Source organism: Anaerotruncus rubiinfantis (assembly GCF_900078395.1).
In the GTDB taxonomy this organism is placed as follows: domain Bacteria; phylum Bacillota; class Clostridia; order Oscillospirales; family Ruminococcaceae; genus Anaerotruncus; species Anaerotruncus rubiinfantis.
This window is the reverse complement of the sequence record NZ_FKLA01000008.1, coordinates 1-57671: the sequence shown is the minus strand read 5'-3', so window position 1 is coordinate 57671 and position 57671 is coordinate 1. Positions and strand designations below refer to the sequence as shown.

Sequence of the window (57671 nt, the reverse complement as noted above, 5' to 3'; positions counted from 1 at the left end):
AGTGAGAATTCATAACCCGGGACATTCGCAATGTGCGTATCGGTCTGTTCCCACGCGGTTTTGATGTTGCCGGAAAGCGTTGTGGAAATTGCGGAACCAATTTCAGCCTTGTAGGGACTGTAGTTGGCATCATTTTCGAACAGGATGGGCGTGCTGTCCGATCCATAATAAACATAAGTGGCCAACCGTCCCTGTGCCTCTCTGTAACCGGCGTAACCGTTATAAGTAAAGCCGATTACAGGGACATTGACAAGTACCTTTTTGCTTGTCGTATCGGAGGCATCCTTATTCGCATACTTCGCATCCGGGACATATTCATAAAGCTTGCCGTCAACTGTGATATATTCTGGCACCACAGCCGGATATGCCGGATTCGCATCCACTTCGGAATAGTTGATCTTTCCGAGAATTTTTCTGTCATTTTTCCAGGCATCCTCGGACCGGATCTCATCGCCGCTATCATCCAGCGGGACGCCATCCGAATTTACCCAGTAATACTGGACCTGTACCGCGGCTTTCGGGCGGGACAGAACCGGGGTATCAACTTCCTGGGTGCAGCGCACCGGAGTCTCTTTAAAGTTGTCATAGGTCAGGGTCGCTTTCCCTTCGTTGGTCGGGAAAAGCTGATCCGGGGTATCCTGGTTTGGCTGCAACCGGATCGGAATCCGCACAATTGTGGGTTCCGGATTGATCGTGCCGACATTGACCGTCACAGTTCTTCCATTTACTGTGGCTTCGTCTGCCGTCGCAGCTCTAAACGCGCCATTGCCCACTTTGATCTGGACAGTGCCATTGACTACAAAAATGTCCTTGAGCGTATCGGTAATGACCGCATTGGTACCCGCTTTGCGGATCGACGAAGCGATCTGCTCAAATGCGGTTTTCAATTGGTTCGCATCATTTGTGTTGTAGAAGTAACCGGTGCCGGAGGAAATCCCACGCAGAGTCTCTGCCGCGCTGTCGCCAAGTTCGGAAGCGACGGCGTAGATCTTCGCGTTCGCGCCGTACCTCCAATCATAATCATAGTGCCCGCCGACATCAATCCTGTCTTCGAACCCTGCCTTCAGCAGATCGTCCCAGTTACCGGGTCCGCTGCTGGGCGCGCCGTCGGTCAGAAATACGACGTTTGCCGGGCGTTCCGCTTTATCTGTGGAGGAACGGCCATTCAGAATGTTGTAGGCTGCTTTCAGCGCGTCGTCGTAGTTGGTGCCGCCGAGCGGCTTAATACTGTCGACGCCGTTCATCAGGGTGCTTTTTCCCGCGTAGCGAACCAGGCCGCTATGGGTGGTAGTCGCCTGCACGCCATAAGCGTCGGACGAGAAGGATACCAGCGCGACCCGATTGTCCGCGTTAGCGTCGGGCAGCATTGTGTCAATGAAAAGACGAGCCGCGTCCTGGGCGCCCGGGAGACGGGAATCCCCGATGTCGTCGCCATTGTAACCGTCCCATACCCACTTTGAACCCATGAAGCCACCCCAATGGCCATAACGCTGTGACGTAGGCGCCGGCCCGGTGCCGAAATAGTCCCGGTCGCCGCTGCTGGCATCATGGTCATTGTTGCACACCCACTTGCCGTTGTACCAGACGATATAGCAATCGCTATGGCGGGTATGCTTATAACCCATGCTGCCGGAGCGGTCAATCACAACAACCGTGTCCGAACCTTTACCAATCGTCGAACCGTTGACCTGGAAGTCAATATAGGCTGTTCCAGCGTCCATATTCTCCCAGTTTGCAGACTTTGTCATGTGCACAAAGCCCGGAGACTGACTTGCATAGCTCGGGTAATCGGAGGCGTTTGCACCGTTGCCGTAAACCGGCTCCGCTGTCTGCACATTGCCCGCCTCTGCGCTTCCTGACGGGCTGCTTCCGCTTCCGCCCGCTGCAAACACAGCGCTCGGGAACATGGTCAGCACAACCAGCAGCGCCAGGAATGTTGCCGCAAAACGTTTGGTTGCTCTCATATCTTGTTTCCTCCTAACTGAAATGCCTCAGCTTTGCCCATTTTTCCGAAAATGCCTGTCCCGCTCTCCAACGGGGCCAGCATCCCGGACGACCGGGCATTAACGGGAAATCATCCTGTTCCAGGGTTCTCCTCATTCAGATAACTTTCCCATATTTATTTCTTATGTTCCTATTAAACCATACGGCAATCACAGCACAGTCACAAAATGGCCTATTTTCCATTTTTTAAAAAAATTTTAAGACTCTTTCACATGACCGCCCACCTTTTTGTGCGCATCTATATGTACACTTGCCTTAGGCATGTTGGTGTTGTCATGCTCGCAGCAGTTGCGCGGATCGGTCGAACAGTAAACCTTGACATTCCCGTCGCTTCCGTAGAGAATCACCTTTTTGGAAAAAGCCGCTACACCGACTACGGTCGCCGCAGGAACCGCCGGGGACGAATACGCGCCGATGGTCACTTTGAAGAAGAAGGTGATGTCCACCGAATAGAAGCCTTTGTTGAACGGCACCGGCTCCACATCCAGATAGACGGTGATGATCTCCACGTCTTTACACTTGATGCTGATTGCGTTGTCGATAACCGGCTGCGCACGGTCGGTGAAGAACACCTGCAGGTCGGTCAGGCAATCTTTATCCGTGCATGAATCATAGATTCTGCCGGCATCTATGCATACTGCTTCTTTAAAGCAGTTCGCCCCCGTCGCGTTGACTGGAGCTGTTTTTTGATCTGCCATATGAATCCTCCTAATTATGTTTTGAGCTGTACTCAATACATTTTATGAGCGATTCCGTATTTTGTGCATCGGGGCGCGATTTTTCTTGCTTCGCAATAAAAAACCCTTCCGGCTGTATTTGCGGGCCGCAAATACAGCCGGAAATAATACAGCAAAAAAATGGCCGCGCAAAAGCGCGGCCATTTGCCTTCCAATCCGTCTTTAGGCAGGCTTGTCTGTCAATTTTTTCAGATACTGTTTTTCCAGTTCTCTTGCCTCATAGCCCCATCTTGTGGCTTCCAAGTTCAGATTCACCAACCGTTCAGAGGTATACGCTTCATTCTTCTGCAGCAGCGCCTGTATCTCTTTGCGGTTTTGTTCCACTTTTCTCCATTTTGCGCGGATCTGTGTGGATATCAGCCATAATTCTAATTTTCGCATCGTTGTCTCCCAGCCTCTTTCATGCCTATTGGGTTTGTTTGCTTCCCTGCGTATATTATACTGGAAGTAATTGTCCCATTTTGTCGAATCGGGTCAGGCTGACAGATTTTTTTGATCTTCCGGTCGTTTTCCCTGTCTATATTTTACATAATCTGGCGAATTTTGCCATAACCTTCTTGGTGCCCACCGAATCGAACGCGGCTTCGACCAGATGGTCGTTCCCCATCGGTGTAATCGAAAGGATTACGCCCTCCCCAAACACCTTGTGGCGCACCATGTCCCCCACTTTGAAGCTGAAAACGCTTCCCGCCGCGGGTGCGGCGCCCACTCCCAAAGAGCGGTCGCTCTCCGAAAAGCGCGGCTTCTTCGGCTCGGCTTTCACTTGCTGGCGGCGGATCAGGGTGGTGTCCTGCATGTCGCACAGCTCCTGCGGAATCTCCCCCAAAAACCGGGACGGCCGGTTGCGCATCGTCTGTCCGAAAAGCATGCGCTGGGACGCGGTCGATATGTAAAGCTGCTTTTTGGCACGGGTGAGCGAAACGTATGCCAGCCGCCGCTCTTCCTCAACCTGCGCCGGATCGTACATGCTCTGCACACCCGGGAAAATCCCTTCCTCCATACCCGCGATAAACACATATGGAAACTCGAGCCCCTTGGCCGAATGCATGGTCATCAGTATGACATTGTCCGCCGTTGGGTCATACTTGTCAATATCGGTGTAGAGCGAAATTTCCTCTAAAAAGCCGGACAGGCTCGGTTCGGCGTTCTCCTCTTCATACCGTTTCATGGTCGATTTGAGTTCTTCAATATTCTCAATGCGGGTCTGACCTTCAAAGCCCTCCGCCTTCAGCATCGCAAGATAACCGGTGCGCTCGAGCAGCTCGTCGAGCAGTTCGTCGAGCGGGCATTTGCCCGCCAGATCGATCAGCGAACGCATCATCGATGCAAACGCCATCAAATCATTCGCCTTGCGGCCGAGCGCCTCGTACTGGTTTGCCGTCTCAAGCACCTCGAACACCGGGATACCTAGCCCCGCCGCGATTTCAGCCACCGTGTTCACCGTGCTGTCGCCGATCTTTCGCTTCGGTTCGTTGATGATCCGTCTCAGGCGCAGGGTATCCGACTGGTTCTCGAGCACCGACAGATAGGATACAACATCTTTGATCTCCTTTCGCTCATAAAAGCGCAGACCCCCGATGATCCGGTACGGAATGCCATATTTGACCAGCCCGCGCTCGAGCATCTGCGACTGGGCGTTCATTCGATAAAGGATGACGTGGTCAGAGAACTTCGCGCCGTTTTTCACATTCTCGGAGATGGTATCCGCAATAAACCGGGCCTCCTCCCCTTCGTCGGAGGAGCGCCGCACCTGCACCTTGCCGCCTGTTTCGTTCTGGGTCCAGAGAGTTTTTCCCTTGCGTTCGGTGTTGTGAGCGATCACCGCATTGGCTGCGTCGAGGATCACCGAAGTGCACCGGTAATTCTGTTCGAGACGGATCACTTTCGCACCCACAAAGGTGTCCTCGAACTGAAGGATATTTTCGATGGTCGCTCCCCGGAATTTATAGATGCTCTGGTCGTCGTCGCCGACCACGCAGAGATTCCCGCTTCCCTGGGAAAGCAGCCGCACCAGCTCGAACTGGGCGCGGTTGGTGTCCTGGTACTCATCCACCATCACATAGCGGAACCGGTTGCGGTAATGTTCGAGCGCATCCGGAAACTGCTGGAACAACTTTACGGTCAGCATGATGATGTCGTCAAAATCGACCGCGTTGGCCAGCTGGAGCTGCTTTTGATAGATCGTGTAAACCTTCGAAACCACCTGTTCGCGGTAATCCTCCCCGACTGTTGCGGCCACTTCCGCCGGGCCGCGCAGCTCATCCTTGGCGCGACCGATTGCCGAAAGGACCCCTTTGGGCGGGAACCGCTTGTCATCGAGGCCCAATTCCTTGAGCGCCGCCTTCACCACCCGAACCGAATCGTCGGTATCGTAGATCGCAAAACTCGACCGGTAGCCGAGCCGCTCGATCTCGCGGCGCAGGATACGTACGCAGCAGGAGTGGAAGGTGGAGGCGTTCACATCGGCCGCAACCGAGCCGAGCATGTCCGAAAGGCGCTCGCGCAGTTCACCCGCCGCCTTATTGGTGAAGGTGATCGCCAGGATGTTCCACGGCATCACCGCATGGTTTTTGATGAGCGAAAAAGCCCGGTCCATGTCCCAGCTCTCACCATCGGCATATTCCTCCAGAAACTGCACGTCCGCTTCGGTCACATGTTCCGGCATCCAGTCGCTGTTATACGCGTCGCCAAATTGGATCATGTTCGCAATCCGGTTGATGATGACCGTCGTCTTTCCGCTGCCCGCGCCCGCAAGGATCAGAACCGGCCCGTTCACCGTGTAGACGGCCTGCCGCTGCATCGGGTTCATCTTTGAAAAAAAATCGTCGATGATCCGGCGTTTGACCTGGTTGTATCTATCTTTCAGTGCATAATCCATCTTACCGTACCCACATCCTTTGAAATTTCGCGCCGGGATGCACAGCACCCCGGCGGACTACATACTATAGTATAGCACAAAAGCGCAAAAAGGGAAAGAAAAAGAGCGGCTCCAAAAGGTAGCTACTCATAAAACAGTATCATAACAAACTTGATATAGGGTAGCTGCCATACAGGGACGCACATAGAAGTAGTACATGTTTGTGAATTTTCATGTGCTACTTCTATTTTTTTCGACAATATAACATTTTTGTGGTATTATTATTCATAGAATACCTAATGAGGAGGGGCGTTGATGTTTAATCTTAGTTTGACCGCTTGCAGTTTCCATTTGCGAAAAACCAATTCAAGAGGGAATACAAAAATCTTTAATTTAAATATGCCTCTTACTTTACAAAAAGAAGATGGAACAGAATGTTACTTTCAGGATTTATCAGAAATATTCGTTCAATTTTTTAAGACCCATGAGAGTCTTGTAAAAGATGATAATAAACAACAATCGTTTAGATGTGAATATAATGAAGATAATATATTAGAAAACGATGACTTCCGCATGTTCTACACAAGAATTTATTCGGGCGTATATGGTAGTTCGTCTGATATTATTGATGGAAACACTCAAAAAGTCAAATATAAAAAGAAATCATCCGATATAGACACAAGACCATTTTATTTAATGGTTGTTTTTCCAAAAGACAGCGAGCGTGTAGTAGTCCAAAAGGGATTGTTTATCTTTCAAAATGTCGGCCAATTTGGTGTAAAAACGATAACTACTACTTTAATGCAGGAGTTTTTCTCAAATGGATTTCATATCACACTTAAATGCAACACTATCTCGCCCGATTTATTTGTTAAAAAAATAATACGGCAAGACAATATAAAAAAGTTAGTGATGGTTAAAAATATTAAATCAAGTGATAACTCGGATAATGTACGTAAAGGATATGGCTCAGAGATTCGCGAAATTGGTAATTTGTACTTTACTGAAAAAATGTGGAGCCGTATGATGGATAAAATTCGATATGTGGCAGGTGGCCGCTATAATTTGTTCGAATTTGAACAGATAGAATATGACAACTTAAAGGTTGTAGTTGATATTGGTGGACGTACTCGAAAAATAAACCTACATAATCTTGAAAACCTTAGTATTATAGAAGCTATACCAGATGAAATAAAAATGGCTGACGGTCACCCTAATTTGACAATGCTCATTGAGCATTTTACAAAAGTAGCAACAGAATATTTAGAGGAAATGGTGCTGCATATCGGTTAAACAGGAGGGGGAGTTTGTGAATAATGCATCTATAATTTTATTTATAGTTGGAACGGTTGTTTTGATTTTTAGTTTTTCCTTGAAAATGAGCAATTTTCTTGATGTGCGCTCAATATTCCTTGAACACTTTAGCGTGTTTAAAGGGAATCCACTGCAACTTGTAAGTATTTTTATTGTTCCCGTTTTATTTGCTATCGGTATCTTAAATATACGTTGCGTAGATAGTGAAATATTGAATAATCTTAATATTATTTTATCAATTCTTATAGCTATGTTTTTTTCTACACTTAGCATTTTGTGCGCATTTGCAGATAAAGATAATAAAAATTCAAAATATAAGCAACTTTTAAAAGAGACGTTTAATGCAACGATTTTTGAAGCACTCGTCTGCTTGCTATTGCTTTTCATTTCATTTGTTACATTATTTATTGGAGAATTTAAGCAATCGCTGTATTTGCAAATAATTAGTGGAAGTATTTACTATTTAGCAATTGTAGCTGTACTCAATATCTTGGTGATTATAAAACGGCTTAAAGTTCTATTTGAAAACAAATAAACAATGATGATGTTACGCAGTAGAACACCATTTTGAGGGGTACAAGTATAAAACCCTTACCTACCCTCATTATGCCTTTACAAGGCCGCATGAATACAGGTTTTTTCAACCCCTATTGCGTGACAGCGAACCCCATAATTTGGAGAGGGCGCAAGCGGTCTATCCGTTTGCGCCCTCTTGATTACCCAACAGCAAAGACGGAAACAACCATCAAGGACGCGAAGCGCGAAGTTTATCCTTGACGGCTGTTTTTGGCTTTGCTACTTGCGCAGCGGCTGATACTCCAATCGAAACTTCATAACAGCTATAAGCAGCTTGGCGTTCAATCGCTCTTTCATATTGGCGTTCTCTCCGCTTAGTCTGCCTATGTAGGCTCTGTGCCTTTCCTGCACCGCAAGGAGCGCGGCGGTATCGCCTGTGATTGCTCTTTCAATCACTTCATAGGGAACAAGGTTGTATTTGCTATTCTTCCTCATTCATCTTCTCCATTTCTGTCCGCAACTGTTTCAAAGCTGCGTTTTTCTGATAATTGACCGTTGTGCGCGGTTTTCCCAATAACGCCCCAATCTGCTTATCTCTTAATTGCAGAAAATAGCGCATAAGGATAATTTCTCGCCAACCTTCCGACAAACACAACAAGGCTTTGGCTAACTTCTCGCTGTCAACAATAACCGTCTGTCCGTTGACTTCAAAGGCAGTCGGCTTATCCTGCAAGACAAAGTATTTATCTGTGCTGTGCGGCGCAAAAGAAGTATTCTCTTGCAAGTATTCAAAGGATATTTCGCGCTGCGTTCTGCGTTTCCTTTCCCTGTAATAATTACAGGCTTCATTGTGCAATACGGCTTTGCAAAATGCGTGAAACCTGCGTTCGATACTTTCCCTGTATTCTGTGGATAACATCATATTCACCCCCTTTCCGTTTGGAGTGGGGGCTATAACAAAAACCGCCCGTGCAGCGTAAAACTGAACAGGCGGCTATGCTATATGATGTAGTGGAGTACACATGATGATTTGTGAGTTCATACTCATGGTCGGAATACCCCGTAGGCAGAAATGGGCTTTTTTTAATAGGCTACTGATTAGAAAACAGTGTTGATATAAAACGGACATGACGATACCTCCTCGATACCGCCATATCCTAAAAAAGGGCAACTTTATCACGCCCCTCGCAAATCCAATTTTTCAAAAGGAAAACGGCGGCTTTGATTGTTATTTCAAAACCGCCGTTAGGCTACTTTATTATGTTAGGCGCATAGTTATCCTGCCGCCACAACAACGGTTTTTTTATTTACCGTTATGACGGCATTATACTAAATATGATTTGGTTTAGTAGATTTCGTACTACTTCACTGAAAATCTCAAAATAGTCTTGAGTTTGCTTTTTTCCACTCTGTTGGCGTTATTCAGATAGATTTCCCGGTGATAACTCTCGTCACGCTTCAAGCCGTTTTTCACTGCAAGCTGCGCCATTTTTTCAAAAGAGGCAGGTTCATCATCAAATGCCCCGATATGCAGGATTTCAATACATTTTCCGTCCTGCATGGTGTCAAAGCGGATATTCTCATACAATGGATTGGGCTTTTTCTTTTTCACGATTTCTAATGCCGCACATACCATGCTCTCGGTAATAAAATCCGGCTGCCGTATCATAATGGTGTATTCCAGTTCTTCCTTTACAAGTTCGTCACTTTGTACTTGTTTCCATATTCCCTCTAAAGGATATACAGCAAAATCGTGTATGCCTAAAGTAGTATCGCCTTTCGTCGCGGCGGATTTATACCCCATTTTTATGGCGTAAGCCAATGCGTACAGCGCAGCTACTCTGTTTGAAAAATCCTCATCGTTTGGATTTCCCTTTCCGTCTATCATGATATAGCTCTGCATAGGTACAGTAATCAAGGCGGGCATTGGTTTTGCCCCATATAAATTTTTCTCCTGCTTTTTCCATTCGTATTTCATCAATATGCACCTCATGTTTTTAAGCAAATTATACAACGTATAACTTGCAACCTAATGTCAGGTTACATATTTTTTCTGCATGGCAGCTAATTTTTCTTTCACTCGTCCTCGGATAATTTCCGGTTCAAGGAGTTCCACATAATCAGCAAAGGAAAACAAATAACTGTATAGCGCATCATTACTGGGTAAGTTTGTCTGAACATAGAGATTGCCTTGTTCATCCTCTGTGACCTCATTTGCAAATTCATCATATACACGAAAAGCCATTCTCTTATCAAACTTTAATTTTACGGCTATGGTATTTTCAATATTCATTAACTTTCCGACCGAGTATGTTGACGGAAGCTCACGGGTATAAACATCCGGTTGTATTTCCATATCTTTTATCCGCGTCAATTTGAAAAAACGGTAGTCATTACGCATAAGGCAGAAGCCATACAAATACCAATCTTTACTCTTAAATACCAATCTCAACGGCTCAACCCGCCGCTGTGTACTTTCTCTATTACTGCCAAAATACTGAAATGAAATGACGTTGCGGCTAAAAATGGCACTCTTGATTAGATTAAAAATATCTTGCCCCGGATTATTTTTTACCCAATTGGAAAAATCCACTTCAATCCAGTTCGTGTTTTTTGATTGAAACAGGCTCCCCAATTTTCTAAGCAGTTCGTCAGCGTTATTTTGTTCTGTCGCTATCATGCCTTGTAAAGCCATCAAAATCTGTTCTTTTTCCCTCGTTGATAATAGAGTTTTATCCAAGACAAAGTTATCAAGCAACGTAATACCGCCGCCTTTGCCTTGCGTTGCATAAATAGGAATACCCATACTACTGATTATATCTATATCCCGATAAATTGTCCTTACAGACACCTCAAACTTTTCTGCGAGTTCGGGTGCAGTCGATTTTCCTTTATCCAAAAGATAATATACAATCCGAAACAATCTACTTTCCTGCATTTTCATCACCTCTGCTTTTCATTGTATCGCATATAACATGACAAGTAAATGACAAGTTAAAGTCAATGTTGCAGCCATTCTGTGTTGCAATATTTTTTTATCCAAAATCGATGTTCCGTTTGGCATTTTTCGATTTTCCCCGTATTAAGAAGTGAGAGAACTTTTTTAAAAATCTTCTCTGAAACTTCGTCAAAATCGCCCCCTGCGGTGTTGTAGGTAGTGAAAGGAGAAATGCGAATGGAGAATAGGAAAAGGAATGTACAAATCATTGTACGAGTAACAGAGGAAGAACGGGCGTTGATTGAAAAAAAGATGAAGCAAATACCGATGATAAATCTATCTGCTTACTCTCGAAAAATGCTTATCGACGGGTACATTATTGTTTTAGATTTGCAAGAGGTCAAAGCGCATACGGCGCAGCTTCAGAAAATCGGTGTAAACGTCAATCAGATTGCAAGGCGTATCAATGAAACAGCGCACATTTACACCGACGATATGGACGAGATAAAGCGGCTCATGAAAGAAGTGTGGCGATTGGAGCGTCGGCTGCTTCTGCAATTCAAGAGGCTTACAAAATGAGGGTTTGGGATACTTCCCAACAAGCGTTTTGCAGGGCAAAATACGGAACAGGCTATCCGGTTCCTATGCTTGCTACGAAACTGTAAACCCCGATTTCAAAGGAAAGGACGGAAAGGAATGGAACGGAAACGAATACTTAAAAACGGGCATATCGTGGTAAAAAATCCGCTTGCCTATGAATTGCCAAAGCGAGAAGTCGCGATAAAATCCGGCAGGACACTTTATCGGTTTACGGGCAGCTATGACGGGGAAAGGAGCCTGCCCCATAAGGTTTTACGGCTTATGGAACAGGAAAAAGCGAAGAAAGATGTTGATTAAAAACGCCGGAGCCGATACAATAGATACAAGCAATCCTGTATTGGCAGACTGCCCGCCGATAAAGGAGGAACATTCTATGTTAAGGCAGTCTGACAAAATTACCGCCCTCTATTGCCGCTTATCACGCGACGACGAATTACAGGGCGACAGCAACAGCATTGTAAATCAAAAGGCGATTTTGAGTAAATACGCAAAGGAAAATGGCTTCAAAAATATCTTGTTTTTCGTGGACGACGGGTATTCCGGGGCGAACTTCGATAGACCCTCTTGGTGTGAACTTGTTGAGAAAATCGAAAACGGCGAAGTAGCGACCTTGATTGTTAAGGATATGTCCCGTCTTGGGCGCGACTATCTGCGCGTGGGACTTTATACGGATGTTCTTTTTCCCGAAAAGGGCGTGCGGTTTATCGCTATCAGCAATGGCGTAGACAGCGCAAACCAACAGGAAAACGACTTTACCCCATTTTTGAATATCATCAACGAGTGGTATTGCCGCGATACAAGCAAGAAGATACGCGCTGTGATGAAGTCCAAAGGGGAAGCGGGGGAACATCTTTGTACCAACCCGCCCTACGGCTACATAAAAGACCCCGACAACAAAAAGCGTTGGATTGTAGATGAAACCGCCGCCGAAGTAGTCAAGCGGATATTTGCTCTCTGCTTAGAGGGTTACGGGCCGTCGCAGATTGCCCGCATTCTGAAAGATGGAAAAGTCATAACGCCGACTATTCATTTTCAGCGGACAGGCAGGGCAACGAGGAACACGCCGCCGGACAATCCGTACAACTGGACGGGCGACACCATAGCCGATATTTTAGAGCGTCCAGAGTATCAAGGGCATACGGTAAACTTCAAGACCTCCAAGCAGTCCTACAAGAGCAAAAAGACCTGTTACAATCCCAAAGAAAAACAGCTTGTGTTTGAGAATACCCATGAAGCAATCATAGACGCTGACACATGGGAACGGGTACAGGACTTGCGGAAGAATAAACGCCGCCCAACAAGGACGGGCAAGACCAATCTGTTCTCCGGCATTGTACGCTGTGCCGACTGTGGGGAAAAGCTGTATTACTGCACAAGTAGAAACTTTGAAGCGCGGCAAGACCATTTTGTTTGCTCTACTTCAAGGCTCAAAGGGAAAGAAGTTTGCCCGACGCACTTTATCCGCGCCGTTGTATTGGAACAGGGTGTCCTTGCTCATATGCGTCTTGTGATTGCCTGTGTGTCTACCCATGAAGAACGATTTAGAAAAGCTATGGGTGCGAAGCAGAAAGTCGAAGCGAAAAGGGAACTTACGGCGAAGCGGCGGCAACTGACGCAAGCGGAACGGCGCATTAAAGAATTGGACAGGCTATTTAAGCGTATTTATGAAGATAACGCCAACGGAAAACTTTCCGACAGCAGATTTCAAATGCTCTCTGACGATTACGAGCAGGAGCAGGAAGAATTGCGGGAAAAGCTGTTGCAACTGAACGAAGAAATTATACAGCAGGAAGAACAGGCAGAAAACATTGACAGGTTTATCGGTAAGGTACGGAAGTATTTAGACTTGGACGAGCTGACGCCCACTGTCTTGAATGACATGGTAAAGGCGGTATATGTTCACGCTCCCGACAAGTCAAGCGGACATAGGGAACAGCAGATTGATATATCCTATGACCTTGTGGGAATACTCCCCGCGTCCTTGCTGGGTGACCTGTCAAACGGAGAAACGGCATAGCCGAAGCTACGCCGTTTCCCGAAAACAATCTTATGCTGTTTTATGAGTGCCGCCCAAAGAGCCGCTCTTTCTATGCAAAATTTTTCTTACGCATGCGGGAGGATCGAAAGCAGAACGCCTGCCGCAACCGCGGAACCGATAACACCGGCAACATTCGGGCCCATGGCGTGCATGAGCAGGAAGTTGGTCGGGTTCTCCTGCTGTCCAACCTTCTGGGAAACACGGGCCGCCATCGGGACGGCGGATACGCCCGCGGAACCAATCAGCGGATTGATCTTGCCGCCGGAGAGGACATACATCAGGTCGCCGAGCAGCACGCCGCCCGCAGTACCGAATGCGAAAGCGCAAAGGCCCATCGCGACGATCTTCAGGGTCGCCGGGGTCAGGAAGTTGGCCGCGCTCGCGGTCGCGCCGACCGTGACGCCCAGGAAGATGGTGACGATATTCATCAGTTCGTTCTGCGCGGTCTTGTTGAGGCGGTCGGTGACACCCGATTCCTTAAACAGGTTACCGAGCATCAGCATACCGATCAGCGGGGTGGTATCCGGAACGAGGAAGGAAACCACAAGCGCAACCAGGATCGGGAAGATGATCTTCTCGGTCTGGGAAACCGGACGCAGCTGCTCCATCTTGACGGCGCGCTGTTTTTTGGTGGTGAGCAGCTTCATAATCGGCGGCTGGATGATCGGGACGAGCGCCATGTAGGAATACGCGGCGATCGCGATCGAGCCGAGCAGATGCGGCGCGAGCTGGGTGGTGGTAAAGATCGCGGTCGGGCCGTCCGCACCGCCGATGATGCCGATCGAGCCGGCTTCGGACGGGGTAAAGCCCAGGAACAGCGCGCCGACAAACGCCAGGAAGATACCCAGCTGCGCGGCCGCGCCGAGCAGGAAGCTCTTCGGGTTCGCAATCAGCGGGCCGAAGTCGGTCATACAGCCAACGCCCAGGAAGATGAGCGGCGGATAGATGCCGAGCTTGACGCCCAGATACAGATAGTCGAGCAGGCCGCCGGTATTGGCGAGCAGCTCCCAATCGATGTGACCGGTCTCATTGATGAAGATCATCGAGTGATAAAGCTCGCCGAACGGGATGTTCGTCAGGAACATACCAAACGCGATCGGCAGAAGGAGCAGGGGCTCAAAGCCCTTGGCAATAGCAAGATACATCAGGCAGAACGAAACCAGGATCATCAGTGCCTGTCCGCCGGTCAGGTTGAAGAAGCCGCTCTTGCCTACGAGCGTTTCAACCGCCTGTGTAAAAATTTCTAACATGTTGTCAGCCCTTTCCCTTTCTTTTTTGCAGAACTGTGCGCTTCAAGGGCAACCGAATCAGAACGGCTGCGTATTCTGCTGAAGGCCGGCCGCCGCCCAAATCGGGCGCGCTTCCTTCACACGGCGAACGCTGCGCAGCGCATAACCGCCAACGCTTCCTCCCATTGCCGCAACCGCCGCCGCAATCACCGCGACGATCTCGTCGCCGATGCCGTCCTCGACCACCATGGCCGGTTTGACCTGGGCCGCGGCTTTCGCAGCCGGTTTGGAGGCCTGCTGGGGCTGGGGGTCAGCGGGTTTCTTCGGCCGGTTTGCCAGTGCTGTGAAGAATTTTCCGAACAGCCAGACGATCAGGGACAGGCCGACCAGCGCCAGAAACACAACCACGATCCCGGTAAAGGTAACCGCAACCGATATGGTGCCGGTGCTGTAACTGCTTAAATCCATAGACTTTCACCTTACCTTTATATTTGATACAATTATATAATAAAATGGATGGCCGACAAAAATCGAACCAGAAATGAGTATACTATATTTTGGGCGGTTTTGCAATTGCTTTTTCGCTTTTCATTCAAGAAATCGAAACATCTTCGCAACATTTGTTACCGAAACTGTATTTTTGGGTCTGATGACTCATTTTGAAAAAGGCAGGCGTTTACGCCTGCCTTTTATGTTGCCCTCTATAAAGTCGCCATATACCGCTCATAAGCCGCGCGAAGCTCCTGCGCGGTGTTCTCCGGACAGGTCGGGTTGCAATGCGCCCAACATCCCGTTTCGCTCGACGCATTGAATTTCACCTTGTCCGCGCTTCGCATCGGCGGGAAGAACTCAATGTGGAAATGATAGTCCTTTTCATAGTCTCCGCTGTTGACTGGAGCGTTGTGCATGCACATCATATAGGGGAATTTATAATCGAACAGCGCGTCAAACATCCCCACCGTATGTTTGAGCGTGACCGCCAGCGCGCGGCGCTCCTCGGCGTCAAACTGTGCGATGTTCTGCCTGTGGCGGTTGGAGAACAGGTATACGCCGTAGGGGTACTCGGTGAAGAATGGAAGGAACACCGTGAAGTGTTCGTTTTGGAAGATGACCCGCTTGCCAAAATCCTGTTCGGCCTTCAGCATATCGCAGAAGAGGCACTTCCCTTTCTCCGCGTAGTATTCCTTTGCCGATTCCACTTCGAGCTGGATCTTCTTCGGAATGACCGAATAGCCGTAAATCTGTCCGTGCGGGTGCGGCATGGTCACGCCGACCGCCTCTCCGCGGTTCTCGAAAAGAAAGACATATTTGATCTTCTCGTCCGCCTTAAGCGCCGTAAAGCGCTCGCACCACAGGTTCACGAGCTTTTCGACATGCGCGTCCGAAAGCTCGGGCAGCGTGGTAGTGTGGCCGGGCGAATAGAGGATAACCTCACATTTTCCGTAAGCCGGAGCGGTCTTGAAAAAGTCGGTCGCCACATCGTCCGGCAAGGGCGGGGCCTGGCTGAGCGCCGGGAAGTCGTTGTCGTATTTGAGCACCTCATAATGCTCCGGCACCTTGCCCGAACCCGGACAGAACGGGCACCAGTCTTTCGGCATCTGCGGACGCGCCTGCCGGTGGGATGCGATCATGACCCAATCCTTAATGAGCGGATGCCATCTGAGCTCTGCCATAAAAATCGTCCTCCTCTATCTTCACATCATTTCAGCAGTTCTTCCGAAACCTTCACCCCGCCGGCCGGCCGGATGGACAGCACATGGCAGGACCCCGGTCCAAACACCGATTCAATCCTGTGCTGATAATTTTCGAGCATATCTGACGGGACAAAGCACTGGATCGTGCCGGCCAGGCCTCCTCCGTGCACCCGCCAAGCTCCGCGGTCTTTGAGAATATGTTCGCTCAGCGCGAGCGCGAGCGGGATGCCCTGCTCCTTGGCGCTGCGGAAGGTCGAGCAGTTCTGCAAATACATGAACGACGACCGGCCGCTTTCGATGATGAGGCGTTTGAATTCCGCAAAATCCCCGCGCCGGAGCGCCTCCGCTTCCTTCGGCGCGCGCTCATTGTCCGCGAAGAAATGGAAGGCGCGCAGGATGGCGCGGTCGGTGCACTGCACCCGCACCTTCGCCAGATTTTTATAGAACTCCTCAGGCAAAACGTCGCGCAGGACCTCCTTGCCGAACACCGCGGCCACCGACTTCATTTCGGCCGGCATCGCCGCGTAATCGGCAGTGAGGTCTGCATGGTCGCCTCCCGTGTCCACAATGCAGAGCTTATAGCCCGACGCGGCAAAGTCGAAACCGACCTTCTCCACAACTGGATGCGCCGGATCGCAAAAGTCGATTGCGACAAACCCGCCGACCGACGACGCAGTCTGATCCATCAGTCCGCAGGGTTTTCCAAAATAGACGTTCTCGGCATACTGCCCAATCTGCGCGATCTCCACCGGGTCGGATTTGGCCTTGGCGTAAAGGTGGTTTAAAATTGTGCCGACCAGCACCTCAAACGCGGCCGAAGAAGAAAGCCCGGAACCTTTGAGCACGTTCGAAGTGGTGTAGGCGTCAAAGCCGCCGACAGGATAGCCGAGCTGTTTCATTCTTGCAGCCACCCCGCGGATAAGCGCCGCGGCCTGGTTTTTCTCCGCAGCCTGAACCGAAAGGTCGCCAAGATCAATCGTGTCCATCGGGAACCCTTCCGATTGAATCCGGATCACCTGTTCGCTGTTCTTGGAAGCGACCGCGATCACATCGAGATTCACCCCCGCCGCGAGCACGCAGCCGTGCTGGTGATCGGTGTGGTTTCCACCGATTTCGGTGCGTCCCGGCGCACTGAAAAGTTCCGCTTCGCGCCCCTGGCCGAACAGTTTTTCAAACGCTTCGGCCGCCGCCGCGTAACGCGCGCGCTGGCCGGGAGATTTCTCACTGTAGAGGTACTGGAACACGCGGTCGAATTTCCCGCTAAAAAGTTCCTCGCGCAGCAACTGTGTATTCATGGTATTCCTCCCGCTCCCTGTCCATTCAAAATCCGGATGTTGCTTTTTTATAGCGTAACCCAAACAGTCAAAATTTGCAACCTACAAAACTACCATATTTATGGATTATTGTTGCATGAAAAGCCGGAATCGTTTATACTTATGAATTATGGAAGGGGTGTGCTGCATGGCGTCCGGTGTATTCAAGCATTCTTATAAGACCAAAACCCGGGAAAGCCTCCCGATTGCCATTTATAACAGCGGCGCGCAGCAATGCGGGCCTTCCCATACCTGGGGGCCCGGCGTGCGGGATCATTATCTCGTGCACCATGTGATCTCCGGCTGCGGCTATTACACCGAAAACGGCGTGACACACCGCATCACCGCCGGGGACACCTTCCTCATCTATCCATCGGTGGTGGTCACCTACCGCGCGGACGAAAACGACCCTTGGGAATACTGCTGGGCCGGGTTCAACGGCGCCGAGGCCAAAATCCTGATGAGCCAGACCTCTTTCCGGAAAGACGATCCGGTGGTGCGCTTCCAAAACCCGGATGAGATCCGTGACGCGATTGTGCGTATCTACCAGTCCTCCGGCACCACGCCGGCCAGCGAACTAAAAGCCATTGGAAACCTCTACCTGCTGCTGGGGCTTTTGATGGAACAGGGACCTGTTTCTGCCGCCGCGGGTGATCTTTCGCTCGAATATGTCGAAAGCGCCATCCGCTTTATCGCCCACAACTATTCCGGAGAAATCGACGTGGGCGATGTCGCCGCCTCGGTCGGCATCAGCCGCAGCCATCTCTATCGGGTGTTTATGCGGCACATCGGCACTTCCCCAAATGAATACCTCACGCAGTTTCGCATTTCCCAGGCCTGCGAACTGCTCGAACACACCTCCCTTCCGATTTCCGCTGTGGCCGCCTCGGTCGGTTATGACGACGCGTTCTATTTTTCCCGCGTCTTTAAAAAGGTCACCGGGCAGCCGCCTTCCGCATTTCTCAAAAGTACCGAGCAGCCCCATCCCCCCGAAAGGAGTACCTGATCTATGTCAACCGAAACCCTCGATACCGCATCGGCCGCCGCGGCCGTCAATAAAGTCGTCGACGAGCTCGCCAGCATGGACCCGAAAAGCCGTTGGTCCTTCCTGTGGGAGGCGTTCCTCGATTATCTCCCGCACCTGCTGACCGCCGCCGCGGTCCTTGTCATCGGGATCGTCCTCATCCGAATCGTCACCCGCCTGCTGCGCAAGGCGCTCATCCGCTCGAAGCTCGATCCCACGCTCCACAATTTCCTGCTTTCGATCATTAACGTCATCCTGTATATCCTCCTCGGCATCACGGTGATTGCGACCCTGGGCGTCGAAGTCGGCTCGTTTATCGCTCTGCTCGGCGTCTTTGGTCTGGCAATTTCGCTCGCCGTCAAGGATTCGCTCGGCAACCTGGCGGGCGGCATGTCGGTGCTTTTTACAAAGCCGTTCGCACTGGGGGACTATGTCGAAATCGCTGGAAACGAAGGCACCGTCGAGGAGATCCGCCTCAACTACACCGTAATGCGCACCATCGACAACAAACTTGTGCACATCCCCAACGGCGACGTGGCCAAGGCGCAGATCATAAACTTCACCGGCCGGGAAACCCGCCGGCTCGACATCGACTTTTCGATCGGCTATGACGACGACTTCGAAGCGGCCAAACAGATTCTTTCCGCCATCATCGCGGAGAACCCGCTCGCGCTCGACGATCCCGCCCCACTCGTGCGGATGGTCGAACACGGCGATTCCGCCATCAAGATCGGCTGCCGCGTCTGGGTCGGGACCGACGACTACTGGACGCTCAAATTCGACCTGCTCGAGGAATCGAAGCGGCGGTTCGACGCGGCGGGCATCTCGATCCCCTATAATCAGCTCGATGTGCACCTCGCCCCGGCAAAGGAATAAACAAATGCCCGCCGTTTGGAAAACGGCGGGCATTTGTATGCACCGGCTCAGTTGGCCGGATATTTCTGTTTGCACTGGTCGATCTTTTTCTGCGGAGCGGGCTCGGTGGCATACCAGCCGCGTTTTAACATCTCGTCAAAAAGTTCGTGCTGGATCTGATGTTCCTCATTCAGGATGTTCATCAGCTCGCTCATCACGGCCGGGGATGCGCATTCATTCGCAAAGCTGTTATAGCCTTCGGTGATGAACTTCTGACTTGAAAGCGCGTCGTCCATCATCTCACGATCCCCAAACGGCTGCTGTTTCTGATTCTGATTTGGCATGGCGCTCCCTCCTAACCCAACTGCTGGAGCAGTTTATTATAGTGGTTCTGATGTTTGGCGGCGTTCTGTTCAAATTTTGTCTTGAGCTGCGGATCGGTCGTCATGGTCGCGTACATCGAAAACTTCTTGACCATATTCTGTTCCACGCCCAGTTGGTCCTCGATCGCGGTGAGTTCCTTGGAAGTCAGCGGCATCAAAAATTCCTCCTTTGGTTTGGATACTTAAAGTATTCCAGCCACAGGAGGAATTTATGCGTTTTCCAGATTCAGTGCTTGTGCGTCGAAGAAGAGATAAAACCGTCCACCAGCTCATCGATGTAGTCGAACGAGCGGCCGGTGCCGATCGCAACGCATTCAACCGGATTTTCCGCCACCCGCACCGGCATCTTCAGTTCCCGGCTGAGGTAGGTGTCAAACCCGTGCAGCAGCGAGCCGCCGCCGGTCATCACAAGTCCGTTTGTATAGATGTCACCCACCAGCTCGGGTGGGGTTTTTTCCACCACGGCATGCACCGCGTCGCGGATTTCCACCACACAATCGAGGATTGACGGATAAAGTTCCCGCCGGGTAATGGTGCGTTTGTTCGGCAGGCCGGTCGCCAGGTTGCGGCCTTTGACCTCAAAGGTGAGATCCTCTTCATTCGGATCGACGCTTCCGATCGAAATTTTGATATTCTCCGCCATCCGTTCCCCGATCAGCAGATTATAAGTTGAACGGATATACCGCACAATGGCGGCGTTGAACTTGTCGCCCGCCATCTTGATCGAATTCTTGCAGACGATGCCGTTCAGCGAAAGGACCGCGATATCGCTGGTGCCTCCGCCGATGTCAAGCACGATGTTTCCCTCCGGCTTTGAGATATCAATCCCGGCGCCGATTGCCGCGGCGACCGGCTCTTCGATCAGAAATACCCGGCGCGCGCCGGCCACGACCGCCGCGTCGACCACCGCCTGCGCTTCCACGCCGGTGATGAGCGACGGCACGCAGAGCGCGACGCGGGGCTTGACCATATTGCTCGGGCAGGCTTTGCGCAAAAAGTATTTGATCATCTCTTCGCACATTTTGTAATCCGAAATGACCCCGTCCTCCAGCGGACGGATCGCGCTGATCTCCGCCGGGGTCTTGCCGATCATGGCGTGCGCTTCATCCCCCACCGCAAGGATGGTGTCGTTTTTGGTATTGATCGCCACTACCGACGGTTCACGCAGCACGATTCCCTGTTCCCCGGCGTAAACCAATACTGTCGCCGTGCCGAGGTCGATCCCGATGTCAATAGAATTCATATTTGAGCCTCCAAATAATTAAAGCGAAATCAAAACAGTAGTAGTATACCGCAATTCGGCAATTTTTGCAATAAAAGTCCGCTATCCGTCCTCATCCTCCCGGGTCGTCGCGGCACAGACCGCATAGACCTCAGCCGCCCCCTTTTTTAAGAGCAGCCTCGCGCAGCGTTTTGCCGTTTCACCGGTCGTAAGCACATCATCCACCAAAAGGACTGTCTTGCCGCAAAGATTCGTATCCCTGCGGATCGAAAAATTGCGCTTCGCGTTTTCGCGGCGGGCCTCCCTGCCGCCCTGGCGCATCTGCGCGCCGCCGCGTCCGGTGTGGACGAGGCCGGTTTCGAGCAGCGGCAGCCCGAGCCGCGCGCAGACCTCGCGCGCAAGCAACAGCGCCGGGCAGAATCCCCGCTCCCGCAGCTTGGTCGCATGGGTCGGCACCCAGGCAGCCCCGTCAAACGAAACCATCGGAAAGGTGTCCCGCACCGCGTCCGCCATCAGCGCGGCGAGATACTTCCCATAGTACCGGCGCCCGTCGTACTTAAAGCGATGAATGCCGCGCGCCGTGCCGCCGGTGTAATAGAGCGGCGCGGCGGCTCCGGAAAGGCTGTCCGCGATTTCACCGCACATACATTCCGCATACCGCTTGCCGCAGCCCGGACAAAGCTCATCCGCGGTGTACGGCAGTTGGCCTTCACAGGCTTCACACAGCCACCGCTCCCCTTCAAGCACCTTCCCGCACAGGAAGCATTTATTGGGGAAAATCAGCGAGAGGAGCCGGTCACTGAACTTCGCCATCGCACACCTCTCCCAGCAGGTATACCAGATTCGTGTACCTGCGCGACTTTTTATGGTTGTCCACCATCATACGCACCGCGCGTTCGCTGCCCACGATGATGAGCAGCTTCTTGGCGCGGGTCACAGCGGTATAGAGGAGGTTTCGGTAATACATCCGGCTGCGGCCGTCCATCAGCGGCATGATCACCGCGTCGTATTCGTTGCCCTGACTTTTGTGAACAGTGATCGCATAGGCGAGTTCAAGTTCATTTGCCATATCAAAGGAGTATTCCACGTTCCGATCCTCAAACCGGATTATCATGGAGGAGGATGGGCGGTTGATCAGTTCGATCACCCCGATATCCCCGTTGAAAATGCCCATCCCCTGTTCGCCGCCGTCCTTTTCCCATATAAGGTCATAATTGTTTTTGATCTGCATGACCTTGTCGCCCTCCCGAAAAGTTACCGTCCCGGCGGCAAACTCCTTTTTCGCCGGATCGGGCGGGTTGAGCGCCGTTTGCAGCACGCGGTTGAGCTCCCCCGTGCCCGCCGCGCCGACGCGGGTCGGCGCGATGACCTGGATATCCCACATCGGGGAATAACCGTAGCTCTTGGGCAGACGCCGCCTGCACAGGTCAGCGGTCACCGCAAGGATCTGCGCGGAACTTTCACAGGTGAGCAGGAAGAAGTCGTTGTCCTTCTGATCCATGCGCGGATACGCGCCGGTCACGATTGCGTGGGCGTTGGTGACAATGAGGCTCTTGGCCGCCTGCCGGAAGATCTCCCGCAGATGCACCACCGGCACCACGCCGCTCTCGATAAGGTCCCCGAGCGTGTTGCCCGCGCCGACCGACGGCAACTGGTCCGGGTCGCCCACCAGAATGAGCCGGCAGGAAAATTTGAGCGCCCGCAGCAGCGATTCAAACAGAAGCGTGTCCATCATCGAGGTCTCGTCGATGATGACCGCGTCACAGGGAAGCGGGTTTTTCTCGTTGCGTTTGAAGCGCAACGCGCCCGAGCCGTCCGAATAGTCGACTTCCAAAAGCCGGTGGACGGTCTTTGCCTCCACGCCGGTCAATTCGCTCATCCGCTTTGCGGCGCGCCCGGTCGGCGCGGCAAGCGCCACCTTTTCCCCCATCTGCCCGAGCAGGTGGATGATCGCCGCGATAGCGGTCGTCTTGCCGGTGCCCGGCCCGCCGGTCAGGATCATCATCGGCCGGGTGATCGCGGTGGTGATCGCACGGCGCTGCAATTCGGCATAGACGATCCCCTGCCGCCGCTCATGCTCCGCGACAAAGCCGTCCACATCCGGCAAAAGGCCCTCGCCGGTGTTCTGGAGCATCAGGGAAAGCTTGGAGGCGATGTAGCATTCCGCCTCGTAATACCGGGGGATGTAGATGAAGTCCTCCCCGTTCACACCAAGGCGCACCAGCTCCCCCCGCGCGACCAATTCGTCCACGCCGTCGATGATATGGTAGCTGTCCACCTGGGTGAGGCGGCAGGATACCTCGACCAGCTTCTCCTGCGGCAGGCAGGTGTGACCATTGCCGGTGTTGTGACGCAGCACATGCATGACACCCGCCCCAATCCGCTCGAGGCTGTCGGGCGCAACGCCGCCACGGGCAGCAATCACATCCGCGGTTTCAAAAGCGACGCCGATCTCTTCGTTGCACAGAACATAGGGATTTTTTGACACGATCTCCTGCGCGTCCATCCCCAATTTCTTCCAGGTTTTGATCGCAAACGACGCGGGAACCCCAAAATTGCTCAAAAATAGCATTACCGTCCGTATACCAAATAGTTTTTGATACTCTTTGGAAATACTTTCCGCTTTTTTGGGCGAAATTCCTCCAATCTCAGCAAGCCTTGCCGGATTTTGTTCGATCACGGTTAGGGTATCGTCCCCGAAGCGTTCGACCAGCTTTCTGGCAATCGCGGGGCCAATCCCCTTGATCGCGCCGGAGGAAAGGTAGCTCGCGATAGCGGCGGCGGTCGCGGGCATCAAGCGCTCATACTGCTCCGCCTTGAGCTGCAAACCATACTTCGGGTGAGTGGTATACACACCGGTCACCTTGAGCGTCTCCCCAACCGCGATGTCGGCGAACTCCCCGACCACTGTGACCGTGTCCTCATCGGTCGCAATCTCCAGAACCGAGTAGCCGTTGTCCGGATTGTGATAGATAACCGCCTCCACGCTGCCCTCCAGCCTGTAAAGCTCCCCGCTTTGCATCTCCCGCGCTCCTCCTTTCCCAACGTCCTCCCCGGCGGTTTTGCGGCCGGGACAATCTGTTTCCCATTATAATACAAATCATCCGCATGGGCAAGCGGTTCAGGGGGTTCGCAGCAGCGCTTCCAGTTCCTCCGGCGTCTGCACAAAGCAGACCCCCGCCGCGCGCGCGAGTTCCTCGCAGGCCTGCTGTTCCTTCTCGTTCAGACCGATGCCGTAGAGTACATAGTCCTGGCGGCTGGGGTTCGCCTCCCATTGCAGGCAGGTGTACATCAGCGCCATCTGGTTTCCGGTGTTTTTGCCCTCTCCGCCGATGGGGATCACTCTGTAAACGTGGTTTCCTTTACAACTATGACGCACCGCCAGCCAGGTGACACACTGCACAAAGCCCACGCACGCAAGGATCGCCATACAAATCCAAATGATCGCATCCAACATAAAAATCACCTCGGCACATCTTATGCGCCGAGGTGAAAATGTGTTTCTGTTTTTTTGCAAAAAATTACCTGACTGCGGCCAAAAGCGCCTCCACTTTGTCGGTTTTTTCCCAGTTTACGCCGAGGTCTTCCCTTCCCATATGTCCATAGGCGGCAAGCTTTTGGTAAATCGGGCGGCGCAGATCGAGCGATTTGATGAGCATCGCCGGGCGCAAATCGAACACTTTCATCACCGCTTCGGCGAGCTTCTCGTCGCTGACTGTGCCGGTGCCGAAGGTGTTAACATTGACCGAAACCGGATGCGCCACGCCGATGGCGTAGGCCACCTGGATTTCACAGCGGCGCGCAAGCTTTGCCGCGACAATGTTCTTCGCAACATACCGCGCCGCATAAGCCGCCGAACGGTCGACCTTGGTCGGGTCTTTGCCCGAAAAAGCGCCGCCGCCGTGCCGGCCGAATCCGCCGTAGGTATCGACGATGATCTTGCGTCCGGTGAGCCCGCTGTCCCCCTGCGGCCCGCCGATGACAAACCGTCCAGTGGGGTTCACATAGATTTTGGTTTTCTCATCCATCAGCTCTGCCGGGATGATGGCCTTTATGACCTGTTCGATGATGTCCGCCCGGATCTGCTCGAGCGAAATCTCCGGCGCGTGCTGATTCGAAATGACCACCGCGTCGATCCGCACCGGCCGGTCGTCGGCATATTCCACCGTGACCTGGGTTTTTCCGTCCGGACGCAGGTAGGGCAAAATTCCGCTTTTGCGCACCTCGGTGAGCCGCTTTGCAAGCTTATGCGCCAGGGAAATCGGCATCGGCATGAGTTCCGGGGTATCATCGGATGCATACCCGAACATCATGCCCTGGTCGCCGGCGCCGGTTGTGTCCGCCTCGCCGGTCTCCCCATTTTTGGCTTCCAGCGCGTCATTTACGCCGAGCGCGATGTCCGGGCTCTGTTCGTCGATCGAGGTGAGCACCGCGCAGGTCTTGCAGTCAAAACCATATTTGGCACGGTCGTATCCGATCTCTTCGATCGTTTTGCGGGCGATTGCGGGGATGTCCACATAGCAGTTTGTGGAAATCTCACCCATGATCATCACCATGCCGGTGGTGACCGCCGTCTCGCACGCCACACGCGCCGTCGGGTCCTTGTCCAGGATCGCGTCGAGCACCGCGTCGGAGATCTGGTCGCAGATCTTATCGGGATGTCCTTCGGTGACCGATTCCGAGGTGAACAGGTATTTTGCCATTTTTCCATTCTCCTTTATCTTTGATCTGTTGTGAAAATACGGGATGTTTATTTGAGCGCCGCCAGTACGCTGTCGCCCACCGCGTTGGCCGTGTTATAGATGCCGCGCCGGCTGGTCATGCTGTCGTACTCGGCCGGGTTGGTGAGGAAACCCATCTCGACCAGAACCGAAGGCGCGTAGCTGTTGAGGGTCACGCGGTAATTCGAGAACTTCGCACCGCGGTTTGTGCGGCCTGTATATTCCGAGACATTCGCGGAGAGGGCCGTCGCCAGTTTTTTGGCGATGTTCTCAAAATAGTAGACCTCGGTGCCGTTCGGCTTGGAGGCGTCGGTGTCGTAGCCGATCGAATTGCAGTGCAGCGAGATAAATAGGTCCGCGCGCGCCGCAAAGGTGTCGGTCATCCGCTGATTCATCGTGACGTCGCTGTCATCCGTCCGGCACATCACCACGTCCGCCCCGAGCGACTCGAGCCGCTTCTGCACCGCGATTGCGGTCGCAAGCGTGATGTCCTTCTCGGTCGCGCCGCTTGTGAGCGGGATACCCAGCGCCCCCGGGTCGGCGCCGCCGTGTCCCGCGTCCACCGCGATGGTGACGCCGGAGAGCGGCTTGTCCCCATCCGAAAGGCGGGGCTGGTACTTCGCATAGATATTCACGCCGCCGTCCGCGCCATAACTGACGTCGTAGCCCCAAAGTCCCTTTTCGCCTGCCAGCGGGAAGGTGAGGATCGCGTCCTGGCCCTCATAATCCAGCTCCACGCCGGTGAAAAGATAGCTTCGCCTGCCGATCGCATCGTCGAGCGCGGCCGCCTGGTTTTGTGAGATGGCGGTGTTGAAGAGCTTGACGTTCAGGGTCTCGCTGTCCATGTAGGCGCGGAACATCGGCTTGCCGCCGCCCGAAAGGGTCAGCATCTCGCCTTTACCGTCGTCCTCTACCCCAAACGAGATTTCGTCCACATCGAGGGTCACGTCCTGCACACGGGTGAGCGGCTGGACCGATTCCTTCATCACCCAGCCGCCGGTCGAGAGCTTGTACATGGTGGAGGTTATGTCGACGACCACATCGACCGCGCCAAGCTTCGCCGTTTCGATATAGGCGCTGCGCTGCGAATCCTTATAGACGTTCGCCACATTGTTTTTGACCTGCACCGCGAGCGACCCCAGTTCCCCGGCAAGGAAAACCTTTCCGGCGGAGGTGAAGGTCTGGCTGCCATTCAGCGTGTATGTAACCGGACCGAGGTCGCGGGTACCCCGCACCTGTCCGGCGACCGTTTCGCCGGTGAAAGTGGCCGGAACACCTTTTTTGGCGGTTGCCGCGGCCTGTTTTAGTTTCACCTGCCGTCCACCGACCGTCGCGACAACAGTCGCGCCGCTCGGCGCCACACAGGAAAGGCGGATCGTTTCACCGCTCACGGTGGCGCAGTCGTAGGATGGCGCCATGCTGGAGATCACCTTGGTGGTGGGCGCGTCGGTAACCTGCCCGCGGATGATGGTAACAGTAGCGCTTTTCGCTCCCTGCTTGAACTTGAAGGTGTTCTTCCCCTTGTCCAGCGCGACGTAAACGCCGAAGCTGCCGCGCGCGCCGCGGTTTTTGACCTCCTCGCCATTCATTGTGAGCTTCACGTCCGGATCGGACGAACCCATAATGAAATAATTGGAAGCCGATGTGGTGATATCGTCCGCTGGACGCGCGATATTCAGTTTTCCCGGCACCTTCAGGCTGACGTGAGAAACGATTTCCTCGTAATCGTTATATTCCCGCGCCGACGCCGTGGCTGAAAGCCCCAACCCCAGGGCCGCCGCGAGCACCAAGCTCACGGCCTTTCTGCAAAAAACCTGAAATTTCATGGATCAGTTCCTCTTTTCACAACAGATTCGGAGAATCTCCAACCGGATTCTATCCGATTATGTTGTGCGAAATATGATGAAAATCCCTGCATCAAACAAAAAACGAGCCCGGCATAAACCGAGCTCGCGTCCATCCTCATCTGTCGGCCATGCCGCAGGATTTGGCACCTTGCACAAAATGCAGGTTGCCGGGCTTCATAGGGCCTGTTCCCTCCACCACTCTTCATAAGGCAGTATTCAATTCACGAAATATAGTCTACACGATCCGGCATACTTTGTCAAGGGTTCTGCGGCGCGGCCTCAAAATGTTCATGCCGTACCAGCCGCGCGATCGGTTTATAGACCAGGTAGGTCACCACCGCGTTGATCCCGGCCTTGACCAAATTGAACGGGATGATCACCGGGATCATGATCTCAAGCACCGCTTCCATCGGCGCGCCCATGAAAATCGGCGTGAAGATGAGATTCCACAGCACCATTGCCAATGTCCAGGCCCCTATACCGCATACGAGCGCGGTTACGGCGCCCTTGCGGGTGTGGCTGCGCTTATAGAGATTGCCCGCCACAAGTACAAACGAACCGGTCGCGCAAAAGTGCATGAGGATACCGATGGGCCCGCTCGCCGCACTGACCGTGAGTCCCTGGATCACCGAGACGACCAGCGTCAGGCAAAGACCCGACAGCGGCCCAAACAGGAAGGTCCCAATGAAGATGGGGATGTCGGCCGGGTCGTATTCCATCCACGGCGCCGCCGGGAACAGCGGGAAATGGATGATTGCCACCAGCACGATCGAGATCGCGGTGAGCATGGCCATGGTGGTGAGTTTTCTGGTGGATGCGCTTGCTTTCATAACATTACCTCCGTCGAGGTCTGTCAGGAAAATGAAAAAGCCCTCAAACCAAATGGCTCAAGGACGTAGCGTAGTGGCGGATTGTCCGCCTGTTGCGCCGTTTCTTTCATCCGGACTATACCGTTGGTATGGGAGTTTCACCCATTCAGCCGGCTCATCGCCGGTTCGCGGACTTTACCGCCAGTGAGGAATTGCACCTCGCCCTGAAACAGACTGATCAAATTTTCTATATTATAGTCCTTCGCGCGCGCTTTGTCAAGGCGGGAAACACCTGCTCCCTTTTACCTTTTGGACTGATTCAGGATATAAATAGCCTCCTTCCGCCGAAGGAACGGAAGGAGGTATCTTCACAGGCAGCAACTGCCCGATAAATGAGGAGTTTATTTATCAACAACTACATTGCCATCACAATCAAGCAGCGGGGTAATTGAGGAGCCTCCAACGCCTACAGTCATAATATAATTAACGCCAGTTTTTGTATCAACTATAATCCTGACCACTCCAAAACTATAGTTTTCTTCTTCTTTTAGTGCAAATCTTTTTTCCTTTTTTTCAAACATAGAAATTTCTCCATTTCAATTTCGATTTATCTCTTTATTTACTTGATCATATTTTTCTGCTTCATTTAACGCCTAGTGAAATTGACGAAGTCCTTACCCATCAGTCCAAATGTAAAAAGGAATACACTTAAGAGATCCATCAGGCAGCCCCAAGTGTTTCTTTTTTACAGACAGGCGGCAGGTAATTCTACAGAGCCCTGCGGCTCACGAATTGACCGGAATTTTCTGCCCGCACGACCGCATGGCCGCTTCACTCACCCGGCACACCTGAATGGCAAATTCAAGCGTCCCGCGTGTGGCCGGTTTGCTCTCCAGCACGCAGTCACAGAAATGTTTCATCTCAGCATACATTCCCTGCACGAAAAGCGCCTTGTTTTCCAGCGTTGCTTTACAGTTCTGCGGGCGCCAGACAATCGATCCGTATTCCTCTCCCGGTACCGTAAAGCTTTCGGTGCGTCCCAATTCAAAAGGAATGCCACGATTCAGGATGACCGTATCGGTGTTGTGGATTTGCAGATCCCAATTGTCCCCATAGACGCTGTAATTCTCAACCGGCAGATCCGGGCCTGTTGCCCCGTGCAGAATCCCCAGCGCGCCGTTTTCAAATTCGAGGATGCAGACACTGTTGCCAAGCGGCCCCTGGGTAGCCTGGACTGTCTTTACCCTGCCGCCCACCGCAAGCAGAAAGGAAATGGGATGGCAGCTGTCGGCCAGCCAGTCGGAAAATTCCCCACGCGCAAGCGATCCGGCGGGGTCAGGCGGCAGATTGACCGGATAGGAAGCCAAAATCGACTTCACCCGGCCATATTTCCCGCTCTGCGCAAGCTCGATCGCCTTGTCCGTCGCCGGCATGAACGCTTTTTTGTAACCAACTACATAGACGCGGTCACCGCGGTGCGTAAGCACTCGCTCCAGCTCGCCGCTGTTCATCGCGGGCGGCTTTTCGGTGAATACATGCACTCCCCGGTCCAACGCTTCACAAGCCAGCGTGGTATGCGCCTGCGGGGAAGCGCAAAGGAGCACCGCGTCAAGCTTTTCCGACTCATACATCCGTTCGGCGCCTTTGTAATAATGACAGCCATACTGGGCGGCGGTTCGCCTTCCCGCCTCCTCGTTGGAGAAGTTGCAGACCGCCTGGAGTTCGATCGGAAGATAACTGAGCAGCGGCAGCAGGTTACGATAGGCGTGCGCGCCGACCCCGATGACCCCCAGCCGGATGCGGCGGGAATATTCGCGCTGATAGTTCATGAAATCCACTCCTCTAAAACACAAAAGGCCCTGATACAAACGCATCAGGGCCTTTTTTCTGTGAATAAAAATTAGTCGTTGATCTTGATGACGACGCCGGAACCAACGGTACGGCCGCCTTCACGGATCGCGAAGCGCAGACCTTCCTCGATCGCAATCGGGGTGATCAGCTCAACGTCCATCTCGACGTTATCGCCAGGCATGCACATCTCAACGCCTTCCGGCAGGGTGATGACGCCGGTAACGTCGGTGGTGCGGAAATAGAACTGCGGACGGTAGTTGTTGAAGAACGGGGTGTGACGGCCGCCCTCTTCCTTTTTCAGGATATAGACCTGGCCACGGAATTTGACGTGCGGGTGGATGGAGCCGGGTTTGCACAGAACCTGTCCGCGCTCGATCTCGGTTCTCTGGATACCACGCAGCAGCGCGCCGATGTTGTCGCCAGCCTCAGCGTAGTCGAGGATCTTGCGGAACATCTCGATGCCGGTAACAACGGTCTTTTTCTTCTCGTCCTGCAGGCCGACGATCTCAACTTCGTCGCCGGTCTTCAGCTGGCCACGCTCAACACGGCCGGTCGCAACGGTGCCGCGGCCGGTGATGGTGAAGACGTCCTCAACAGGCATCAGGAACGGCAGGTCGGCTTTTCTTTCCGGAGTCGGAATGTACTCGTCGACAGCGTCCATCAGTTCGAGGATCGGGGCATATTCCGGAGCAGCCGGATCGGTGGAAGTGGACTCCAGCGCGACCAGAGCGGAACCCTTGATGATCGGGATATCGTCGCCCGGGAAGTCATAGCTGGAAAGCAGCTCACGGATTTCCATCTCAACGAGCTCGAGCAGCTCAGGATCGTCAACCTGGTCCGCCTTGTTCATGAAAACAACGATATACGGAACGCCAACCTGACGGGAGAGCAGGATGTGCTCACGGGTCTGGGGCATCGGGCCGTCGGCCGCGGAAACAACCAGGATCGCGCCGTCCATCTGCGCGGCACCGGTGATCATGTTTTTAACATAGTCGGCATGTCCGGGGCAGTCGACATGCGCATAGTGACGCTTGTCGGTTTCATACTCAACGTGAGCGGTATTGATGGTGATGCCGCGCTCGCGCTCTTCCGGGGCCTTATCGATCATGTCATACGCTTCGAACTGGGCCTGGCCTTTCATAGCCAGAACCTTGGTGATCGCAGCGGTCAGAGTGGTCTTGCCATGGTCAACGTGACCGATGGTACCGATATTTACGTGGGGCTTGTTTCTTTCAAAATGTGCCTTTGCCATCGAAAATTTCCTCCCTTATAAGAATGATTTTTTAATTTTAAAGCCTGGGGACTATAGTTTGTATTCTATCAAGTTGCAGGCAAAATTGCAAGAGGGAAAGCCGGATTATTCCGCTTTTTTGCCTCTTTCGGACATAATTCCTTCTGCAATCGACTTCGGAACCTCGATGTAGTGGCTCGGCTCCATGACATAGTTGCCACGGCCCTGCGTCTTGGAGCGCAGGTCGTTGGAGTAGCCGGACATCTCGGACAGCGGGACAAACGCACGGATTTCCTGCGCGCCGAAGACCGCTTCCATACCCTGGATCTGGCCGCGGCGGCTGTTCAGGTCGCCGATGACGTCGCCCATATAGTCCTCAGGGGTTGTGACAACAACCTTCATGATTGGTTCGAGCAGAACCGGGTCAGCCTTCTGCATCGCCATCTTGAACGCCATCGAAGCGGCGATCTTAAAGGCCATTTCAGAGGAGTCGACCTCATGATAGGAGCCGTCGTACAGAGTGACCTTCACGTCAACGACAGGATAGCCCGCCAGGACGCCGGCCAGCATCGCGCCCTGGATACCCTGGTCGATCGGACCAATGTATTCCTTCGGGATTGCGCCGCCGACGATCGCGTTGACAAACTCGTAGCCCTTGCCGCTCTCGTTCGGTTCGATCTTGATCTTGACATGGCCGTACTGACCCTTACCACCCGACTGGCGGGCGTATTTGTGGTCGACATCAGCCAGTTTGCGGATGGTTTCCTTGTAAGCAACCTGCGGCTTACCGACATTCGCCTCAACCTTAAACTCACGCAGCAGGCGGTCGACGATGATCTCCAGATGCAGTTCGCCCATGCCCGCGATGATCGTTTGTCCGGTTTCCTGATCGGTGTAGGTCCGGAAAGTCGGGTCCTCCTCGGCGAGCTTCGAAAGGCCGATGGCCATTTTTTCCTGGCCAGCCTTGGTCTTCGGCTCGATCGCGAGGTTGATAACCGGATCCGGGAACTCCATCGACTCCAGGATGATCGGATGCTTCGGATCGCACAGCGTGTCGCCGGTGGTGGTGTTCTTGAGGCCGACCGCCGCCGCAATATCGCCGCAGTAGCAGACTTCAAGATCCTTCCGGTGGTTCGCGTGCATCTGCAGGATACGACCGATGCGCTCGGTGTTGTCCTTGTTCGGGTTGTAAACGCCCGAACCCGCGGTCAGCGTACCGGAATAGACGCGGAAGAAGCAGAGCTTGCCGACATACGGGTCGGTCGCAATCTTGAACGCAAGCGCCGCGAACGGCTCCTTGTCGCCCGGTTTGCGCTCCTCTTCCTCACCAGTCTCGGGATTGGTGCCCTTGATGCTCTCGATATCGGTCGGGGAAGGCATGAAATCAATGATCGAATCGAGCAGCTTCTGGACGCCCTTATTCTTGTAGGACGTACCGCAGCAGACCGGAACCATCGTGTTTGCGATGGTGGATTTGCGGATCACAGTACGGATTTCCTCCGTGGTGATCTCCTCGCCCGCGAGGTATTTCTCCATGAAGGCCTCGTCGCAATCAGCGAGGTGCTCGAGCAGTTCCTCACGGTACTGCTGGGCTTTCTCCATCATATCCTCGGGGATTTCCTCAACGCGCATGTCCTTTCCAAGGTCGTCATAGTAGACGTCGGCCTTCATTTCAATGAGGTCGATGATGCCCTTGAAGAACTGCTCGGCGCCGATCGGCAACTGAATCGGGACAGCGTTGCATTTGAGGCGCTGACGCATCATTTCGATGACGCGGTAGAAGTCCGCGCCCATGATGTCCATCTTGTTGACGTAACCCATGCGCGGGACGTGGTATTTGTTCGCCTGACGCCAAACGGTTTCAGACTGCGGCTCAACACCGCCCTTCGCGCAGAATACCGTCACCGAGCCGTCGAGCACTTTCAGCGAGCGCTCGACTTCAACGGTGAAGTCCACGTGTCCAGGGGTGTCGATAATGTTGATACGGTGGCCCTTCCAGTAACAGGTGGTCGCAGCGGAGGTGATGGTGATACCACGCTCCTGCTCCTGCGCCATCCAGTCCATCGTCGCCGTGCCTTCGTGCGTTTCACCAATCTTGTGGTTGATGCCCGTGTAGTACAGGATACGCTCGGTGGTGGTGGTCTTGCCGGCGTCAATGTGGGCCATTATGCCGATATTTCGTGTCATTTCCAGAGATACATCTCTTGGCATAGTGTCCTCCTAAATTTCTTGCGCTCCGACGCCGCAATCAGCGATGGGCTGACGCCGCCGGTAGAATGAAATAACAAAAACTGACTCCCAGATGGGGCGGATTACCAGCGGTAATGTGCAAACGCCTTGTTGGCTTCTGCCATCTTGTGGGTATCCTCGCGCTTTTTGACGGCGCCGCCGGTCTGGTTGAGAGAATCCATGATCTCGCCCGCAAGGCGCTCTCTCATGGTCTTCTCGCCGCGGTTGCGGCTGTAGGTGGTCAGCCACCGCAGACCCAGGGTCTGACGGCGTTCCGGACGCACCTCCATAGGAACCTGGTAGGTTGCACCGCCGACGCGGCGGGCTTTGACCTCCAGCACGGGCATAATGTTCTCCATCGACTGCTCGAAAGCTTCCAGCGGATCTTTGCCCGTCTTTTCTTTGACGATATCGAATGCACCGTATACAATCTTCTGCGCGACACCTTTTTTGCCGTCATACATAATATTGTTGATCAGCCGGGTGACGAGCTTGGAATTGTAAAGCGGGTCCGGCAAAACATCACGTTTTGCAATACGACCTCTTCTTGGCACTTCGCTTCCCTCCTTCATAAATATAATGAATTCATTGGTACTCGAAAGTGACAAAACTCCCGTTCGCGCCAATCCGAGGCTCACATCTATATGTTAGCCTAAAATTGGCAGAATAATCGAAAAGTTTTATTACTTCTTGGCACCAGCCTTCGGCCGTTTCGCGCCGTATTTGGATCTGGCCTGCATGCGTTTTGCAACGCCCTGCGCATCCAGTGTGCCACGGATGATGTGGTAACGGACACCAGGCAGGTCCTTAACGCGCCCGCCGCGGATGAGCACGACGCTATGCTCCTGCAGGTTGTGGCCGATGCCGGGGATGTAAGAAGTAACCTCAAATCCATTGGACAGTCTGACCCTCGCGACCTTTCGCAGCGCAGAGTTCGGCTTTTTCGGGGTAGAAGTACGGATGGCCGTGCAGACGCCTCTCTTCTGCGGGGAATTCTGATCGATTGCAACTCTCTTCTTGGAGTTCCATCCTTTCAGCAGCGCAGGAGCGGTGGACTTCTTGACGGTGACCTCTCTACCTTTGCGTACAAGCTGGTTAAATGTTGGCATATTGCACCTCCTTACTTTGTTTTGGCCTTTTTGGCCATCTGTTTATTTCAAGGGATCAGAAGCATCCCGATCCCGCTGAAACCGCATTATGACACAGTCTCACAGTTCTTTATTATAATGCCTCATTTGACTCATTGTCAATACATACATTAAAATTTTACCGTCTTTGTACGTTTTTACCATTAGAAAAGCCTGAAAATCCTTCCGCTTTCGTCCAAGACGCCGGTACGTCCCGCGGGACGTACCGGCGTCGCGTTGATAAAAACGTGAAATGGTTAAACTGTCTGCATGTCCTCCGCATCGTCCAGATCGGAGATGAAGCTGTAGTCGCTGTGGTCGGCATGGCTCTCGGCGTCCACGATCTCGAGCGTATCGTAATCCACCGTGCCCGTTCCGGCCGGGACCAGCTTACCGATGATGACGTTTTCCTTGAGGCCCATCAGATGGTCGACCTTGCCCTTGATCGCGGCTTCGGTCAGCACGCGGGTGGTTTCCTGGAAGGAGGCTGCCGACATGAAGCTCTCGGTTGCGAGTGACGCCTTCGTGATACCCAGCAGGACCGGCGTGCCCGCCGCGTGGCGGCGTTCCCCGCCGTCCTGGGCGTTCAGGCGGTCGACTTCGGCGTTGATGCGCGCGAGCTCGCTCTTCTCGATCTTCGCGCCGGTGATGAGCATCGTGTCGCCGCCGTCCTCAATATTGACTTTGCGCATCATCTGGCGGACAATGACCTCGATATGCTTATCATTGATGTCAACACCCTGCGTACGGTAGGTGCGCTGCACCTCTTTGATCAGGTAATCCTGTACCGCGAGATGTCCGGAAACCGTCAGGATCTCGTTGGGCTCGATGGCGCCCTCGGTGATGAGGTCGCCCTTCTTGACCACGTCTCCCTCCTGCACACGCAGGGTGGAGCCGTAGACGACCTGCCGCTCGAAGCGTTCGCCGTCCTCAGCAGTGACGACCACGAAGTCGCCGCCCTTCTGATCCTTTTCAAACGAAACAACACCGTCCAGGTGAGAGATAATCGCGCTGTTCTTCGGCTTTCTGGCTTCGAACAGCTCCTCGACACGCGGAAGACCCTGTGTGATGTCCGCCGCGGAAACCGAGCCGCCGGTGTGGAAGGTACGCATGGTGAGCTGGGTGCCCGGCTCACCGATCGACTGTGCCGCGATGATGCCGACCGCTTCGCCCACGCCAACCGGCTGGCCGTTTGCGAGGTTCGCGCCGTAGCACTTGGCGCAGACGCCGATCTTCGACTCGCAGTTGAGCGGGGTGCGGATCTTCACCTCGGTGTAGCCCGCGGCCTGGATCTTCTTGGCATCGGCTTCGGTCATCATCTTGTCGCGGGAGACGATCACTTCGCCGGTCTTGGGATCGACGACATCGTCGGCGACATAACGTCCGAGCAGACGCTCGGCAAAATCCTCGATGACGCGGCCGCTGTCCACAATGTCGCAGACGACGATACCCTCATGGGTTCCGCAGTCGTTCTCGCGGATGATGACATCCTGCGAAACATCGACCAGGCGGCGGGTCAGATAGCCCGAGTCCGCCGTACGCAGCGCGGTGTCCGCAAGGCCCTTGCGCGCGCCTCGGGAGGACTGGAAGTATTCCAGGATATTCAGGCCTTCGCGGTAGTTCGCCTTGATCGGGATTTCGATCGCGCGGCCGGAGGTATTCGCGATGAGTCCGCGCATACCGGCGAGCTGGCGGATCTGGTCCATTGAACCACGCGCTCCCGAGTCGGCCATCATATAGATCGGGTTGCGCTCGCCAAATGTCTTGGTCAGCGCATCCTTCACCTTGGCGGAACACTCGTTCCAGGTGGCGACCACACGCTCGTAACGGACGTCGTCCGAGATGAAACCGCGGTCGTATTGGCGCTTGATCGCGTCGACCTTTGCGTCGGCCTCCGCGATATATTCCGCTTTCTCCGGCGGGATGACCGCGTCCGAAACGGCAACCGTGATGCCGCTGCGGCAGGAATATTTGAAGCCCTGCGCCTTGATGCGGTCGAGCATTTCGGAGGTCTTCGCAGTACCGTACTGGCGGATGGTCTTGTCAATGATCTTCCCGAGCTCCTTCTTGCGCACGAGGAAGCCGATCTCGAGATCAAACACATGATCCGGGTCGGAGCGGTCGACATAGCCGAGATCCTGCGGGATCGGGTCGTTGAAGATGATGCGGCCAACGGTCGTCTCCACAATGTGGGAGATGCGCTCGTCGCCTACCTGTTTTGTCACCCGCACCTTGATGGGCGCGTGCAGGCCAACCGCACCTGCATTGTAGGCCATGAGGGCCTCGTTGAAATCACGGAACACCTTGCCCGCGCCGGTTTCGTCCTCGCGCACCATGGTGAGGTAGTAGGAACCGAGCACCATGTCCTGGGTCGGGACGGTGACAGGCTTGCCGTCCGAAGGTTTAAGAAGGTTATTAGCGGCCAGCATCAAAAAGCGGGCTTCGGCCTGCGCTTCGGCGGAAAGCGGTACGTGCACGGCCATCTGGTCGCCGTCGAAGTCGGCGTTGTAGGCGGTACAGACCAGCGGATGCAGCTTCAGGGCGCGGCCCTCGACAAGGACCGGCTCAAACGCCTGGATTCCCAGACGGTGCAGCGTCGGCGCGCGGTTGAGAAGCACCGGATGGTCCTTGATAACCACTTCGAGCGCGTCCCAAACATCTTTTACGGTGGCGCGTTCGACCATTTTGCGGGCATTTTTGATGTTGGTGGCAACCTTGAGGTCGACCAGCCGTTTCATGACGAACGGCTTGAAGAGCTCGAGCGCCATCTCCTTTGGAAGACCGCACTGGTACATCTTCAGTTCCGGGCCGACGACGATAACCGAACGGCCGGAATAGTCGACACGCTTGCCCAGCAGGTTCTGACGGAAGCGTCCCTGTTTGCCCTTGAGCATATCCGAGAGGGATTTGAGCGGACGGTTATTGGGTCCGGTGACCGGACGGCCGCGGCGGCCGTTGTCAATGAGCGCGTCGACCGCCTCCTGCAGCATCCGCTTCTCGTTGCGCACGATGATGTCCGGCGCGCCGAGCTCCAGAAGCTTCTTAAGACGGTTGTTGCGGTTGATGACGCGGCGGTACAGGTCGTTCAGGTCGCTCGTTGCGAAGCGGCCGCCGTCGAGCTGAACCATCGGACGAATATCCGGCGGAATGACCGGCACCACATCAAGAATCATCCATTCGGGCTTGTTGTGGCTGTGGCGGAACGCCTCGACCACTTCGAGCCGCTTGAGAAGTTTGATACGCTTTTGGCCTGCCGCGGTTTCGAGGTCGGTTTTGAGCTCATCGGAAAGCTTGTCGAGATCGATCTCGGCAAGCAGCTCCTTGACCGCCTCCGCGCCCATACCGGCGCGGAAGTCGTCCTCATAAGCTTCCTTGAGGTCGCGGTATTCCTTTTCGGAAAGGAGGGTGTATTTTTTGAGGTTGGTGAGGCCCGGGTCGATAACCACATAGGAGGCGAAGTAGAGCACCTTTTCCAGAAGGCGCGGGGACATATTGAGCAGCAGCCCCATGCGGGAGCTGGTGCCCTTGAAGTACCAGATATGGCTGACCGGAGCGGCCAGCTCGATGTGGCCCATCCGTTCCCGGCGGACCTTCGCGCGGGTGACCTCGACGCCGCAACGTTCGCAGACCTTGCCTTTATAGCGGATGCGCTTGTAACGTCCGCAGTAACACTCCCAGTCCTTGGTCGGCCCAAAGATCTTTTCGCAGAAAAGGCCTTCCCGTTCGGGCTTGAGCGTGCGGTAGTTGATAGTCTCGGGCTTCTTGACCTCGCCGCATGACCACTCGCGGATCAGTTCCGGCGACGCCAGTCCGATTTTTATCGATTCAAAAACGTTAAATTCCAAAATGCGAACCCCTCTTTCCTTAGATTAGAAACTGTCGTCATTCGCGATGCCGTCCAGGCCCAGCGCTTCGATGGGGTCAAAGCTCTCCTCCACATCGTCGTCCAGGTCCACGTCGAGCAGATCGATATCTGCCGCCTCGGGGTCAGGCTGGTCAATGTCAAATCCGTCTTCAAACTCGCCGGCGACCTCGACGCCTTCCATCAGCGAATCATCCACAGGGGTAAGCCCCATATTCTCGTCGTCGTCAAAGGTTTGCTTGAGGTCGATCTCCTCGTTGTTCTTATCCAGTACGCGCACGTCGAGACCAAGCGACTGCAGCTCCTTGATGAGCACCTTGAACGACTCCGGAATACCCGGCTTCGGAACATTTTTGCCTTTGACAATCGCCTCGAACGTTTTCACACGCCCGACCACGTCGTCCGATTTTACCGTCAGGATTTCCTGCAGGGTGTATGCGGCGCCATAAGCCTCCAGCGCCCAGACTTCCATCTCTCCGAAACGCTGTCCGCCGAACTGCGCCTTGCCGCCCAGCGGCTGCTGGGTGACCAGGGAATACGGCCCTGTCGAACGGGCGTGGATTTTATCGTCGACCAGGTGGTGGAGCTTGAGGAAGTACATGTAGCCCACCGTGACCGGATTATCAAACGCCTCGCCGGTGCGCCCGTCATAAAGGACGGTCTTGCCGTCCGGCGAAAGGCCCGCTTCAGTCAGCGCATCCGCGATGTCCTGCTCGTTCGCGCCGTCGAATACCGGCGTCGCAACCTTCCAGCCGAGCTGCGCGGCCGCGCGGCCCAGATGGACTTCGAGCACCTGCCCGATATTCATTCGGGACGGAACGCCCAGAGGGTTCAGCACGATGTCAAGCGGCCGTCCATCCGGCAGGTAAGGCATATCCTCCTGCGGCAGTACGCGGGAAACAACGCCCTTGTTTCCATGCCGTCCGGCCATCTTGTCTCCGACCGAGATCTTACGTTTCTGTGCGATGTAGCAGCGCACCACCATGTTGACGCCCGGCGAAAGCTCGTCGCAGTTGTCGCGGGTAAACACCTTGACGTCGACGATGATGCCGTATTCGCCGTGCGGGACGCGCAGCGAGGTGTCGCGCACCTCTCTGGCCTTTTCACCAAAGATCGCGCGCAGCAGGCGCTCCTCGGCGTTCAGCTCGGTCTCACCCTTCGGGGTGACCTTGCCGACCAGGATGTCTCCGGCGCGCACTTCGGCACCCACGCGGATGATGCCGCGTTCGTCGAGTTCCTTGAGCGCATCGTCGCCCACGTTCGGGATGTCGCGGGTGATCTCCTCCGGCCCGAGCTTGGTGTCGCGGGCTTCGATCTCGTATTCCTCGATGTGGATCGAGGTGTAAATATCGTCACGGACCAGTTTCTCGTTGATGAGCACCGCGTCCTCGTAGTTGTAGCCTTCCCAGGTGATAAAGCCGATGAGCATGTTGCGCCCGAGGCTGATTTCACCATTCGAAGTGGACGGGCCGTCCGCGATCACCTGGCCGACCTCGATCCGCTCGCCCTTCTGGACGATCGGGCGCTGGTTGATGCAGGTGCCCTGGTTCGAACGCAGGAACTTGATCAGGTGATAAGGATGGTGCTCGCCCTGGTCGTCGCGGATGACAATCTCGTTGGCGGAAAGCGCATCGACCACGCCGGCGTGTTTGGAAACGACCGCAACGCCCGAGTCAACCGCGGATTTATATTCCATGCCGGTCGCGACGATCGGCGCCTCCGGCACGAGCAGCGGCACCGCCTGGCGCTGCATGTTCGCGCCCATCAGCGCGCGGTTCGCGTCGTCGTTCTCAAGGAAGGGGATCATCGCGGTTGCGACCGAAACGACCATCTTCGGCGAAACGTCCATGTAGTCGACCTTTTCGCGTTCGACAATCAGCATCGTGTCGCGGTAACGGGCGCTGACCTTGGGGTTCTGGAACTTCTTGTCCGCGGTGAGCGGTTCATTCGCCTGCGCGACGATGTACATGTCCTCAATATCGGCGGTCATGTATTCGACTTCGTCGAGCACCACGCCGGTCTCTTTATCCACCTTGCGGTAGGGGGCCTCGATGAAGCCGTATTCGTTGATTTTCGCGAAGGTCGCGAGATAGGAGATCAGTCCGATGTTCGGGCCTTCCGGCGTCTCAATCGGGCACATGCGGCCGTAATGGCTGTAGTGTACGTCACGCACCTCGAATCCGGCGCGGTCACGGGAAAGGCCGCCGGGGCCGAGCGCCGACAGACGGCGTTTGTGGGTGAGCTCCGCGAGCGGGTTGGTCTGGTCCATAAACTGGGAAAGCGGCGAGGAGCCAAAGAATTCCTTGATGGAAGCCACGACCGGGCGGATATTGATCAGCGCCTGCGGGGTGACGACATCCATGTCCTGCGCCTGGGTGGCCATGCGTTCCCGGATGACCCGCTCCATGCGGGAAAAGCCGATGCGGAACTGATTCTGGAGCAGCTCGCCGACCGAGCGGATACGGCGGTTGCCCAGGTGGTCGATGTCGTCGACGGTGCCGACATCGTGGCCGAGGCAGCACAGATAGTTGATCGACGCGAAGATATCGTCCTTGATGATATGTTTGGGGATCAGGTCGTCATGGCGCGCTTTGATCTGCTCTTTGAGCGCGTCGTCGTCCTGGCAGCCCTCGAGCAGCTCGCGCAGCACCGAGAAACGCACCTTTTCGTTGATGCCCAGTTCGGTGCAGTCGAACTTCACAAAATCGTGGATGTCGACCATGCCGTTCGAGAATACCTTGATCTCGCGCTCGCCGTCCTGCAAATAAACGGTATCGACACCGGAGCGGCCGATCTGTTCAGCCAGTTCGCGGGAGAGCACCGCGCCCGCGTCCGCGAGCAGTTCGCCGGTAAGCGGGTCCGCAACCGGACGGGACACAGTCCTGCCCATGATGCGCGGCGTAATCGAAAGCTTCTTATTATATTTGTAGCGGCCGACCTTGGAAAGGTCGTACCTTCTGGGGTCAAAGAAAAGCGCGTCGATGTGGCTCTGCGCCGAATCGACCGTCGGCGGCTCACCCGGGCGCAGCTTGCGGTAAACCTCCAGGAGCGCCTCCTCGGTGTTGACGGTGCTGTCCTTTTCGAGGGTCGCCATAATGCGCTCGTCGTCGCCGAAAAAGCCGATGATCTCATCGTTCGAGGCAAGCCCCAGCGCACGGATGAAGGTGGTCACCGGCAGCTTGCGGTTTTTATCGATGCGGACGTAGAAAACGTCGTTTGAGTCGGTTTCGTATTCGAGCCACGCGCCGCGGTTGGGGATGACGGTGGCGGTAAAAAGCTGTTTTCCGCTCTTGTCGTGGGCGGCTCCGTAATAGACGCCCGGGGAACGCACCAACTGGGAAACAATGACGCGCTCCGCGCCGTTGATGATGAAGGTGCCGCTTTCGGTCATCAGCGGGAAATCACCCATGAAGATGTCCTGCTCCTTGACCTCGCCGGTCTCCTTGTTGAGGAGGCTGGCGCGCACGCGCAGCGGAGCGGCATAGGTCGCGTCGCGCTCCTTGCATTCCTCAATGGTGTATTTCGGTTTGTCGTCCAGACGGTAGTCGATAAAATCGAGGACCAGGTTGTCCTGATAATCCGTGATCGACGAGACGTCCTTGAACACCTCTTTCAGCCCTTCATCCAGGAACCACTGGTAGGAATTTTTCTGTACTTCGATGAGGTTCGGCATCGTGAGAACCTCGTCGATCCGAGAAAAACTCATACGAGTCGTCTTGCCCTGTGTTACTGGCTTTACATTCACCATAGGCTTTGCTCACTCCATTCATCTGATTTACGCGATGAATTTTTGGTTCCCCGCGTATAGTCCGCCGCGCCGTCCGGCGCTGGGGCAATTGATCCACGCATTGTGCAAATTCTACAGGTTTCCCAACCGTCTCCCGTAAATTTTGCAAATTCCTATTGCCAAACATGTCGAAACATGTTATAATTTTCGTGAATAATTGCAGAAATAGCCATTTTGATACAGTATATTAGTTTATCATACCCGGTCAAGTATGTCAAGGGCAATTTATGAACATTCCGTAACAAAAAGCCAGCGGTCTTTTTAGACCGTTGGCTTTTTTAGAGCGGTTTATGCAGGCCTGCAAATGCAATTTCCCAATCGTTTTGTGACCGAAAAGCGCCCCGTTCACAAAAGATTGTAGACCACCGGCACCAGCACCGGCACCAGTGCGGTAAGCACCACGCCCGAAATGACCGCCATAAGCGCGGTCTCCTGGTTGGTCGCCTTTGCGATCGCGGGCAGGGTCGTATCCATCGCGGTCGCGCCGGACGGCGCGATGGCCGCGTGGCTGCCCAGATATTTCGCCACCACCGGGATGACCAGAAACGAGAGCAGCTCCCGCAGGATATTCGTCAGGAACGCCACCGTTCCCAGCTGCGAACCGCCCAGTTCCCGCAAAATCACCGCTGAAACACTGTAAAATCCAAACCCGGACGAGACTGCCGCAGCTTCGTTCAGCGGGATGCCCAACCCCAGGCCCAGCAACATGCCTCCCGCTATCGATCCTGCCGCTACCCCCAGCGGGATCACCAGGATACGCACATGATATGTACGGATCGTCCGAAAAACCGTTTTGTTGCTGCCAACCTCCACGCCGACCGAAAGGAGCAGCAGCATCAGCGCGTAGCTCATCACCGTGTCCATCAGCGCGACCGCCGCGGGCGAAAAGAGAAAGTGCCCGCACAGAGCCCCCACAAACAGGCTGCCGATTGCAACCAGGATCATCACTCGGCATCATCCTCCTTTTTTAAAGCAATGCGCGAGAGCAGATAAACCAGAAGCACCGACCCGGCAATGGTGACCAGCGCGTAGCAAAGCGCCTGCACGCCCGCGGTGCGCAAATCCGCGAGGAAAGTGGGCGAACCGGCCATCGAAGCTCCCATTGAAAAGAGGGTCAGCGAAATTCCGACTGTCTGCACCCAGCTGTTGACCTTGAGCCATTTAACCGGGAAGATGGTGAGGCCGATTGCGATTCCGATGATAAAAAATACAATCAGCGAGAACGGGCCGAGGAAATCGAACACGAAAACCAATCCTTTTTTCAAAATTACATGGAAGGTCCCCGCTGCGGCCAGCCGCCGCGGCGGGGACTCTCTGTTTCTGGTATTTTATTGCGCGGCGCAGTAGGCTTTGAAGGCCAGATAAGTCGCGTAAACGTCGTTTTTGGAAACGATCTCGAAAGGCGAATGCATCGAGAGCACCGGCACGCCCACATCGACCACGTCTACATTGAGCTTCGCCACATATTTGGCGACCGTCCCGCCGCCTCCGAAATCCACCTTGCCGAGTTCGCCGGTCTGCCAGAAAATCTTTTCGCCGTCCAGGATTCTGCGCACCTGGGCCATAAATTCCGCCGAAGCCTGGCTGGTGCCATACTTGCCGCCCGAACCGGTATACTGGGTCACGACCACGCCGTAGTTGAGGTAGGCGCAGTTGCGTTTTTCCATGGTGTCCGGGAAGGTGGGGTCGAACGCCGCATTGACGTCGGCCGACAGGCAGGTCGATTTTGAAAGCACCGCGCGGCCGTTTTCGCCAAAGCATTCCGCCAGGTCATACACAAAATATTTGAGATATTCCGAATTGAGCCCGGTGTTGCCGTCCGAACCGGTCTCCTCCTTATCCGCAAAGACGGTCACCGTGGTATAGGGCGGGTTCTTGTTCTCAAGCGCCGCCATCAGCGAGGTGTAAGCGCAGACCCGGTCGTCGTGGCCGTACGCGCCGATCATCGAGCGATCGAAGCCAACGTCCTTCGCCTTGAAGGCCGGCACCATTGTAAGCTCCGCCGAAAGAAAATCCGCCTCAACGATTCCGTACTTCTCGTTGAGCATCCGGATAATGTTGAGCTTGACCTTCTCGCTTGCCTTATCGTCTTTGAACGGGCGGCAGCCGACCAGGACGTTGAGCTCCTCCCCCTTGAGCCCGTCCTTGAGCGGGCGTTTCATCTGCTCACCCGCCAGATGCGGCAGAAGGTCAGTCACGGTAAACACCATGTCATCGTCCTGCTCGCCGAGCGCGACGGCGATTGTTTGGCCGTCCTTCTTGACAATCACGCCATGCAGAGCCAGCGGGATCGCACCCCATTGATAACGCTTCACGCCGCCATAATAATGGGTTTTAAACATGGCGAGCTGCGCTTCTTCATAAAGCGGGTTCGGCTTGAGGTCGAGCCGCGGGGAATCGATATGGCTGGCCATGATACGCACCCCCTGCGCAATCGGACGGGAACCGATCGTCGCGAGCAGAACCGCCTTGCCGCGGTTGTTGCGGTAAACACAGTCGCCGGGCCGGTAGCTTCCCCGCGGATCAAATTCGGTAAATCCCGCCGCTTTGGCCATGCGGATGATCTCCGGGACAGCCTCCCGTTCGGTTTTGCAGAGATCCAAAAAACGCATATACGGCGCGCAGAAATCATCCGCCGCCTTTTCATAGGCTTCATCGGCCGCGACGCCGATGTTTTCGCGGTTTAAGAGCAGCTTTTCCTGCAGCAGCTCACCCGCCGATTTATCTTTTGCCATAGTGCCATGTCTCCTTTTATCTGAATTTCAATCCTTACAAATCATAGAGCCTGCGGTAGATTTCGATGGTCTTTCCGACCTTCTCGACATATGCCGCGGTGTCTTTAAAGGGGATATGTTCGACATGCTCCCCGTCCGGAGAAATCTCCGGATCGCCAAGCCAGTTCTTCACGCTGCCCCACCCCGCATGGTAGGCGCATAGCGCGTTATCCACCGTACCAAATTCATCGAGCAGGATCTTCAGCATGCTGGTTCCATACTCGATATTTGTTTCGGGGTCAAACAGGTCGTCATGATCCGCTTCCCCAGCCAAACCCTTACGCATCCGAACCCAATCGTATGCGTCCGGCATCATCTGCATAAGCCCCTTCGCGCCCACATTCGAAACCGCTTCGGGGTTAAAGCCGCTCTCAGTGCGCACGACCGCGTAGACGAGTGCCCGGTCGAGCTCTTTTTCTCTGCAGGCGGAATCAATAAGTTCCTCATATTTCATTGGATAGGCGTTGCGGTAGTACCGGTCAAAGCCATACCGCACCGCGCTGACTGCGCCCAAAAGCACCATCGCCAGCAAAAGAAGTTCCAAACAGATTTTGACTGCGCGCCTGATGTTTCTTCCTCCAGTCATTCGGAATCTTCGCCCGCCAGCTCCCCGAATACCTCTTTATCCGAAGGCAGCGCGTCCGGCATTTCTCCCGGCGCATCCGGGGACGCGGCTTCCCGCGCCTGCGGCCGTTCCGATCCATCTTTATCGAAACCGCCTTCATTCGCAAGCTTTTCGTAACGGTTGAAAAGATCGATAAACACAAGGCGCAAAGCGCCCAGCTCACCGTCATTGGTAAGTATATCGTCGGCGCGTGAGGTGTAGAACGCGTCATTATTCTGGGCATTCACCCTGCGGCGGGCGTCCTCCTCGGTCATCTTGTCCCGTTCGATGATCCGCCGGGTGCGGGTTTCGGCATCCGCGATCACCGCAACCACCCGGTCGCAGCGTTTGTCAAGGCCCGACTCATAAAGGGTCGGCGCGTCAAGCAGCACCATCTTAACGCCGCGGCCGCATGCCTCCTCTAGTTTGCGCCCGATCGCCCGGATAATGTATGGGAAGGTGATTTCATTGAGCCGTTTGAGTTTCTTTTTATCGCCGAAACAGATTTCCGCGAGCTTCGGCCGGTTGAGGGTTGCGTCCGGATGGATCACCTCGGTGGAAAATTCCAGCACAAGGTCCATGAGGCATTCCTTTGAATTTTCAATTGTATAGCGGGCAACCTTATCCGCGTCGATCACTTCCACGCCCCACTCGGAAAACATCCTGCTCAAGGTCGATTTGCCCGCGCCGGTCTGGCCCGTCAGGCCGATGATCATCGTCTTTCTTTCACTCACTTGCGCCAGCCCCTTAACATATTAAAGTAAAATTACGTCAAATCCCGCTGCGCGAAGCAGTCTGTTGTAAACCGCCTGTCCAATCCCCTCGATGTCCGAAATGCGCACATAAACCATCCCGAGTCCTTCCTTATCCACCTGCCGCAAAGCGTCAAACAGCCGGTGCGCCTGGGAAGCCGGGTCGTTTTCATGTCCATAGGTGATGCACCGCCGGCCCCAAAAATGCGGCGCGTCCTCCTCAAAGCAAAGGATTCCAAAATCCTGCTTCTGCGATGCGACAAACCGTCCGAATTGGGCAAGGTCCCCGCGCACCAGCACCACCCGCGCTTTCGGCGAATAGTGCTTATACTTCATACCGGGCGAAGCGACCTTGCAGTCGTCGGAAAGGTGCTCAAACACCCCAGGGTCGAGCGTCATCTCCGGGATCACCTGCCGCAGCATTTCGAGCGTCACAGCGCCTGGCCGCAAAACAGAGGGCGGGTCGGTACACAGCGTCAGCACCGTCGATTCCACGCCAACTTCGCATTCCCCGCCGTCGACAATCGCGTCCACCCGGCCGGTGAGGTCGTCAATGCAGTGCTGCGCGGTTGTCGGGCTCGGTGATCCGGAAAGGTTCGCGCTCGGCGCCGCGAGCGGCACACCGCTGCGGCGGATGAGCTCCCGCGCGACCGGATGGGATGGCATGCGGATCGCAACTGTCTCAAGCCCCCCGGAAGTGGCTGGCGGGATCTTGTCCGATTTTTCCATAATCACCGTCATCGGACCCGGCCAAAAAGCTTCCGCCAAACGGCGAAGCGCGTCCGGGACGGTTTTCACCAGCGGCGGGATCTGTGAAAGATCCGAAACGTGCACGATGAGCGGGTTGTCGCCCGGTCGGCCCTTTGCCGTATAAATCGCGTGGGCCGCCTGCGGATCGAGGGCATTGGCCGCGAGCCCATAGACCGTTTCGGTCGGGATCGCCACGAGCTTTCCTTCCCGCAGAAGCGCCGCCGCCTGGTCGAGCGCAGCGCGGTCCTTTTCAATATCGGTAACCTTCAAAACTTTTGTCCTTGGCAATACGACATCTCCCGCTAAAATTACGATTCCCCGGAAGCCTGAAGCTTCTCGGCCTGGTCAAAGGTGATGAGCGCGTCGATCAATTCGGCGAGATCGCCGTTTAAAACCGCGTCGAGCTTATAAAGCGTGAGCCCGATCCTGTGGTCGGTGACCCGGCCCTGTGGAAAGTTGTAGGTACGGATGCGCTCCGAACGGTCCCCGGTGCCGACCTGGAGCTTGCGTTCCGAAGCGATCCGGTCGTTCTGCTCGCGCACTTTGATGTCTAATAGGCGCGAACGAAGCACCTTGAGCGCCCGGTCCTTGTTCTTATATTGGCTGCGCTCATCCTGGCATTCGACCACCATGCCGGTCGGCAGGTGGGTCACACGGATGGCGGAGGAGGTCTTGTTGACATGCTGGCCACCCGCGCCGGACGAACGGAAAACGTCGATCTGCAAATCCTTCGGGTCGAGATCAAACTCGACTTCCTCCGCTTCCGGCAGCACCGCGACCGTGACAGTCGAGGTGTGGATACGGCCCTGCGTTTCGGTTTCCGGAACCCGTTGGACGCGGTGGACGCCGCTTTCAAACTTGAGCTTCGAGTAAGCGCCTTCCCCGTCAATTGAGAAACTGATCTCCTTAAAGCCGCCGAGCTCGGTTTCACTCATACCGAGCACCTCACAGTTCCACCCCTGGCTTTCGGCGTACATCGTGTACATCCGGTAAAGGCTCCCCGCGAAAAGCGCCGCTTCTTCCCCGCCGGCGCCGCCGCGGATTTCGACGATGACGTTCTTTTCGTCGTTCGGGTCGCGCGGCAAAAGCAGGAGCTTCAGCTCCTGCGCCGCTTCGTCGATCTGCTGCTTGTTCGTGTCGTACTGCTCCTGCGCGAGTTCCCGCAGCTCCTTGTCGAGCCCGCCCTCCTCGAGCATTTCACGCGCTTCCTCATAGGCTTGCTTCGCCGCGCGGTAAGCGCGGTATTTCTCCGCAATCGGCTCGAGCCGTTTATATTCCTTCATCAGCGAGGTGTACTGCGCCTGGTCGTTCACGACGTCCGGCTGCATGAGCTTGTGGTTTACTTCTTCAAAACGGCTTGCGACCGCATCCAATTTATCAAACATTCCGCTATTCCTCTCGTGTTCGTTTTTGATGAAATTGATGCAGCCCCGCTACAAATGCTGCGGTTTTAAATCGTTCACACTGAGCTCGGCGCCGTCGCGCAGCACCTTGCGGATGTTCTTTTCCACCTTGGCGCGCGGGACCATCACCTCGCGCCCGCATCCGGTACAGCGAATGCGGAAATCCATTCCGACACGGCCGACCGTGAACCGGTGTTCCCCACAGGGATGTGGTTTTTTCATCACCAGCACATCCCCCACCTGAATATTCATCCGCCGTTCACCCCGTTTCCTTTCATGAATATCGGACACCCTGATCTTATATTATACAGAAGTTTTCATTTAATCGCAACAAGCCAGTTGTAAATATTTTAGCCGTCAAACCTTCCCGCACGCGCGCCGCGCGCGTCATACCCCCCGCTCAAAGCGCATATAGTGTTGTATGTGCAAAGAGGAGGGTCAAATAAAATGTCAAACTACAAACCCGAAGGAATGCTGATCGACACCGCCGCCAATAAACAGGCGTTTCATTCTCTTTCGGCGCTGCAGGAAGCGCATGCCGCCGGCCGGATTCTGGAAAGCCGCGCCATCGTCTGCGACTCCCAGCACAACCTCATTGTGGACATGGGCGCATACCGCGGCATGATTCCCCGGGAGGAAGGCGCGCTCGGCATCTCGGACGGCTCCACCCGGGATATCGCGATCATCTCCCGGGTCAACAAGCCGGTTTGTTACCGCATCACCGGTTTTTCCTTCAACCCCGACGGCGTGGTCATCCCCCTGCTCTCCCGCCGCGCCGTGCAGCAGGAATGTATGGACAGCTACATCACAAAGCTCACGCCCGGCGATGTCATCGACGCGCGGGTCACCCATCTCGAAGCGTTCGGCTGTTTTGTCGATATCGGCTGCGGAATCCCTTCGCTCATCCCCATCGATTCGATTTCGGTCAGCCGGATATCCCATCCGCGCGACCGTTTCCACACCGGACAGGAAATCAAAGCGGTGGTCCGCGCTGTCGAGGAAGGCGGGCGGATCTCGCTCTCCCATAAAGAGCTGCTCGGCACCTGGGCCGAGAACGCAGCCCTCTTCGCGCCTGGCGAAACGGTCGCCGGGATTGTGCGGTCGGTGGAGGAATACGGTGTGTTCGTGGAACTCACCCCAAACCTTGCGGGGCTTGCCGAACCGCGCGACGGCGTAAAGATCGGCCAGCACGCGAGCGTCTACATAAAGAACCTCATCCCGGAAAAAATGAAGGTGAAGCTGATTATCGTCGACGCGTTTGACGCCGCTTACCGTGCCGCTCCGTCGCCGTATTTCGTCAGCGAAGGACACATCTCCCGCTGGCAGTATTCACCCGACTGTTCCGATCGCGTGATTGAGACGTCCTTTGGCGGACCTCCAAAATAGAAACCGCAAAGAGCGCGGCCGCAGCCGCGCTCTTTTTGTGCGTTTATTGCTTTCCCTGCGCATATTCCCGCAGGAACGCGAGCATTTCTGGTGTTTTCGGCGGGCAGCCAGCCAGCGAATGCGCCATGCAGGAAGTGCAGTTCCCCACACCAAGCCCGCCGGGCTTCCCGCGGAACTTCTGCCCAATGCATACCTGCGGCAGACTTGCGAGCAGGCCCTCGTCATCGAGCCGCGCGAACGCCTGGATGAGGTTCGCATAACAGGCCGAACAGGCGTCCCGCTGGTCCGCGTGCCGCGCAAGCCGCTGCACCTTGCGGGCGGACGTGGGGCGCGCCGGGGTTTCGTCACGGCTGAGCTCCCGGATCTGCGCCTTCGCGAGGTCGGCGCTTCCGACGCCGTACCCTTCCGCCAGGCGGATATATTCGATGTCCGCCGGCTCGTAGCCCATTGAGGAAGCGATGAAGCTGTCCACCAGCACCGGATCAAGCCCGCAGAACATCCGGTTCATCTGCACCGGGTTGCCGCCTTCCTCAAAGTCGAGGTCTCCACAGATGCCGTCCACCAGGATAAAATCCTGCTTTAAGACCTTGTTCAGGCAGGCGATCGGCTTATGCAGGCCCATGGTATGGAAGTGCCGTTTCTCCCGGTCGGAAATGAGGCCTTTGAGATTTTTGAGCGAACCGGTCACAGTCGTCTGGCAGTGCCCCTTGAGCACCGGGACATTGATCAGGAAATCAACTGCGAGCGCCTTCTCGCAGACCTCCATTTTCATGCCGTCAAAGGACTTGATCACAATCTTGTCTTTTTTCGTATTGAAAAGCGGCACGCCATACTTTTTGGAAAGAGCCGTATATCCGCAGGTGCGAAAGGCGGAATCGGTATCGTCCCCGACCCAAGAACCCTCCAGGATCAGGATATTCTCGTGCCCGTGGGCGCGCAAATATTCGATCGCGCCGGCAAGGATCTCCGGATGGGTGGTCGCGCCGGTATCGGCCGGGCGGCCCACCACGAGGTTTGGCTTGAGGCCCACGAGCGCCCCCTTGGGGATCATCTGCGCGACCTGCGCTTCTTCCATCAGTTCTTTTGCCATCACGAATGGGGCCTCCCCATAGGTGACCAGGATTTCATTGCGCGTAAGCATCGGCATCGCCTCCTAAAGATAACACAGGATTACAAATAGCCCAAATGGCTCAGTAAAAAGATCCATCCAAAGACGGACAGGATTGAAAAGAGCGAAGTGAATACCACGATCTGTCCCGAGAGTTCCGCGTCCGAATCCATCTGCTGCGCCATGGTGAAGGAATTTACCGCGGTCGGCACAACCAGGATGGTGAGCAGCGCCGCCAGTGTGACCTCCCGGAATCCAAGCGCGATCACCACCGGCATCAGGATAGCCGGGATCAGGATCAGGCGGGAAAAGACGGCCCAGAAAAGCGCACGCAGGTTATGCCCGACCGCGTCAAAACGGAAGGTGCCGCCAAGCCCAAGCAGGGCAAGCGGTGTTGTGATTTTGGTGATGCTCATAACCGCTTCATCGGCGATGGCCGGCAGATGCACGCCGCACAAAAGCCCCGCCAGGCCGGTGACCGTGCCCACAATGAGCGGGTTTGTGACGATCCCGTACAGAACCTTTTTGAGGCTGGCCCTGCCGCCCCGGCAGCTTTCCAGCAGGATGACGGCCAGGGTGTTGTAGACCGGGATGACCACTGCGATCATCAGGGCGGCCACACCCGCCCGTTCGTCCCCGTAAAGGGTGGTGACCAGCGGCAGGCCGAACAGCAGCGTGTTGCCGCGGAAGATCCCCTGCACCAGAGCTCCCAGCCGCCGTTTCTCCTTCACAAAGATGATGCAGCCCCCCAAGGTGCCGAAAAAGATCACAAAGACACACACGACGCCCGCGACCAGCAATTTTTCATCGAGGGTGCTCGACAGGTCGGTGTGTATCACACTGATAAAAAGATGAATTGGAAAAAGCACCTTGAAGCAGATGGTATTGACCTGGGAAACGGTGTGGTCGTCCCACAGCTTCAGCCGCCGCAGGGCATAGCCCAGCAGAACCGCCGCGCAGATCGGCGTGATGATCCGGGCGGATAAATATAAGCTTTCCATTTTATTCCTCGAATCCGCATGTTCCGTCAGATTTTTGTCATTTGCCCGCCTGCGCTTCCCGCAGGATCTTTTCCCGATAGGCCTTTGCAGCCGATTCGGTTTTGTTGTCACCGAACTCGTAGTAAACCTTGCCTTTGAGTTCATCGGGCAGGTATTGCTGCCTGACATAGTGGTTGGGATAGTCATGGGGGTAGAGGTAGTTCTGTCCTTTTTCCTTCACCTCTGCGCCGTCGTAATGCTTATTCTGCAAGGCGCGCGGGAAGGAGCCGGTGAGACCCGCCTCCACATCCGCCAGCGCGGCGTTGATCCCCATATAGGAGGAGTTCGATTTGGGCGCGGTGCACATCAGCACCACCGCTTCGGCCAGCGGAATCCGCCCTTCGGGCAGCCCAAGCTGGATCGCCGAATCGACGCAGGCCTTTACGATGACCGCCGCCATCGGATAAGCCATCCCCACATCCTCGCTTGCCATGACAAGCAGCCGCCGGCAGGGCGAGAGCAAATCCCCTGCCGCCAAAAGCCGCGCCAGATAATGCAGCGCGGCGTTTTCGTCCGAACCACGCACCGATTTCTGCAGGGCGGAAACGAGGTCGTAGTGTTCATCCCCCTGCTTGTCGTAGCGGTTGGCGCTCTTCTGCGCCACCTGCTTGGCGTCGTCGAGCGTGACTGCGCCGCCTTCACCCGCTGCAAGCGACAGCATCTCCACCGCGTTGATCGATTTGCGCACGTCGCCTCCGCAGGCTGCCGCAATGTAAGGGACTACCCCGTCCTCCACGGCAAAATCCCCTCCGAAATACTCCCTGGCGATCGAAAAGGCGCGGTTCACCGCACGTTCGACCGCCGCGGGCGGCACAGGTTTAAATTCAAAGACGGTGCTGCGCGAAAGGATCGCGTTGTAGATATAGAAATAGGGGTTTTCAGTTGTGGATGCGATCAGGGTGATCGACCCGTTTTCGATAAATTCGAGCAGCGTCTGCTGCTGCTTTTTGTTGAGGTACTGGATCTCGTCGAGGTAGAGGAGCACTCCGTTCATCCCGTCGATCGTCCCGGTTTCGGTTACCACATCGCGGATATCGGCGGTCGAGGCGGTGGTTCCATTGAGTTTGCAGAGCTTCTTGCCCGCCCGCTTCGCGATGATCGAAGCGACCGTCGTCTTGCCGATGCCGGACGGGCCGTAAAAGATCAGATTCGGGATGTTGCCGGTTTCGATCATCCGGCGCAGGACCTTATCCTTACCAAGGATGTGTTCCTGCCCGACCACGTCGTCGAGCGTCTGGGGGCGGATGCGATCGGCCAATGGTGCAGCCATTTCAAAATCACCTCGATCCAAAAATCTGAAAGCGGCGCGGAGGACCTTGTCCTCCGCGCCCCAGCCGCCCGTTTACGGGCGGTGTCACATCTCTGATTGCAGGATTACTCGTAAAGCGGATATTTCGCGCAGAGCGCATCGACGCCGGCGCGGATTTCATCAGCCTTTTGATCGAAATCGGTCGCAGCCAGGAAGATAAACTCGGCAATCCGGTCCATATCCTCTTCTTTAAAGCCGCGGGTGGTGACCGCCGGGGTTCCAATACGCACGCCGCTCGTGATAAACGGGCTCTGCGGGTCATTGGGGATGGCGTTTTTGTTGACGGTGATGTAAACCTCATCGAGCTTCTTCTCAAGCTCCTTGCCGGTGACATTCATGCTGCGCAGGTCAAGCAGGATCAGATGATTGTCGCTGCCGCCCGAAACGAGCGAAAAGCCGCGTTTGGTCAGCGCCTTCGCCAGCGCCTGGCAGTTGAGGACCGTCTGGCGCTGACTCGCCTTGAATGCAGGTTTCAGCGCCTCGCCGAAGCAGACCGCCTTCGCGGCGATGATATGTTCGAGCGGGCCGCCCTGGGTACCTGGGAACACGGCCTTGTTGAATTTCTTGGCGAGCTCCTCATTGTTCGTGAGGATCATGCCGCCGCGCGGGCCGCGCAGGGTCTTATGGGTGGTGGAGGTGACCACGTCGGCGTACGGCACCGGGGACGGATGCTCTCCTGCGGCGACCAGCCCCGCGATGTGGGCCATATCCACCATGAAGTAGGCGCCGACCTCTTTGGCAATTGCGGAGAGTTTCTCAAAATCGATGACGCGCGGATAGGCGGAAGCGCCAGCCACAATAAGCTTGGGTTTATGCTTTATCGCGAGCTCCCGCGCCTGATCGTAATCGATCGTCTGGGTGTCGTCCCGCAGCCCGTACGGGACAAAGTTATAGTATTTGCCCGACATGTTGACCGGGGAGCCATGGGTCAGGTGCCCGCCGTCGGCCAGGCTCATACCCAGGACGGTATCGCCCGGCTCGAGCAAGGCAAAGTAGACGGCGAGGTTTGCCTGCGCGCCCGAATGCGGCTGGACGTTCGCATAGCCCGCGCCGAAGAGCTCCTTGGCGCGCGCGATCGCGATATCCTCCACAATGTCCACACATTCGCAGCCGCCGTAATACCGCTTGCCGGAATAGCCTTCGGCGTATTTGTTGGTCAGTACGCTGCCCATTGCGGCCAGAACCGCCGGGCTGACGATATTTTCGGACGCGATCAGTTCGATGTTCCGGCGCTGGCGCGCAAGCTCCTTCTGCATGCCCGCGCCAACCTCCGGATCGAACCGGGATACAAATCCAATGGTGTCCATCATCTCACTGTACATTTTTCATTACCTCCATCACATCATTACATTTTTATCAAAAGGAACAGTTTCCGGAAAATGACCGGAAACCGCGCGTTTGGTTCCAAAAAAGCGGGATACTGACCCAAGAAAAACAGGGCGATCCGCACCGCCCAGAAGCACAGAAACAGCGCGATGAAAACGGCCCAGAGCCTTTTGGAGCGCAGAAGCCGCGGCCTGAAAAGCCAGCCATAAGCGCAGATCGCCGCATAAGCGCAGACGACGTACACCAGCGGGTTAAAACGGAACGCCCCGATAAAATCGAACCGCAGAAGCGCGGCAGCCGCGCGGGTCATACCGCACGCCGGGCATTCAACGCCGAATGTCCAGCGCAGCGGACAGCGGTAAACGCCCCAATGCGCCGCCAGCCACACAAGCGCCGCGATCCCCAAAAGCATGACAGCGAGCTGTCCGGCGCGTCCCAGGAGCGTATTCGAGCGGGAAAAAAGACGATACTTTTTCATAATAAAGCTAGTATAGCACAAACGGCTTGGGCCGCACAAGATGAAAGCCTTTCTTTTTCTCGAAAAATGTGCTAGTATTTCCGTATTGTATGAATTCGCGAAAAAGGGGAGTCCTTACCATGTCGTTCTTTCAGCGTCCCGCGCCGCCAACCTGGAAAATCCTGCTCTATTGCGTGCTTTCCGCCGTCCTTCTGATCATTTTCGGAAAAGTCATGGCACTTTTCCAAATCGTGCTCTGATTCTTTCCCTGCATAAACAAGCCGGCGTCACAAATGTGACGCCGGCTTGTTATTATGAATTAGGAGAAAAAAATGAAAAGCAAAATTAAGCGGTCTGCCCGAAGCTGTCATTGTCCTTCGGCGTAAACCGGACCCGGGTCGCACGGGCGCGTTTTTTGGCGCTGACCTGTTTGCCGTAAACGATCATCTGATTGATGAAGTAAGCGGCAAAGCCAAGCGTAAACGAAGCGAACAGCTTTTGAAGAATCTTATTGGTGAAGCTGTAGGCAAGCAGGTCGCGCAGCCAGAGGAAGAATCCAGCGTCACGGGAAAATTCAATCAGCCCGCCGGCAAAAGCCGACAGCAGCACAAAGGTCATAACCGCCACAGCAGCGCCAATCAGCAGCGAAGTCCTCCGGGTATTTTGTTTTGTCATAGCGGTTTACCTCCTTCAAAAGTTACAAATTGTAACTTTTATACGAATTTCTACAGATGTTTTTACTCTTTGTAATCTCTGCTATCTATAATATATCATATATTATGCGGAAATCAAGAGGAAAATTCAAATTTGTTAAAATTTTTTTCATAATTGTTACTGTTCTGTAACCTCAATGTAACCTAATTGTAATTTTTCCATTTATTTCCTGATCGATTCTGTAACCGGTTTGTCATTTTTGCAAATTTTGTCGTTTTCAACAGGTTTCCTGTTCCCACTCCTTCCATCCTATTCCCTTTCCCAATAAACGGTGTCTGATTTACTATGCGAAAACCGAGGCGGATGTAACCACATCCGCCTCGGTTTCATCTTTTATTTGAGCGGCATGAACACACGCGTCAGCAACTCATCCTCTGGTGAATCCGGTCCATTGTAATAGTACTCGTAGAAAGGCCCGGCGGGTTCGCATCCCTGTTTGACAAACCAGGCCTCCAAATCTTCATAGGCCGGGCCTATCTGGGCATACGGGCCGCGGTAGATGCAGCTGGCCGCTTTGCCCGCTGGGATTTTGGAAGAGGCGATCTCCCCCTTTCCCGGCTGCGCTGACGGAACCGGAAAACCGATCTCCACATCCAGCGCGTCCACATCCATATTATAATAGATCACGAACGGCACGTCACAGATCCCAACCCCCAGCTCGGCCAGATATTCGCCAATCCTAGCATAACTCTTTGCGATCAGCTCCGGGAGCCCCTGCGCCGGGACGGTCGCGCGGATGGTAAGGGTCGGCTGTTCCCGCAGTTCAAACAGTTCAACATTTGACATTTTTGGCATCTTGCATTCCTCCTTTGATTTGATACCAGTTTATCAAATGTACCGGACAACTGTCTGTCATATTACCGGGGCCGCACAAAACGTTCCAATATTCTTAATAACAGCTACATATCAGAAGACAGTAAAATTCAACGCCTCCGGCTGCCGCCAAAGCGGACATCTTTCACGCCATGGAACGCCGGCTTCCTGCTTATATTGCTGGTTCTCTTTTTTCAGCAAATGAAAGAACCTCTGTAAAAAGCTTACAAAAGCCTTTTACAGAGGTTCTTCTGGAGCTGATAATCAGATTCGAACTGATGACCTCATCCTTACCAAGGATGTGCTCTGCCGACTGAGCTATATCAGCATTTTTTATCGTTTTTTGGGGCCAGCGTTCAGCCAACGAAATTTATTATACATGTCCAGGCTATCTTTGTCAATACCTAAAATACATTTTTCATGCAGTTTCTCACGGATCTTCTTCCCTGGTTAGGATTTACCGATTTTCATTTGAAATACGGGCAATCGAAAGAGAATAAAAATAAGAAGCTGGTAAACCAACTTCTTATTCTTGGCAGGGGCAGAAGGATTCGAACCCTCGGCACGTGGTTTTGGAGACCACTGCTCTACCGGCTGAGCTATACCCCTTTATGAAATTTTCAAAACTCAACAAAAGCTATTATACCTTGTGGGAACAGATTTGTCAACAGTTTTACCATGTTTTCCATAGGTAGTTCACACTGCCTATGAAAGAGAAAATCCGTGAACCGTAAGAGGGTTCACAGACTTTCCGCGCTGTTTTGAGCACCCAACAAGATATACAGGCACATTCAAAGTTCTGGTGGGCCATCAGGGATTCGAACCCGGGACCGACCGGTTATGAGCCGGTTGCTCTAACCAACTGAGCTAATGGCCCGCAAAATAAAAATATCCCCGCCGCCGGCTGGCAGCGGGGTATTTTGGCTCCCCCTGTCTGGCTCGAACAGACGACCCTGCGGTTAACAGCCGCATGCTCTACCGACTGAGCTAAGGAGGAATATAAACCACAGCAGAGTCACCCCTGCTGTGGTCAGAGCTGGCATCGAC

53 protein-coding genes, 4 tRNA genes and 2 riboswitches (1 of these 59 running past the window's edge) are annotated in these 57671 nt (G+C 54.6%); of the genes, 9 read left to right on the top strand and 48 right to left on the bottom strand.

Going from position 1 to position 57671, the window contains the following annotated elements; translation table 11 throughout:
- The 4 genes from BN4275_RS02550 to BN4275_RS02535 form a co-directional block, all read right to left on the bottom strand.
- On the bottom strand, positions 1–1964 hold the start of the coding sequence (locus BN4275_RS02550) for a doubled motif LPXTG anchor domain-containing protein (protein ID WP_066453439.1). Its footprint begins 6139 nt before the window's first position; the window shows 1964 of its 8103 coding nt (coding positions 1–1964); its start codon is at positions 1962–1964; its stop codon lies off the left edge, out of view.
- A 237-nt stretch (positions 1965–2201) separates the two neighbouring features.
- Positions 2202–2702, bottom strand: coding sequence for a hypothetical protein (locus BN4275_RS02545; RefSeq protein WP_195376870.1), 501 nt, complete (start codon positions 2700–2702; stop codon positions 2202–2204).
- A 201-nt stretch (positions 2703–2903) separates the two neighbouring features.
- Entirely contained in the window at positions 2904–3122 is a 219-nt protein-coding gene (locus BN4275_RS02540; RefSeq protein ID WP_066453436.1) for a hypothetical protein, read from the bottom strand.
- A gap of 136 nt (positions 3123–3258) precedes the next feature.
- The gene (locus BN4275_RS02535) at positions 3259–5619 is read right to left on the bottom strand and encodes an ATP-dependent helicase (protein WP_066453433.1); all 2361 of its coding nucleotides are present in this window, start codon (positions 5617–5619) and stop codon (positions 3259–3261) included.
- 294 nt (positions 5620–5913) lie between these two features.
- Between BN4275_RS02535 and BN4275_RS02530 the strand changes: the two genes are divergently transcribed.
- The gene (locus BN4275_RS02530; protein ID WP_242863542.1) at positions 5914–6891 is read left to right on the top strand and encodes a hypothetical protein; all 978 of its coding nucleotides are present in this window, start codon (positions 5914–5916) and stop codon (positions 6889–6891) included.
- 16 nt (positions 6892–6907) lie between these two features.
- Complete coding sequence (locus BN4275_RS02525) at positions 6908–7447, top strand: hypothetical protein (protein WP_066453430.1); 540 nt, start codon at positions 6908–6910, stop codon at positions 7445–7447.
- Between the two features lie 260 nt (positions 7448–7707).
- Here the strand turns inward: BN4275_RS02525 and BN4275_RS02520 are convergent, their stop codons facing one another.
- From BN4275_RS02520 to BN4275_RS02505, 4 genes are all read right to left on the bottom strand, one after another.
- A complete protein-coding gene (locus BN4275_RS02520) occupies positions 7708–7923 on the bottom strand; it encodes a helix-turn-helix domain-containing protein (protein ID WP_066453428.1) in 216 nt (71 codons plus the stop codon).
- Positions 7910–8350 (bottom strand): RNA polymerase sigma factor, encoded by a 441-nt coding sequence (locus BN4275_RS02515; RefSeq protein ID WP_066453427.1) that lies wholly within the window; start codon positions 8348–8350, stop codon positions 7910–7912. Before BN4275_RS02515 ends, BN4275_RS02520 begins: the two co-directional genes overlap by 14 nt.
- A 438-nt stretch (positions 8351–8788) precedes the next feature.
- Complete coding sequence (locus tag BN4275_RS02510) at positions 8789–9406, bottom strand: GyrI-like domain-containing protein (protein ID WP_066453421.1); 618 nt, start codon at positions 9404–9406, stop codon at positions 8789–8791.
- A 57-nt stretch (positions 9407–9463) separates the two neighbouring features.
- Positions 9464–10366: a helix-turn-helix transcriptional regulator gene (locus BN4275_RS02505; protein ID WP_066453418.1), complete on the bottom strand. Its 903-nt coding sequence runs from the start codon at positions 10364–10366 to the stop codon at positions 9464–9466.
- Between the two features lie 237 nt (positions 10367–10603).
- Here BN4275_RS02505 and BN4275_RS02500 point away from each other — a divergent pair, with 237 nt between their 5' ends.
- The 3 genes from BN4275_RS02500 (at position 10604) to BN4275_RS02490 (ending at position 12983) form a co-directional block, all read left to right on the top strand.
- Positions 10604–10945, top strand: coding sequence for a plasmid mobilization protein (locus tag BN4275_RS02500; protein WP_066453415.1), 342 nt, complete (start codon positions 10604–10606; stop codon positions 10943–10945).
- Positions 10946–11062: 117 nt separating this feature from the next.
- Entirely contained in the window at positions 11063–11263 is a 201-nt protein-coding gene (locus tag BN4275_RS02495; protein WP_066453412.1) for a hypothetical protein, read from the top strand.
- A gap of 76 nt (positions 11264–11339) precedes the next feature.
- The gene (locus BN4275_RS02490) at positions 11340–12983 is read left to right on the top strand and encodes a recombinase family protein (protein ID WP_066453409.1); all 1644 of its coding nucleotides are present in this window, start codon (positions 11340–11342) and stop codon (positions 12981–12983) included.
- Between the two features lie 86 nt (positions 12984–13069).
- Here the strand turns inward: BN4275_RS02490 and BN4275_RS02485 are convergent, their stop codons facing one another.
- The 4 genes from BN4275_RS02485 to BN4275_RS02470 form a co-directional block, all read right to left on the bottom strand.
- Positions 13070–14254, bottom strand: coding sequence for a sodium ion-translocating decarboxylase subunit beta (locus tag BN4275_RS02485; RefSeq protein ID WP_066453406.1), 1185 nt, complete (start codon positions 14252–14254; stop codon positions 13070–13072).
- A gap of 57 nt (positions 14255–14311) precedes the next feature.
- Entirely contained in the window at positions 14312–14701 is a 390-nt protein-coding gene (locus BN4275_RS02480; RefSeq protein ID WP_066453403.1) for an OadG family protein, read from the bottom strand.
- A 233-nt stretch (positions 14702–14934) separates the two neighbouring features.
- Complete coding sequence (gene galT, locus BN4275_RS02475; protein ID WP_066453400.1) at positions 14935–15906, bottom strand: galactose-1-phosphate uridylyltransferase; 972 nt, start codon at positions 15904–15906, stop codon at positions 14935–14937.
- A gap of 26 nt (positions 15907–15932) precedes the next feature.
- Entirely contained in the window at positions 15933–17222 is a 1290-nt protein-coding gene (locus tag BN4275_RS02470; RefSeq protein WP_066453398.1) for a galactokinase, read from the bottom strand.
- A gap of 166 nt (positions 17223–17388) precedes the next feature.
- On the opposite strand from BN4275_RS02470, the gene BN4275_RS02465 reads away from it, so the two are divergent.
- Positions 17389–18246 carry an AraC family transcriptional regulator gene (locus BN4275_RS02465; RefSeq protein WP_066453395.1) on the top strand — a complete coding sequence of 286 codons (858 nt, stop codon included), beginning with the start codon at positions 17389–17391 and terminating at the stop codon, positions 18244–18246.
- Positions 18247–18249: 3 nt separating this feature from the next.
- Positions 18250–19140 (top strand): mechanosensitive ion channel family protein, encoded by an 891-nt coding sequence (locus BN4275_RS02460; protein WP_079988015.1) that lies wholly within the window; start codon positions 18250–18252, stop codon positions 19138–19140.
- Positions 19141–19187: 47 nt separating this feature from the next.
- Here BN4275_RS02460 and BN4275_RS02455 read toward each other — a convergent pair whose 3' ends face one another.
- The 25 genes from BN4275_RS02455 to BN4275_RS02335 form a co-directional block, all read right to left on the bottom strand.
- Positions 19188–19463: a spore coat protein gene (locus tag BN4275_RS02455; RefSeq protein WP_066453392.1), complete on the bottom strand. Its 276-nt coding sequence runs from the start codon at positions 19461–19463 to the stop codon at positions 19188–19190.
- 11 nt (positions 19464–19474) lie between these two features.
- Positions 19475–19657: a hypothetical protein gene (locus BN4275_RS02450; protein ID WP_066453389.1), complete on the bottom strand. Its 183-nt coding sequence runs from the start codon at positions 19655–19657 to the stop codon at positions 19475–19477.
- A 71-nt stretch (positions 19658–19728) separates the two neighbouring features.
- On the bottom strand, positions 19729–20745 hold the full coding sequence (mreB, locus tag BN4275_RS02445) for a rod shape-determining protein (protein ID WP_066453386.1): 1017 nt from the start codon (positions 20743–20745) through the stop codon (positions 19729–19731).
- Positions 20746–20826: 81 nt separating this feature from the next.
- Positions 20827–21537 carry a ComF family protein gene (locus BN4275_RS02440; RefSeq protein ID WP_066453383.1) on the bottom strand — a complete coding sequence of 237 codons (711 nt, stop codon included), beginning with the start codon at positions 21535–21537 and terminating at the stop codon, positions 20827–20829.
- The gene (recD2, locus tag BN4275_RS02435) at positions 21521–23746 is read right to left on the bottom strand and encodes an SF1B family DNA helicase RecD2 (protein WP_066453381.1); all 2226 of its coding nucleotides are present in this window, start codon (positions 23744–23746) and stop codon (positions 21521–21523) included. The genes BN4275_RS02440 and recD2 overlap by 17 nt, the downstream gene beginning before the upstream one ends.
- A gap of 99 nt (positions 23747–23845) precedes the next feature.
- Positions 23846–24178 carry a hypothetical protein gene (locus BN4275_RS02430; RefSeq protein ID WP_161940172.1) on the bottom strand — a complete coding sequence of 111 codons (333 nt, stop codon included), beginning with the start codon at positions 24176–24178 and terminating at the stop codon, positions 23846–23848.
- Positions 24179–24245: 67 nt separating this feature from the next.
- A complete protein-coding gene (gene metK / locus BN4275_RS02425) occupies positions 24246–25427 on the bottom strand; it encodes a methionine adenosyltransferase (protein ID WP_066453377.1) in 1182 nt (393 codons plus the stop codon).
- A gap of 47 nt (positions 25428–25474) precedes the next feature.
- Positions 25475–27271: an N-acetylmuramoyl-L-alanine amidase family protein gene (locus BN4275_RS02420; protein ID WP_066453367.1), complete on the bottom strand. Its 1797-nt coding sequence runs from the start codon at positions 27269–27271 to the stop codon at positions 25475–25477.
- Between the two features lie 133 nt (positions 27272–27404).
- A riboswitch (SAM riboswitch) is annotated at positions 27405–27503 on the bottom strand.
- A 46-nt stretch (positions 27504–27549) separates the two neighbouring features.
- A complete protein-coding gene (locus BN4275_RS02415; RefSeq protein WP_066453365.1) occupies positions 27550–28122 on the bottom strand; it encodes an ECF transporter S component in 573 nt (190 codons plus the stop codon).
- A 94-nt stretch (positions 28123–28216) separates the two neighbouring features.
- A riboswitch (FMN riboswitch) is annotated at positions 28217–28337 on the bottom strand.
- A 165-nt stretch (positions 28338–28502) separates the two neighbouring features.
- Positions 28503–28682 carry a DUF6440 family protein gene (locus BN4275_RS02410; RefSeq protein ID WP_066453363.1) on the bottom strand — a complete coding sequence of 60 codons (180 nt, stop codon included), beginning with the start codon at positions 28680–28682 and terminating at the stop codon, positions 28503–28505.
- A gap of 204 nt (positions 28683–28886) precedes the next feature.
- Positions 28887–29930, bottom strand: coding sequence for a Gfo/Idh/MocA family oxidoreductase (locus tag BN4275_RS02405; RefSeq protein ID WP_066453361.1), 1044 nt, complete (start codon positions 29928–29930; stop codon positions 28887–28889).
- Between the two features lie 71 nt (positions 29931–30001).
- Positions 30002–31204 carry an elongation factor Tu gene (gene tuf, locus BN4275_RS02400; RefSeq protein WP_066453358.1) on the bottom strand — a complete coding sequence of 401 codons (1203 nt, stop codon included), beginning with the start codon at positions 31202–31204 and terminating at the stop codon, positions 30002–30004.
- A gap of 105 nt (positions 31205–31309) precedes the next feature.
- Positions 31310–33394: an elongation factor G gene (gene fusA, locus BN4275_RS02395; protein ID WP_066453355.1), complete on the bottom strand. Its 2085-nt coding sequence runs from the start codon at positions 33392–33394 to the stop codon at positions 31310–31312.
- A 101-nt stretch (positions 33395–33495) separates the two neighbouring features.
- Positions 33496–33966, bottom strand: coding sequence for a 30S ribosomal protein S7 (rpsG, locus tag BN4275_RS02390; protein ID WP_066453347.1), 471 nt, complete (start codon positions 33964–33966; stop codon positions 33496–33498).
- A gap of 129 nt (positions 33967–34095) precedes the next feature.
- On the bottom strand, positions 34096–34521 hold the full coding sequence (gene rpsL / locus BN4275_RS02385; RefSeq protein ID WP_016315396.1) for a 30S ribosomal protein S12: 426 nt from the start codon (positions 34519–34521) through the stop codon (positions 34096–34098).
- A 275-nt stretch (positions 34522–34796) separates the two neighbouring features.
- Entirely contained in the window at positions 34797–38387 is a 3591-nt protein-coding gene (rpoC, locus tag BN4275_RS02380; RefSeq protein WP_066453344.1) for a DNA-directed RNA polymerase subunit beta', read from the bottom strand.
- Between the two features lie 21 nt (positions 38388–38408).
- Entirely contained in the window at positions 38409–42149 is a 3741-nt protein-coding gene (gene rpoB / locus BN4275_RS02375) for a DNA-directed RNA polymerase subunit beta (RefSeq protein ID WP_066453341.1), read from the bottom strand.
- Positions 42150–42533: 384 nt separating this feature from the next.
- Positions 42534–43133 carry a LysO family transporter gene (locus BN4275_RS02370; protein WP_066453338.1) on the bottom strand — a complete coding sequence of 200 codons (600 nt, stop codon included), beginning with the start codon at positions 43131–43133 and terminating at the stop codon, positions 42534–42536.
- Positions 43133–43432 (bottom strand): LysO family transporter, encoded by a 300-nt coding sequence (locus BN4275_RS02365; protein WP_158572917.1) that lies wholly within the window; start codon positions 43430–43432, stop codon positions 43133–43135. Before BN4275_RS02365 ends, BN4275_RS02370 begins: the two co-directional genes overlap by 1 nt.
- Positions 43433–43516: 84 nt before the next feature.
- Entirely contained in the window at positions 43517–44923 is a 1407-nt protein-coding gene (locus BN4275_RS02360; RefSeq protein WP_066453332.1) for an aminopeptidase, read from the bottom strand.
- 34 nt (positions 44924–44957) lie between these two features.
- Positions 44958–45548: a lytic transglycosylase domain-containing protein gene (locus tag BN4275_RS02355; RefSeq protein WP_066453331.1), complete on the bottom strand. Its 591-nt coding sequence runs from the start codon at positions 45546–45548 to the stop codon at positions 44958–44960.
- The gene (gene coaE, locus BN4275_RS02350) at positions 45545–46300 is read right to left on the bottom strand and encodes a dephospho-CoA kinase (RefSeq protein WP_147349476.1); all 756 of its coding nucleotides are present in this window, start codon (positions 46298–46300) and stop codon (positions 45545–45547) included. Before coaE ends, BN4275_RS02355 begins: the two co-directional genes overlap by 4 nt.
- 21 nt (positions 46301–46321) lie before the next feature.
- Positions 46322–47356, bottom strand: coding sequence for an L-threonylcarbamoyladenylate synthase (locus tag BN4275_RS02345; RefSeq protein WP_079988013.1), 1035 nt, complete (start codon positions 47354–47356; stop codon positions 46322–46324).
- 20 nt (positions 47357–47376) lie between these two features.
- Positions 47377–48453, bottom strand: a complete 1077-nt coding sequence (prfA, locus tag BN4275_RS02340; RefSeq protein WP_066453327.1) for a peptide chain release factor 1 — start codon at positions 48451–48453, stop codon at positions 47377–47379.
- Positions 48454–48501: 48 nt separating this feature from the next.
- Complete coding sequence (locus BN4275_RS02335) at positions 48502–48723, bottom strand: DUF951 domain-containing protein (protein ID WP_066453324.1); 222 nt, start codon at positions 48721–48723, stop codon at positions 48502–48504.
- A 195-nt stretch (positions 48724–48918) separates the two neighbouring features.
- Between BN4275_RS02335 and BN4275_RS02330 the strand changes: the two genes are divergently transcribed.
- Positions 48919–49857 carry a S1 RNA-binding domain-containing protein gene (locus BN4275_RS02330; RefSeq protein WP_066453323.1) on the top strand — a complete coding sequence of 313 codons (939 nt, stop codon included), beginning with the start codon at positions 48919–48921 and terminating at the stop codon, positions 49855–49857.
- A gap of 43 nt (positions 49858–49900) precedes the next feature.
- Here BN4275_RS02330 and BN4275_RS02325 read toward each other — a convergent pair whose 3' ends face one another.
- The 5 genes from BN4275_RS02325 to BN4275_RS02305 all read right to left on the bottom strand — a co-directional run bounded on the left by BN4275_RS02325 (position 49901) and on the right by BN4275_RS02305 (position 55118).
- Positions 49901–50998, bottom strand: coding sequence for a DUF362 domain-containing protein (locus BN4275_RS02325; RefSeq protein ID WP_066453322.1), 1098 nt, complete (start codon positions 50996–50998; stop codon positions 49901–49903).
- A 29-nt stretch (positions 50999–51027) separates the two neighbouring features.
- Positions 51028–51966, bottom strand: coding sequence for an AEC family transporter (locus tag BN4275_RS02320; RefSeq protein ID WP_066453320.1), 939 nt, complete (start codon positions 51964–51966; stop codon positions 51028–51030).
- A 37-nt stretch (positions 51967–52003) separates the two neighbouring features.
- Positions 52004–53275 (bottom strand): replication-associated recombination protein A, encoded by a 1272-nt coding sequence (locus tag BN4275_RS02315; protein ID WP_066453310.1) that lies wholly within the window; start codon positions 53273–53275, stop codon positions 52004–52006.
- A gap of 104 nt (positions 53276–53379) precedes the next feature.
- Positions 53380–54636, bottom strand: coding sequence for a serine hydroxymethyltransferase (gene glyA / locus BN4275_RS02310; RefSeq protein ID WP_066453308.1), 1257 nt, complete (start codon positions 54634–54636; stop codon positions 53380–53382).
- A 23-nt stretch (positions 54637–54659) separates the two neighbouring features.
- Positions 54660–55118 carry a DUF2752 domain-containing protein gene (locus BN4275_RS02305; RefSeq protein ID WP_066453306.1) on the bottom strand — a complete coding sequence of 153 codons (459 nt, stop codon included), beginning with the start codon at positions 55116–55118 and terminating at the stop codon, positions 54660–54662.
- Positions 55119–55158: 40 nt separating this feature from the next.
- Between BN4275_RS02305 and BN4275_RS17145 the strand changes: the two genes are divergently transcribed.
- Positions 55159–55446, top strand: a complete 288-nt coding sequence (locus tag BN4275_RS17145; RefSeq protein ID WP_147349475.1) for a hypothetical protein — start codon at positions 55159–55161, stop codon at positions 55444–55446.
- Here the strand turns inward: BN4275_RS17145 and BN4275_RS02300 are convergent.
- The 6 genes from BN4275_RS02300 to BN4275_RS02275 all read right to left on the bottom strand — a co-directional run bounded on the left by BN4275_RS02300 (position 55443) and on the right by BN4275_RS02275 (position 57621).
- The gene (locus tag BN4275_RS02300; RefSeq protein ID WP_066453304.1) at positions 55443–55772 is read right to left on the bottom strand and encodes a hypothetical protein; all 330 of its coding nucleotides are present in this window, start codon (positions 55770–55772) and stop codon (positions 55443–55445) included. The genes BN4275_RS17145 and BN4275_RS02300 overlap by 4 nt on opposite strands.
- Positions 55773–56144: 372 nt before the next feature.
- On the bottom strand, positions 56145–56606 hold the full coding sequence (locus BN4275_RS02295; protein ID WP_079988011.1) for a GyrI-like domain-containing protein: 462 nt from the start codon (positions 56604–56606) through the stop codon (positions 56145–56147).
- Between the two features lie 270 nt (positions 56607–56876).
- Positions 56877–56952, bottom strand: a tRNA-Thr gene (locus BN4275_RS02290).
- Between the two features lie 205 nt (positions 56953–57157).
- A tRNA-Trp gene (locus tag BN4275_RS02285) sits at positions 57158–57233 on the bottom strand.
- Between the two features lie 191 nt (positions 57234–57424).
- Positions 57425–57501: transfer RNA gene (locus BN4275_RS02280), tRNA-Ile, on the bottom strand.
- 44 nt (positions 57502–57545) lie between these two features.
- Positions 57546–57621 (bottom strand) — tRNA-Asn (locus tag BN4275_RS02275).
- Positions 57622–57671 lie beyond the last annotated feature (50 nt).

Bases quoted from the DNA above. Each gene is read 5' to 3' on its own strand.
- BN4275_RS02545 (WP_195376870.1), bottom strand. From the start codon at position 2,702: ATGGCAGATCAAAAAACAGCTCCAGTCAACGCGACGGGGGCGAACTGC.
- BN4275_RS02540 (WP_066453436.1), bottom strand. From the start codon at position 3,122: ATGCGAAAATTAGAATTATGGCTGATATCCACACAGATCCGCGCAAAA.
- BN4275_RS02535 (WP_066453433.1), bottom strand. From the start codon at position 5,619: ATGGATTATGCACTGAAAGATAGATACAACCAGGTCAAACGCCGGATC.
- BN4275_RS02530 (WP_242863542.1), top strand. From the start codon at position 5,914: ATGTTTAATCTTAGTTTGACCGCTTGCAGTTTCCATTTGCGAAAAACC.
- BN4275_RS02520 (WP_066453428.1), bottom strand. From the start codon at position 7,923: ATGAGGAAGAATAGCAAATACAACCTTGTTCCCTATGAAGTGATTGAA.
- BN4275_RS02515 (WP_066453427.1), bottom strand. From the start codon at position 8,350: ATGATGTTATCCACAGAATACAGGGAAAGTATCGAACGCAGGTTTCAC.
- BN4275_RS02510 (WP_066453421.1), bottom strand. From the start codon at position 9,406: ATGAAATACGAATGGAAAAAGCAGGAGAAAAATTTATATGGGGCAAAA.
- BN4275_RS02505 (WP_066453418.1), bottom strand. From the start codon at position 10,366: ATGCAGGAAAGTAGATTGTTTCGGATTGTATATTATCTTTTGGATAAA.
- BN4275_RS02500 (WP_066453415.1), top strand. From the start codon at position 10,604: ATGGAGAATAGGAAAAGGAATGTACAAATCATTGTACGAGTAACAGAG.
- BN4275_RS02495 (WP_066453412.1), top strand. From the start codon at position 11,063: ATGGAACGGAAACGAATACTTAAAAACGGGCATATCGTGGTAAAAAAT.
- BN4275_RS02490 (WP_066453409.1), top strand. From the start codon at position 11,340: ATGTTAAGGCAGTCTGACAAAATTACCGCCCTCTATTGCCGCTTATCA.
- BN4275_RS02485 (WP_066453406.1), bottom strand. From the start codon at position 14,254: ATGTTAGAAATTTTTACACAGGCGGTTGAAACGCTCGTAGGCAAGAGC.
- BN4275_RS02480 (WP_066453403.1), bottom strand. From the start codon at position 14,701: ATGGATTTAAGCAGTTACAGCACCGGCACCATATCGGTTGCGGTTACC.
- galT (WP_066453400.1), bottom strand. From the start codon at position 15,906: ATGGCAGAGCTCAGATGGCATCCGCTCATTAAGGATTGGGTCATGATC.
- BN4275_RS02470 (WP_066453398.1), bottom strand. From the start codon at position 17,222: ATGAATACACAGTTGCTGCGCGAGGAACTTTTTAGCGGGAAATTCGAC.
- BN4275_RS02465 (WP_066453395.1), top strand. From the start codon at position 17,389: ATGGCGTCCGGTGTATTCAAGCATTCTTATAAGACCAAAACCCGGGAA.
- BN4275_RS02460 (WP_079988015.1), top strand. From the start codon at position 18,250: ATGTCAACCGAAACCCTCGATACCGCATCGGCCGCCGCGGCCGTCAAT.
- BN4275_RS02455 (WP_066453392.1), bottom strand. From the start codon at position 19,463: ATGCCAAATCAGAATCAGAAACAGCAGCCGTTTGGGGATCGTGAGATG.
- BN4275_RS02450 (WP_066453389.1), bottom strand. From the start codon at position 19,657: ATGCCGCTGACTTCCAAGGAACTCACCGCGATCGAGGACCAACTGGGC.
- mreB (WP_066453386.1), bottom strand. From the start codon at position 20,745: ATGAATTCTATTGACATCGGGATCGACCTCGGCACGGCGACAGTATTG.
- BN4275_RS02440 (WP_066453383.1), bottom strand. From the start codon at position 21,537: ATGGCGAAGTTCAGTGACCGGCTCCTCTCGCTGATTTTCCCCAATAAA.
- recD2 (WP_066453381.1), bottom strand. From the start codon at position 23,746: ATGCAAAGCGGGGAGCTTTACAGGCTGGAGGGCAGCGTGGAGGCGGTT.
- metK (WP_066453377.1), bottom strand. From the start codon at position 25,427: ATGGCAAAATACCTGTTCACCTCGGAATCGGTCACCGAAGGACATCCC.
- BN4275_RS02420 (WP_066453367.1), bottom strand. From the start codon at position 27,271: ATGAAATTTCAGGTTTTTTGCAGAAAGGCCGTGAGCTTGGTGCTCGCG.
- BN4275_RS02415 (WP_066453365.1), bottom strand. From the start codon at position 28,122: ATGAAAGCAAGCGCATCCACCAGAAAACTCACCACCATGGCCATGCTC.
- BN4275_RS02410 (WP_066453363.1), bottom strand. From the start codon at position 28,682: ATGTTTGAAAAAAAGGAAAAAAGATTTGCACTAAAAGAAGAAGAAAAC.
- BN4275_RS02405 (WP_066453361.1), bottom strand. From the start codon at position 29,930: ATGAACTATCAGCGCGAATATTCCCGCCGCATCCGGCTGGGGGTCATC.
- tuf (WP_066453358.1), bottom strand. From the start codon at position 31,204: ATGGCAAAGGCACATTTTGAAAGAAACAAGCCCCACGTAAATATCGGT.
- fusA (WP_066453355.1), bottom strand. From the start codon at position 33,394: ATGCCAAGAGATGTATCTCTGGAAATGACACGAAATATCGGCATAATG.
- rpsL (WP_016315396.1), bottom strand. From the start codon at position 34,521: ATGCCAACATTTAACCAGCTTGTACGCAAAGGTAGAGAGGTCACCGTC.
- rpoB (WP_066453341.1), bottom strand. From the start codon at position 42,149: ATGGTGAATGTAAAGCCAGTAACACAGGGCAAGACGACTCGTATGAGT.
- BN4275_RS02370 (WP_066453338.1), bottom strand. From the start codon at position 43,133: ATGATCCTGGTTGCAATCGGCAGCCTGTTTGTGGGGGCTCTGTGCGGG.
- BN4275_RS02360 (WP_066453332.1), bottom strand. From the start codon at position 44,923: ATGGCAAAAGATAAATCGGCGGGTGAGCTGCTGCAGGAAAAGCTGCTC.
- BN4275_RS02355 (WP_066453331.1), bottom strand. From the start codon at position 45,548: ATGACTGGAGGAAGAAACATCAGGCGCGCAGTCAAAATCTGTTTGGAA.
- prfA (WP_066453327.1), bottom strand. From the start codon at position 48,453: ATGTTTGATAAATTGGATGCGGTCGCAAGCCGTTTTGAAGAAGTAAAC.
- BN4275_RS02335 (WP_066453324.1), bottom strand. From the start codon at position 48,723: ATGAATATTCAGGTGGGGGATGTGCTGGTGATGAAAAAACCACATCCC.
- BN4275_RS02330 (WP_066453323.1), top strand. From the start codon at position 48,919: ATGTCAAACTACAAACCCGAAGGAATGCTGATCGACACCGCCGCCAAT.
- BN4275_RS02325 (WP_066453322.1), bottom strand. From the start codon at position 50,998: ATGCTTACGCGCAATGAAATCCTGGTCACCTATGGGGAGGCCCCATTC.
- BN4275_RS02320 (WP_066453320.1), bottom strand. From the start codon at position 51,966: ATGGAAAGCTTATATTTATCCGCCCGGATCATCACGCCGATCTGCGCG.
- BN4275_RS02315 (WP_066453310.1), bottom strand. From the start codon at position 53,275: ATGGCTGCACCATTGGCCGATCGCATCCGCCCCCAGACGCTCGACGAC.
- glyA (WP_066453308.1), bottom strand. From the start codon at position 54,636: ATGTACAGTGAGATGATGGACACCATTGGATTTGTATCCCGGTTCGAT.
- BN4275_RS02305 (WP_066453306.1), bottom strand. From the start codon at position 55,118: ATGAAAAAGTATCGTCTTTTTTCCCGCTCGAATACGCTCCTGGGACGC.
- BN4275_RS17145 (WP_147349475.1), top strand. From the start codon at position 55,159: ATGAAAGCCTTTCTTTTTCTCGAAAAATGTGCTAGTATTTCCGTATTG.
- BN4275_RS02300 (WP_066453304.1), bottom strand. From the start codon at position 55,772: ATGACAAAACAAAATACCCGGAGGACTTCGCTGCTGATTGGCGCTGCT.
- BN4275_RS02295 (WP_079988011.1), bottom strand. From the start codon at position 56,606: ATGCCAAAAATGTCAAATGTTGAACTGTTTGAACTGCGGGAACAGCCG.